Raw genomic sequence first — 56,335 nt, forward strand, 5'->3', positions numbered from 1 at the left:
CGCCGTCCCCTGGACGGCGACGATCCTGCGCAGCTGGCGCGGGCCGGCGCCCGCCATCCGGAGCAGCGCGAGGTCGCGGCGCTGCCGGGTGATCGACAGCGAGATTCCGCCGCCCACCACGAAACCGACGACCAGCAGGCTGATGCCGCCGATCGAACTCGGCAGCGCGATCAGCGTCGTCCGCGCGGCGGCGACGCCCGGCGACTCGGCGTCGCCGCGCGCCGAGCCGGTGCTGACCACGTACCGCTCGCCCAACCGGCGCTCGACGGCCGAGGCCAGTGCTGTCGCGTCCGTGCCCGGCGCGGCGCGCAGGGCGACCAGGTCGACGGTGCCCGCCCTCGGGCCACCGGTCCGCCCGGCCAGCTCGGCGGCGACGTGGTCGGCGAAGTACAGGCCCGGCGCCTCGACGACGGCGGTGACCGTGTAGCGGCCGCGCTTGCCCGCCGCGACCACCTGGATGGCCAGCCCGACCGGTACGGCGAACGCCGCCGAGAGCGCGACCTCGTCGCGGTCGCGCGGCGCCGTACCCGTCGCGGGCGGGCCCGACAGCGCGGCCGACGACCACCCGTGACCCGCGCCCTTCGCCGTGCCCCCTGAGACCGGCGCGGCCGGGAAGGACACGTCGCCCACGGCCTCGGCGACCCCGGGCAGCCCGGCCAGCTCGGTCACCAGCCGGGCGGGCACGACCGCCCGCTCCGGCAACGCCACCGGCATCCCGTCGGGGGAGGGGGCGCGCTGCGGCGCGGAGACGATCACCTGGGCGCCCGTGAGCCGTTGCTCGGTCAGCTCCGACCGCAGCCCCGACTCGATGATCACACCGGTGCCCGTGACCAGCGCCATCCCGCCGAACACCGCCACGAAGGCCACCACGAGCCCGCCGAGGCCGGACATCGCCAGCGCGGTCCTGATCACCGCACACCGCCCGAGGCGAGCTGGGTGAGCCGGGTCGCCAGCGCCTGCGCCGTCGGCGCCGGCATGACGTCCACGAGCTTGCCGTCGGCCATCACCAGGCAGTCGTGGGCCCGCGCGGCGGCCGCCGGGTCGTGGGTGACCATGACCACGGTCTGGCCGAGGTCGTCCACGAGCGAGCGCAGCAGGTCCAGGACCTGTGCGGCGCTGCGCAGGTCGAGCGCGCCGGTGGGCTCGTCGGCGAACACCACGTCGGGCCGCCCGGCCAGCGCCCGCACGATCGCCGCGCGCTGCTGCTGGCCGCCGGACAACTCGGCCGGGCGGTGCCGGAGCCGGTCCTTCAGGCCGACGCGCTCGACCAGCTCGGCGATCCACGCCCGGTCCGGCCGGCGCCCGGCCAGGCGCAGCGACAGGGTCAGGTTCTCCTCGACGGTGATCGCGGGCAGCAGGTTGTAGGACTGGAAGACGAAGCCGACGCGCGAGCGGCGCAGCTCGGTCCGCCTGGTCTCGTTCAGCGTGCTGACGTCCACTCCGCCGATCACCACCGAGCCCGAGGTGGGCAGGTCGAGCGCGGCGGCGCACTGGATGAGGGTGCTCTTGCCCGAGCCGGACGGTCCCATGACGGCGATGAAGCGGCCCTCCGGGAAGCCGAGCGAGACGTCGTCCAGCGCGACCAGGCCGCCGAACTTCTTGGTGACTCCGGACAGGGTGACGACGTGGCTCATGCCTTGCGGCCGCTGACGTGACGGACGATCAGGCCGACGATGCAGGCCACGGAGACCGCTCCGGCGCCCATCCCGAGAGCGGAGACGCCCTCGCCCATGTTGTTGCCGATGACGTTGACCACCGCGCTCACCACGAGCACGACCCAGAGGAACGCGGACAGGAGCGCTCCACCTCTCCGCCCGCGTTCGCGGGCGGGGGCCTGGGCGGGGGCGTCGGATGTGATGCGATAGGGGTCGTTCATGAACAGAACTCTAGAAATGCCGCTGACCTGGGAGAATCCTGCCCTCTGGCCTGTTCGGGGTAGGGCTGGCTGGAAGAGGTTATGTCCGGTTCGTACTAGGCTGTCCGCCGTGCTGCGGGGGACTCTCGAGAATCTGGAGCGCCTGGCAGGGGGACTGGTCACCGCGATCGCGGCACTGCTCGTGGCGATCTGCTGGATCGTCGTCGGCGCCGCCTGCCTGGTCGGGGTGGGATGGCTGCTCGTCCCGGCGATGGTCGCCACGACCAGGGCGACGGCGGAGTGGGAACGCAGACGGCTCAGCCGCACGGGCATCGAGCTCGTCAGCCCGTACACCGGTGGACGCGTGCCCGGAGGCCGGCGCACGCTGTCCTCCGACCCGGCCACCCTGCGCGACCTCTCCTGGCTGTTCGCCCACGCCACCTCGGGCCTGCTCTGCGGCCTCGTGGGGGTGTTCCTGCCCATGGCCGCGCTGCGGGAGATCTCCTATCCGCTGCACTGGACCCTGCTGCCGCCCGAGCACCATTACGTCAACTTCGGCATCCCGGTGACCACGTGGCCCGCCGCGTTCGCCGCCTGCGCGGCCGGGCTCGCGGCCATGGCGGGGCTGCTTCGGCTGGCGCCCCTGCTGGCGTACGCGCAGTCGTGGCCGGCCGTCCGGCTGCTGGCCCCCCACCCCTCGCTCGACCTGAGCGAGCGGGTCGCCCGGCTGACCGCCACCCGCGCGGGCGCGCTGCGCGCGCACGCCGCCGAACTGCGCAGGATCGAGCGGGCGCTGCACGACGGCACCCAGAACCGCATCATGGCCGTCGTCGTCACCGTCGCCGCCGCGCGGCGGGCGCTCGCCCGCGACCCCGGCCGGGCAGAGCACGCGCTCGAACGCGCCCAGACCGCCGCCGAGCAGGCGCTGGCCGAACTCCGGCAGGTCGTGCGGGGCATCTTGCCGCCGATCCTGACCGACCGGGGCCTCGCCGGCGCGCTCAGCGCGCTCGCGGCCGGCTGCTCGGTGCCGTGCGCGCTGCGGGTCGGGGAACTCGGGCAACTGCCCCTGTCGGCGGAGACCACGGCGTACTTCACCGTGGCCGAGGCCCTCACCAACGTCTGCAGGCACAGCCGGGCGAAGCAGGCGGAGATCGAGGTACGGCGTGCGGGCCCACGGCTGCTCGTCGTCGTCCGCGACGACGGCGTGGGCGGCGCCGACGGCGACGCGGGGACGGGCCTCACCGGCATCCGCCGCCGGGTCGAGGCACATGACGGGACGCTGACGGTGGTCAGCCCGGCGGGGGGACCGACGGTGATCGAGATGGAGCTGACGTGCGAGTAGTGATCGCCGAGGATGACGCGCTGCTGCGCGAAGGACTGGTGCTGCTGCTGGAGGGAGAGGGCTTCGACGTGGCCGCCGCCGTGGGGGAGCCGGAGGCGTTCCTGGACGCGGTCGAGGAGCACCGCCCCCAGGTGTCGGTCGTGGACGTGCGCATGCCCCCGACCCACACCGACGAGGGCATCCAGGCGGCTGTCCGGGCCAAGCGCCGCCACCCCGAGCTGGCCGTCCTGGTGCTGTCCGCGCACGTGGAGCAGGCGTTCGCGACCGAACTGCTGTCCGGTGGCACCAGCGGCATGGGCTACCTGCTGAAGGAGCGGATCGGCCGTGTCGAGGAGTTCCTGGACGCGGTCGCCAGGGTCGCGGGCGGCGGCACCGCCATCGACCCCGACGTGGTCGCCCAGTTGTTCGCCAGGCGGCGCGACCCGCTCGACGGGCTCACCGGCCGCGAGCGCGAAGTACTCGCCCTCATGGCCGAAGGGCTCGGCAACGGGGCCATCGCCGAGCGGCTGACGGTCACGGAGGGCGCCGTGCACAAGCACATCCGCAACATCTTCGCCAAGCTGAACCTGGCCCCCAGCGACCGCGTCGACCGCCGGGTCGCCGCCGTCCTGCGCTACCTGGGCGCCTGAGATCAGGCCCCGGCGGGGTCAGAACTCGTCGTGTCCCGCGACCTGCCCGATGGGGAAGACGTGCCGGTTCGCGGCGCAGACCGTCTCCAGCACGTGGACCGGCGGGTCCTCGGCCGAGTAGCTCGCCCGCAGCGGCCGCCCGGCGACCTCCTCCAGGCTCATGCCGGACTCGCGCGCCTCGGCGCTGGCCTGCCGCCGCATGACGCGAACCGGACCCCGTCACAGTGTCCCGGGGAAGCCGGGGAGGACGAGGTGGAGGGGACTCTGGGCGCGGTAGGTGGCGAGCTTTCTGGCGCTGCCGGTGTCGACGTTCACCGCGTGGACCGTGTAGGGGGCGTACGACGGCTGCCGGGTCATGGTGGCCGTACGGCCATCACGGCCATCGCCGCACGTGAGGGGGGTGGTGATGGCCGTGATCTCCCGAGGGCCGATCCAGCCGCGCAGGTAGACCCGGTGGTCCGCCACGGGCAGACCCCCGATGGGGACACGGCGGACGATCTCGCCGGTGCCGGTGTCCACGTACGCCAGCTCCCTCTGGACGGTCTTCCCGGTCCTCGGGTCCACGGGGACCACGTTGCCGCTCACCCCCCGGCACGTGCTGTCCGGCAGGTGACTCACCGCCAGTACGGTTCTCCCGTCAGGGCTGAGCGGCCCGGCCAGATGGTTCCCCGGGAGGTCCACGGCCTTCGCGTCGCTCGCCAAGGAGGAGCTCCACAGGCGGCCGACGGTCCGCAGCCGCGACTTGGGGGCGTACTCGGCCAGCGTGATCGTGTCGCCGTCAGGGGACAGGCCGATGGGGGTCGCGCCGTTGGGCAACGGCCGTACGAGCCGCTCCCGCAGGTCGAACACCATCGCCGGATCCTGCAGCGGCGGCCGCTTGGAGAAGGCCAGATAGCGGCCGTCGTCCGACAGCAGCAGGTGGGTGATGCTGCCGAGCCACCCCTTCGGCACCTTGGCGGGCGCCGTCTCAACCGCTCCGGAGGCGAGGTCGCGCACCACGAACGTCCCGGCCCCCGTCGCGTAATAGGCGATCTTGCGGCCGTCCCCGCTGATCGCCAGCGGGCTCCTGCGGATCCCGTAGCCGGTGTCGTTGCGCAGGGCCTGCGCCACCCGGTACGTCCGGCCGTTCCGGGTGACCACCTGCCACCCGCCCTCCACGCACCCGGCCGGAACCCGGCCGTCGTCGGGGCGGCAGTACGTCAGGTAGGCGTGGCTCACCGGCCCCACCCCTCGGGCAGGGAGGTCCGTCACCGCGCCCGGCCGCTCGGCGACCGGCTCCTGCGGCGCCAGTCGTACGACGGCCGTGGCCGTGAGCGTGACGACGGCCACAGCGACGGCCGCAGTGACCGTCACAGCGGCGGTCATCAGGGCCGGGGCGAGGAGGCGGCGCCGCTCGCGGCGGGCGATGATCCGCTCGGTCAGGTCCAGCCTCGGTGCGTCGTCGGCAATGTCGTGAAGTACGTTCCGCAGCCAGGTCACCGCCGCGCCCCTTCCACTGTCTTTCGTCCTTCGAGTTCTGAGAACCTCGGCGCCAGATCCGGCGCGAGCGCCCGCAACCGGGCCAGCGCGTGATGGGCGGTGCTCTTCACCGTGCCGACCGAGCAGTTCAGGACCTTCGCCGTCTCCTGCTCGGTGAGATCCTCGTAGTAGCGCAGCACGATCACCGCCCGCTGCTTCGGCGGCAACCGCGACAGCGCCCGCTGCACGGCGATCCGCACGATCGTCGGCTCCTCGCTCGAATACGAGCGCTCGGGCGGCTCCGCGCTCGGCAGCTCCGCCGTGCTGACCCGGCGGCGGCGCCAGGAGATGTACTGGTTGACCAGGGCCTTGCGCGCGTACGCCGGAGGGTTGGTCACCGGCCAGCGGCCGAGCACCTTGACCAGCACACTCTGCAGCAGGTCCTCGGCCAGGTGGCGGTCTCCCGTGAGCAGGTAGGCCGTGCGCGTCAGCGACTGCTGGTGGGCGGCCATGAACTCGCGGAAGCTGTCGTTGCGGTCCAAGACGAACTCCTCTCGCCCGTTACCGACGCGGTCGGCCGGGCGAAAGGTTGATTTTCTCATCGAGGCCGGCGTGGGCCGCCCCAAGACGGGACGGCTGGGTGCCGAGCCGGTCAGCGTCTGTCGATGCGGCCCGTCACGCTCCCGAAGTCCGGTCCGCCGGCCTTGTCCACGTACACGGTGATCCCCTCACTGTGCAGGTTGATCCAGCCGCCGCCCTGCTCCCACGGGACGTCCTTGGCGTACACGAACTCGGTGTACACGGCGCCGCCCCTGGCCGTGTCCGTCCCGCCCATCGAGACCTGCAGCCCGGTCTTCGGGAAGCTGATCCAGCCGTCGTCGGTGCTTCTGCCCTGGACCCACTCGGTGTTGACTCCGGTCAGGTCGGCCTTGGCGGCGTACAGGGTGCCGCGCCCGCCCGAACCGTCGGTGATCTCCGCGCCCGCGCCGGTGAAGGTGACGCGCCCGGTGCCCGCCGTCCCCTGGACCCAGGGCGCGCTGATGCCGGCGGGGACGGTGAGTCCGTCCAGGACGGGGTCGCTCACCTGGACGGTCGTGGTGAGGTAGTGCTCCTCCGGGGGCGTGGTCCGGGAGGTGGCGACCAGCGTGTAGGTCGTCGCCTGCCTCGGGGCGGTGGCGGGCGACCAGGCGCGCGCGCCCGTGGGGACGGTCTCCTGCCCGCCCGGGTAGCGGACCTGGTAGTCGAAGTCGCCGGACCCCTCCCACCGCAGCACGACCGTGCCTCCGGCGGAGACCACGGCGGTGTCCGGTCGCAGGTCGCGCGGCGCCGGGATCGCCTTCGCGGCGGTCTTCACCAGGGCCACCGCCGTGGCGGTGGAGCGGGCCTTTCCCGTCGCGGTCCTGCTCGCCGCCTCGGTGACCTTCAGCACGGCCACCCCGGCGGAGGCGGCGACGGTGACGTCTTCCAGCGTCAGCACCATGTAGTCGCCGGGGGCGAGAGTGCGGGTGCCGCTTCCGGAGGTGGCTCGTATGGTGGCTGGACCCTGAACCTGGACGGTCACCGGCTGGGCGCCGTCGCGCTCGCCCCTGGCCCTGACCTTGGTGAGGTCGGGGGTGAGGTGCCCGGCACCGTCGCCGACGGGCACCGCCACGTCGATCGTGGACCAGTACGCGGTGCTCTGCCCGGTGTTGGTGACGACCAGATACACCGTGCCCGTGGACGGCGTGCGCCCGGCCGCCGACGCCTCCAGGGGCGCCGGGTCGGTGACGAGGGTGTAGGTGAGCATGGTCATGTCGCGACTCCTTCTTCCCGGAGAGGGCCGGGCCGAGCGGGGAAGATCACCTCTTCGAGACAAGCGCCGGCACGAGAGCGTGACAAGAGCACCAAAGGCATCCATTTCACGGCGTTTCAGCAATATCCTTTGCGCCTTGACGGCGTCTCTCGCACGGGGACCGTCGGGCCGCGCGAGCGGCTGATTCGCCGGTCATGACGGCGTTGCGGCCGTGATAGTGTTCTTTCACGCGAGCGAGGCCGACCCCGACAGGGCGCGGCCGAGCGCAGCGGGATGTAGCGCAGCTTGGTAGCGCACCTGACTGGGGGTCAGGGGGTCGCAGGTTCAAATCCTGTCATCCCGACACGCCGAAAAGGCCCGATACTCGATCCGTCGAGCGTCGGGCCTTTTATCGTGCTCCGATGTGGAGGTGCGGATCTTGGGACGCAGACCGAGCATCGACCGGGCCGAGCTGGCCCGGCTGGTGGCGCAGGGGCGCAGTGTGCGCGAACTCGCCGAGCACTTCGGGGTGAGCGAGTCCGGGGTGCTGCAGGCCAAACGCTCGGCCGGTCTCGCCAAGGCGATGATGGACCACAGCGCCGCGCTGCCGTGGAAGGTGGCACGCGAGCACATGCAGTCGGGCCCGGCCACCAACCTGCGCAACCTGTCGGCCGCCGCCCAGGGGCGGGCTCCGGCCGCCGAGCGGCTCAACACCGCGCTGCGGTGGGCCCAGCGGCTCGTCGACAACGGCCTGGACGTCGGCTACGACCCGGCGGCCGGGTTCACGGAGATCCCGGCTCCGTCCGGAGGCTCGCACGTCGGCTCCGTGCTGGAGGCGGCGAGACGGGCGCTGGCGAGCTGAGCCGGGCACCGGTGGTCTTCGGAGCCGGTTACGGGCGGTCCTGAGGCCAGGAGCCGACAGGTCTTGAGGCCGGGCACAGACGCCGGGCACAGACAGCGGGCACAGACGCCGGGCGCCGGCGGTCTGGGCCGGGCCGTTCAGTGATCGGCCTGGTGGGGCGTGGACAGGTCCCGGGCGGCGGCCCTGGAGGCGTACTCGAACTCCTGCCGGGGCGAGGTGAGCGCGCCGAGCGCGACGATCTCGCGCGGGAAGAACAACGCGAGCGTCCAGTCCACGAGCACCCGCACCTTGCGGTTGACCGTCGGCACCCGCGACAGGTGGTAGGTCCGGTGGACGAACCAGGCGAGCGGCCCGCGCAGCTTGCAGCCGTAGATCTGGGCGACGCCCTTGTGCAGGCCGAGGCTGGCGACCGAGCCCGCGTACGCGTGCCGGTAGGCGACGGCCGGGCGCCCGCGCAGCCGGTTGACGATGTTCCCGGCCAGGACGGCGGCCTGCCGTACGGCGTGCTGCGCGTTGGGCGCGCAGTACTCGCCCGGCCGGGTCAGGTCGGGGACGGCGGCGCAGTCCCCGGCGGTGTAGACGTCGTGGTGTCCCTCGACGGTGAGGGTGGCGGTGGCCCGCACCCGGCCCTTGTCGTCGATCGGCAGGTCCCCGGCCCGTACGGCGGGATGCGGCATCACCCCGGCCGTCCACACGAGGGTGGAGGCGGCGAAGGAGGTGCCGTCGGACAGCCGGATCCGCCCGCCGGAGGCGGATTCCAGCCGCGTGCCTAGCCGTACGTCGATGTCGCGGGCGCGGAGCTGCTCCAGCGTCCAGCGCCCCATGTCCGCGCCGACCTCGGGCAGGATGCGCTCGGTGGCCTCGACGAGGTACCAGCGCATGTCCTCGCGGGTGATCGTGGGGTAGGAGCGGCAGGCGTCGCGGGCCATGTCCTCTAGTTCGGCCAGCGCCTCGACCCCGGCGAACCCGGCGCCCACGAAGACGAACGTGAGCGCCTGCTCGGCGACGCCCGGCTCGACGGTGGAGGCCGCCAGGTCGAGCTGGGCGAGGACGTGGTTGCGCAGGTGGATGGCCTCCTCGACGGTCTTGAAGCCGATTCCGGCCTCGGCCAGTCCCGGGATCGGCAGGGTGCGGGAGACGGATCCGGCGGCGACGACGAGGACGTCGTAGCCGATCTCGCGGGCGTCCCCCCGGTGGGGCTGGAAGACGACGGTTCTTGCGGCGGTGTCCATGGTGGTGACCCAGCCGTTGAGGATGGTGCAGCGCCGCAGGATCCGCCGCAGCGGTACGACGACGTGGCGCGGTTCGAGGTTGCCCGCGGCGGCTTCGGGCAGGAACGGCTGGTAGGTCATGTAGGAGTCGGCGTCGATGACCGTGATGTGGGCTTCGCCGGGTTTCAGGCGGCGTTGCAGCTGCAGGGCGGTGTACATGCCGACATATCCGCCTCCGACGATCACGATGCGTTTCATGCCGCCCCCGTCCTGGTGAACCGCAACGTCACGGTGCTGCCCTCGGCCCCGGTGTCGAACTCGACGGTGTCGGCGAGCAGCCGTGCCACCCACAGGCCCATCCCGCTGGTGGCCTCCGCGGGCGGGCGCTCGGCGCCGAAGACGGCCCCCGCCCACCGGCCTTCGTCGCGGATCTGGACGACCAGCCCGCCCCCGTCGGGCCAGGCGCGCAGCAGCGCGGCGTCGCTGCCGTGCAGCACCGCGTTGGTGGCGACCTCGTTGACGGCGATGACGAGGTTGGCGACGGCCTCGCCGCGCAGGCCCGCCCGCCGGGCCCGGTCGGCGGTGAGGTCCCTGAGTCCGGGCAGGTCGAGCAGGGTGAAGGTGACCTCGTCCACGCCCCCGGCGCTGGTCTGTTCCACCCCGTGACCCCCGTCAGCGGCTCAGTTCGGTGCGCAGCCGGTCGAGCACCCTGCGCAGGATTCTGGACACGTGCATCTGCGAGATCCCGAACTCCGCCGCGATCTCGGCCTGGGTGAGGTTGCCGAAGAAGCGCAGCAGCAGGATGTCGCGCTCCCGGCGCGGCAGCGCGTCGATCAGCGGTTTGACGGCGTGGCTGTCGACGAGCGTGTCGAGGCTGTCGTCGTCGTCCGCGATCAGGTCGCCGAGGGCGGCCGCCTCGGTGTCGGCGCCGACGGGCGCGTCGAGCGAGAGGGTGCTGTAGGCGGCGGAGGCGTCCAGGGTCAGCAGCACGTCCTCCTCGCCGATGCCCATGCGGGCGGCGAGTTCGGCCACGGTGGGGGCGCGGCCCAGGGTCTGGGTGAGGTCGGCGGTCAGCCGGTTCAGTTCGGCGCGGCGCTCCTGGTAGACGCGGGGGACCCGGACGGCCCAGGTGCGGTCGCGGAAGTGCCGTTTGACCTCGCCGATCATGGTGACGACGGCGTACCCCCTGAAGGCGTGCCCGAGGGAGGGGTCGAAGCCGTTGACCGCCTTCATCAGGCCGACGTAGGCGGCCTGGAGGAGGTCTTCGGCGGGTTCGCCCCGGTGGCGGTAGCGGCGGGCGATCTCCGCGGCCAGCGGGCGGTGCATCTCCACGATGCGCTCGCGCAGCCGCTCTCTCGCGGAATCGGGGGTGTCGGGCCTGGCCGTCTCGGCCAGGAGTTCTTCGGCGGTCATGTCCTCAAGGGCGAGTTCCCGCACTGCCATGGCGGCTCCTTGCTACGTACGCAGGGGGCGGCCTCTGACGGCGAAAGCCCAGGCAGAGGCACGCCTCGCAGGTTTCGAGACGGAAGCCCTCTGCTGGACTTCGCTCCCATTATGCCCCGCTTCGCGGGAGTGTATTCCTGTGTCCCCGATCGACAGTAAGGTTGCCTCGTGACCATGCCGGAAAGGGCGTTGACCCTGACCTCGTCGGTGGTCGGCGGCCTCACGGTGATCCGGGTCGAGGGGGTTCTCGACGCGACCACTCGCGAGCAGTTCGCCGACCGTCTCGCCGTCTCGCCCGGCGACCTGGCGCTCGACCTGTCGGGCGTGAGTTTCATGGACTCCCGGGCGCTCGGGCTGATCGTCCACCAGTGGCAGACGTGCACGGGGGCGGGCGACCGCTTCGCGCTCGTGGGCGTGCAGTACTCCACGTCCAAGGTGATGTGGATCACCGGCCTGGCCGACCGGCTCCCGTTGTACGACACGGTCGACGACGCGCTCGCCGCGTTCGGTTAACGGCGGCGGCCGTGCTCCTCGACCAGCAGCCGGGCCAGTTCGACCACCTTGACCTGGTGGTGCTGGGAGACCCTGCGCAGTTCCTCGAAGGCGGCCTCGGGCGAGCAGCCGCTGGTCTTCATGATGATGCCCTTGGCCTGGTCGATCAACGCGCGCCCGGCCATGGCCTCCTGCATCTGGGCGGCGTCGGTGCGGGCCTGCTCGAAGTCCCACAGGTTGGCCATGGCGACGCCGACGTGCTCGGCCAGCATGGAGCCGAGGGCGGCGGCCTGCTGGGGGGCGAAGGCGCCGGGCCGTACCGAGTAGAGGGTGATCACGAACAGCACGGGTTCGACCGGCACGGGCAGCACCAGCACCGAGCGCACCCCCCATCCGGCGGCCAGCGGCGTGTATCCGGGCCAGCGCGGTTCCTCCAGCAGGTCCGCGCTGACGACGTGGCGGCCGGTGCGCCGGGCTTCGGAGGAGGGGCCCTCGCCGAGTTCGCGTTCGCCCTCGACCAGGGTGATCAGTTCGCTGTGCGTGCCGGACACCAGGACCCGGTCGCCGCTCCACCACTCGGCCGACCCGCCGGAGCAGCCGGGCACCCCGGCGGCGAGCGCGGCGGTGAGACCGCGCAGCAGGCTCTCGGTGGAGGTGTCGTCACCGAGGCGGCCGAGCGCGGCCAGTTCGCGGGCCAGCGCGGGCGTCACCATCGTCATCGTGTCCATCATGGCGGGACCTTCCCCGTATGGCAGCTTTCATCCCACGTGGCGTAGCGTCATCGTATGACCACCTCCCTTGAGCAGGCGCTGGACTCGCTCGCCGAACGGGTCTCCTCGCTGCGCGAGGCGAGGTCGGCCTACCCCGATGATCTCGGGCAGACGCTCGACGCCTCCCTCGCCGAACTCGACACCGCGCTCGAACTCCTGAGCGAGGCCACCAGAGAACTCCGCTCGACGCCCGCCAGAGGCGGGAGGAACGGCACCCAGCGGGAGCTGAAACTGCTGCGCCAGGTGTTTCGCGCCTTCCCGGTGCCGGTGGCCCTCCTCGACGGCGGCGCGGTCGTGCGCCGCATCAACGGCGAGATCTCCCGCCTGCTCGGCAGCCCGGACGGTTACCTGGTCGGGCGGCCGTTCCCGCTGCTCGTGGACGTCTCCCTGCGCGCCGCCTTCCGCTCGCACCTGACGTCGGTGCTGCGGACCGGCCATCCGGCCACGTTCGAGACCCGCCTGGCCCACCAGGGGCGTACGCACACGGTCCAGCTCGCGGTGACCCGGCTGACGCTCGCGGGCGAGCCCCAGCAGATGGTGGCCGTGGTCGCGCTCCCCACGGACGTGCACCTGCCCGAGCCCGGCGCGCCCCTCGCCGAGCGGGTGGACGGCGCGCTGCTGCTGGCCTCGGCCCGCAGGCAGGAACTGCTCGCCGAGATGGCCCGGCTGCTGCTGGACGAGGCCGGCACCCGGGGGCCGGTCGCGCTGCCGAGGGCGTCCCGGCTGCTGGCCTCGGGCTGGGCGGACTGGGTGATCGCCGACGTCGTGCGCGACGGCCTGCCCCGCCGCGCGAGCGTCCTGGCGCCCAGGGACGAGCCGCTCGGCGAACTCACCCGCGTCGTCGAGGCGGCCGATCCGCTGGCCGGACCGCTGGTCGCGCAGGTGCTGGAGCAGGACTCCGGCGTCGTGCACGAGATGATCGAGGATGAGAGCCTGCTCGGCGTCGGCTCGGACGGCCCGCTGCTGACCCTGATGGGCGCGGGCTCGCTGCTGTGCGTGCCGATCGGGCCGGGCGAGGGCGCGCTCACGCTGGTCAGGTCCCATGAACGGCCCCCGTACACACTGGCCGACCTGGGGCTCATGGAGCAGATCGGGATGCAGCTCGGGCTGGCGCTGCGGGCGCAGCGCCGCCTGGAGAGCCGCGCCCAGGCCGCCGACGCGCTCACCGCCAGCGTCGTGCCGCGCGCCCTGCCCGACGTGCCCGGCTACGAGGCCGCGGCCATCTACCACCCGGGATCCTCCGTCGGCGCCGAGTTCTACGACGTCTTCCCCGTCTCCGGCGGCTGGGGCTTCGCCCTCGGCGGCGCGGCGGGCAGGGGCGAGGAGGCCGCCTCCGTCAGCGCCATGGTCAGGGGCGGGCTGCGGGTCCTCAGCGTCTGGGAGGACGACCCCGACCAGGTCGTACGGAAGGTCAACCAGGCCCTGGTCGCGCAGGGGACCGGCATGTTCGTGATGGCCGTCGCCGGATTCGCGCGCGGGCGGGAGGTCCGGCTGTCGTCCGCGGGCCACCACCCGGCCGCGCTGGTGGACGCCGACGGCACCGTGCGCTTCTGCGTCGGCGGCGGCGTGCCGCTCGGCATCGCGCCGCAGGCCGAGACCAAGACTCAGGAGCTGACCATGGCGCCGGGCCAGACGCTGGTGTTGTACTCCGAGGGCCTGGTCTCCTCGCCCGACGGGCAGGGCGTGGCCTATGGAGAGGAGCGTCTGGCCGACGTCCTCACCCGGACGGCGGGGCAGCCGCCCGCCGCCGTCGTCAAGGCCGTGGAGGACGACCGCGCCGCCTTCTCCGGCGGCCAGGTGTGGGACGAGATCGTCGTACTGGCGCTGCGTCCGGCCTGAGACCCGCCGGTTAGGATGAAGATCGTGACCGAGCTCGAACGTGTACCCCCCGGTGTCGATCCCACCGTCCCCAGCTCCGCCCGCGTCTACGACTACCTCCTGGGCGGGAAGGACAATCTGGCCATCGACCGGGCGGTGGCCGGCAAGCTCCTGACGGTGGCGCCGGACACCCGCCTGGTCGCGCGGGCCAACCGCCGCTTCCTCACCAGGGCCGTCAGGCACCTCGCCGAGCAGGGCGTGCGGCAGTTCCTCGACCTCGGCACCGGCATCCCCACCTCGCCGAGCGTGCACGAGGTGGTGCGCGAGGTGAGCCCGGCGTGCCGGGTCGTCTACGTCGACTACGACCCGGTCGTCCGGCTGCACGCCGAGGTGCTGCTGGCCAAGGCGCCCGGCGTCGCCGGGATCCACGGCGACCTGCGGCGGCCCGCCGACGTCTTCGCCGACCCGCACGTCAGCGGGCTGATCGACTTCGACCAGCCGGTGGCCGTGCTGATGGTCGCGGTCCTCCACTTCGTCATGGACGAGGAGGATCCCGCCGGGATCGTGGCGAGCTTCCGCAAGCGGATGGCGCCGGGCAGCCACCTGGTGCTGTCCCACACGATGGCCGACAGCGAGCCGGAGGCGATCAGGCAACTCGCCATGGCCACGGCCGACTCGCCGGCCCAGTCGGTCTTCCGCAAGCACGAGGAGGTGCTGGCGCTGTTCGACGGATTCGAGCTGATCGGGCCCGGACTGGTGCCGGTGCAGGACTGGCGGATCGGCGAGCCGGACGACGCGGCGATGCCGCTGCTGGACGGCGAGCCCCGGCTGCGGGTCGAGGGCGGGGTCGGGCGGCTCGCGGGCTGACGGCGTCCGCACCACGACCCGGGTCAATGTATGTTGACGGTATGGACGACGAGCGGACCACGACACGGGAACTCGCCGAGCGGGTGCGAACGCTGCTGGGGCCCCGGCACCCGGTCGCGGCGGCGGCGCTGATCTCCGCCTCCGGCGTGACCCTGGCGGCGATCGGCGCCGACCTGGACGCGGACTTCGAGATCGGGTCCATCTCCAAGGCGGTCACCGGGCTCCTGTACGCCGACGCGCTGGAACGCGGCGAGATCCGGCCGGACTCCACCCTGGGCGAACTACTGCCGCTCGGCGACGTCCCGGCGGCCCGGGTGAGGCTGGATTCGCTCGCCCGGCACCGCTCCGGGCTGCCGAGGCTGCCCGCGTCCGCGCAGCCCCTCCGGCGTACGCTCGCGCTCTGGCTGCGCGGCACCAATCCGTACGGCGAGGACCTCGGGCAGCTCCTCGACCAGGCCAGGGGCGCGCCCGTCGGCGAGCCGGAGGCGCTTTACTCCAACTTCGGGTTCGAACTGCTCGGCCACGCGCTCGCCGCGGCGGCCGGGACGACGTACGCGGACCTCGTCCAGGCCCGCCTGGCGGGGCCGCTGGGGCTGCGCGGGCTCTACCTGCCCGACACGGCCGACCGGCTCGGGCCGAAGGCGCTCATCGGCCGGACCCGGCGGGGGCGGCCGCGTGAGCCGTGGACGGGGGCGGCGATCGGGCCCGCAGGCGGCATCCGGGCCTCGATCCAGGACATGGGAGGCCTGATGGCGGCGCTGCTCGACGGCACCGCGCCCGGGATCGCCGCACTCGACCCGGTCGAGGCGTTCGGCAAGGGGGCGCGAATCGGCGCTGGGTGGATCACCGTCGAGGCCGGCGGGCGGGCGATCACCTGGCACAACGGCGGCACCGGCGGGTTCCGGACGTGGGCCGGGCTCGATCGCGCCGCGGGTACGGGCGCCGTCGTGCTGTCCGCCACGTCCGACTCGGTCGATCGCCACGGCTTCACGCTGCTGGCCGAGCACACCTCAGGCGGCTGAGCGCCCGATCCCGCCCGCGCGGCGTGGAGGCGTGCGGCGACGCGGTGCGGCGTTGAGCACCCTCGGGGGCGTGACAGGGCGCTGCCGGTTCGGCGCGGGCGGGCGTCGCCCGTGGTCAGGAGACGGTGGTCAGGAGACGGACGAGTGGCGGGAGCGGCGGCGTCGGCCGGAGGGCTCGGCATGGTCGGCGTGGTCGGCGTGACTGTCCTGGGTGCGGCGGGCGACCAGCGCGGCCAGGGCCGTCGTGATCGGCACGGCCGCGATCAGCCCCAGCGTGCCGACCACGCTTCTGACGATCTCCTGGGCGATCACCGGGTTGGTCAGCACCTGCCCTAGCGGCTCGCGGCCCACGCTGATCAGCAGCAGCAGCGGCAGGGACGCCCCCGCGTACGCCAGGATGATGGTGTTGATCACCGAGGCGATGTGCGCGCGGCCGACCCGCCCGCCCGCGCGGTACAGGCGGCGGAAGCCGTAGGACGGATTGGCGTGGGAGAGCTCGCCCACCGTGACCGACTGTGTCACCGTGACGTCGTCGAGGACGCCGAGCGAGCCGATGATGATGCTCGCCAGCAGCAGTCCCTGGGTGTCGATGGAGTAGCTCATCCCCAGGTTGAAGGCCGCCTCGTCGCTGACACCCGACAGGTGGGCGAGGTCGAGCGACAGGTAGGAGAGCGCCCCGGTGACCACCAGGCTCGCGAGGGTGCCGAGAACCGCCATCGAGGTCGCCAGGGAGAAACCGTGCGTCAGGAACAACACGGTCAGCATGATCGCCGACGCGCCGACGATGGCGACCAGCAGCGGCGGCTTGCCGTCCAGGATGCCGGGGAGCACGAACAGCAGCAGCACCGCGAACGTCACCCCGAGCCCGAACAGCGCCGTCAGCCCACGCCAGCGGCCGAACGCGACCACCGCCAGCGCGAACGCGATGCCGAACAACCACAGCGGCGCCGAGCGGTCGTGGTCGGACAGCCGGTACGGCGAGGCGTCCAGCGTGGGCTCCGGCGCGTAGATCACGATGGCGTCGTCGCCCGCGTGGAAGACCTGCGCGCCCGGCCCGCTCGGCAGCTGGATCTGCGCGCTCTGCCCGGCCTCCGGCCCGCTCGTGAACGTCACCCTGGCGTCGCCGCAGGTCGCGGGGTCGGGTGGTGGCAGCTGGCCGCCTTCGACGGGTGGTTCCTCGCCGCAGGGCGTGAGTGTGACGGTGTCGATCCGCGCGGTGTAGCGGGCGTGCCCGGTGTCGGCGGGCGCGGGCTTCGGCGGGGACGGCCACAGCGCGATCATCGCCACGACGGTGGCCAGCGCGAGCGGCACGAGCACGGCGAGCGTCGCGAGCACGGCCCGCCGGGACGCCGGAGCGGTGGGTCCATGCGCATGATTCGCGCCCATGGGCGAGCGATCTCCAGGGGGTGGTGATGGATGTCTCGTTGGAGAGTACAGGGCCGTCGGCGGCGCCGGGGCCAAGCTCGGGAGCGGGGTACGGTGTTCGTGCTACGACAAGAACTTCGTGGGAGAAATCATGGCAAACACCCCTTTTCTCCCATCCGCTCGACACGCCAAGCTGTAGAGCACCGCGACGCAGAGGAGTGTTTGGGTGTTCGACGACGACCGCGATCCGCTACGCCATTTCCGGGACGAGTTCGTCCTGCCGGACGACGGGGTCTACCTCGCGGGCAACTCTCTCGGCGCCCTGCCCAAGGCGGCCGTCGGCAGGGTCGGGCAGGCCGTCGAGCAGGAGTGGGGCCGCGAACTCGTCGGCGGCTGGAACAGCGCGGGATGGTACGAGCAGCCGCTGACCGTCGGCGACCGCATCGCCCCGCTCATCGGCGCGCCCCCCGGTTCGGTCGTCGCGGGCAACACCACCTCGATCGCGATCTACCAGGCGGTCTCGGCCGCGCTGCGGCTGCGACCCGGACGCCGCGTGATCGTGGTCGACCGGGCCAACTTCCCGACCGACAACTACATGGTCCAGGGCCTCGGCGAACTGCGCGACATCGGTGAAGGCCGCTTCGACGACGCGGCGGCCGTCCTGCTGTCGGAGGTCGACTACCGCACCGGCGAGCGCCGTGACGTGCGGGAGACGACCGCCCGCGCCCAGGAGGCGGGCGCGCTCATGGTCTGGGACGTCTGCCACAGCGTCGGCGCCTTGCGCGTGGACGTCTCGGCGGCCGACTTCGCCGTCGGCTGCACCTACAAGTACGTCAACGCCGGGCCGGGCGCCCCCGCCTTCCTCTACGTCAACCCGCGCCACCACGCCACGGCGGAGAACGTGCTGTCGGGCTGGCACGGCCACGCCGAGCCGTTCGCCTTCGAGCCCGGCTACCGCCCCGCGAACGGCATCAGGCGCTTCGCCGTCAGCACGCCGCACGTGCTGTCGTTCGCGGCGCTGGAGGCCGCGCTCGACATCTGGGAGCGGGTCGACCTCGACCAGGTGCGCGCCAAGAGCATGGCGCTCACCTCGCTGTTCGTCGACCTCGTCGGCGACCGCCTGGAGCTCGCCTCGCCCCGTGACCCGCAGCGGCGCGGCAGCCAGGTCAGCTTCCGCCACCCGCACGGCTACCCGGTCATGCGCGCGCTGATCGAGCGCGGGGTGCACGGCGACTTCCGGGCGCCCGACATCCTGCGGTTCGGGTTCGCGCCGCTCTACACCCGCTTCGCCGACGTGCGCGAGGCGGCCGGGCGCCTGGCCGACGTACTCGACCGGGAGCTGTGGCGCGACCCCCGCTACGCCGCGCGCCTGGCCGTCACCTGAGCGGGCGGGTGCGCGAGCGGGAAAGGTTTGCCACACTTCTCAGAATGCGCACCCGCTTGTACAGAAACGGGGTCGTCGTCAAACAGGGGTTCCCCATCGACGACGTCTCCGACTACGTGTGCGACGACGACTGCGTGGTCTGGTTCGACCTGTGCGCGCCCACCCCGGCCGAGCTCGGCGCGATCGGCGAGGAACTCGGCCTGCACGAGCTCGCCGTCGAGGACGTGCTCATGGACCACCAGCGCCCCAAGCTGGACGTCTACGACAGCCACCTGTTCATCACGGTGTACGGCGTGCGCGTGGACGAGGAGGGCACGCTGCAGCCCGTCGAGATCGACGTCTTCGCCACCGCGAACGCGCTGGTCACCGTACGGCAGAACGACGGCTTCGACATCGACGCGGTCGTCGCCCGCTGGGACGCCGGAGGCGGCCTGGCCAAGAACGGCGTCAGCTTCCTGCTGCACGGCCTGCTCGACTACGTCGTTGACGGCCACTTCGACCTGGTCCAGTCGCTCGACGGCCAGGTCGAGGAACTGGAGGACGCGCTGTTCGGCGACAGCGGCAACCACCGCGAACTGCAGCGGCGGACGTTCGCGCTGCGCAAGAACATGGTCCGCTTCCGCAAGATCGCGCTGCCGATGCGCGAGGTGGTCACCGCGCTGTACCGCCGCGACGTGCACGTGGTGACGGCCGAGATGGCGCCGTACTACCAGGACGTCCACGACCACGTGCTGCGCGTGGCCGACTGGGTGGACTCCCTGCGCGAACTCGTCAGCAACCTGCGCGAGACCCACCTCGCCCAGCAGGGCTTCCGGCTGAACGAGATCATGAAACGGCTCACCGGCTGGGCGGCGATCATCGCGGTGCCGACCGCGATCACCGGCTTCTACGGACAGAACGTGCCATATCCCGGCGAGGGCCAGCCGTGGGGCTTCTGGGTGTCGAGCCTGGTGGTGGCGGCGGCGTCGATCGCCCTGTACACGGTCTTCAAGAAGAAGGACTGGCTCTAGCGCCGGGACGCCGCCGGTTTCACGAGAGGCCGAAGGCGGCCAGGGTGCCCCAGGTGCTGGCCACGCCGGTGAGGCCGCCGACCGCCACCTGGGCGGGGGTGTGGTGCCGCAGCCGTACCCTCGCCCAGCACACCAGCGCCAGCACCGGCACCCCGGCCAGCGCCGTCGGCACCGGCGGCAGCACGTGCGAGAAGACCACCACCGTGCCCGCGCAGACGGCCGCGTGGAAGGAGATCTTCCAGCGCAGCGTCACCGGTACGGTCACCGCCAGCGCCACCAGCATGGCCGTCACCGTCGCCACCAGCAGCACCGGGGCGCCCAGCACCACCAGGAGCAGCAGCGCGACCAGTACTGCGCCGACGGCCGCGAGCAGGGGGCCGGTGCGCCTGGCCCGGTCGACGATGTGATGGGAGTCGAGCCGGCCCGCACGCACGCCCGCGTAGATCACCGCCGCGGGCACCCCGCCGCACAGCGCGGACGCCAGCAGGCCCCAGGCGGCGCCGGTCCAGCCCTGCGCGAGCAGGCCGACGAGGGGCGGCATGGCGATCACCAGAACCTGGGGAGCCAGGAGATCGGTCACCTTCCCGGCGAGGCGGTCGGAGGTCATAGATGTGATCATTCCATGTCCGATCAGTGCGAATGCTATAAAAGACCGGTGGCCGACATCTCGCTCTTACAGGCTTTCGCGGAGGTCGGCTACCAGGTCGCGGGCACCGGTGGCGCCCACGGGGCGATGGCCGCGCTGGGCAGGGTCGTGCCGGTCGACGGCTACGAGTTCGTCGCCTTCGACCCGGCCACCGGCCGTCACCGCAGCGTCGTGTCGGCCGGGCACGAGCGTATCGACGGCGACGCCGCCCAGGAGTACACGGGCCTCGACAGCTACCGCCGCGCGTTGTCGACCCGCGCCCCCGTCGCGATGCCGGAGCCGGGCACCCGGCGCTACTTCCGCCGCCACCTCGCGCCCTACGGCTGGCGGCACGGCCTCACCGCCCCGCTGTTCCTGCCGGAGGGCCGCTACACGGGCCTGATCCACCTGGCCTACCGCGACAGCCTGCCCGAGGCGGCCGGGCCGCTGCTCACGGCGGCGGCGCCGATGCTGGCCCACGTGACCGACCTGTCCCGCTGCCTGGTCAGCCCCACCGCGCTGCCGCCCGGCTACCGGGCGCTGGCCTTCGACCGGGCGGGCGTGCGCAGGGAGGTGCCCGGCGTGGAGCCGTCCGAGGCGCTGCGGGACGAGCCCGCCGTCGCCGCCTTCGCCCGCGACTTCATCGACTCGCGCGAACTGGGCAGGCACGGCCTGTGGAAGGACCGCCGAGGCCGCTGGCACGACGTGCGGGCGGTGCGCGCCGGGGTCGGCTACCAGAGCGGGCTGCAGGGCGCGGTGATCGCCGAGCGGCCGTGCGCGCTGCCGTACGAGCTGACCGGGCGCGAGGTGGACGTCCTCACCCGCGTGGCCGCGGGTGACTCCAACCCACAGATCGCGGCGGCCCTGGTGCTGAGCGTCCGCACGGTCACCACCCACCTGGAGCACATCTTCGCCAAGCTCGGCTGCGACAGCAGGACCCGCCTGACCACCAAGGCCCTCGCCGAGGGCCTGTGCCGCCTGGACCTGTAGACCGGCGGGTCCCCACCTGCCCGCGTCCGGACCCGTAGCCGGGTGCGAGCGGGCCTCACCTGCCCGACATCTCGAACCACACCGTGTTCGCGCCCCCGGCGCGCTCGAAGCCCCAGCGGTGGCTGAGCGCCTCCAGCAGCGGCAGCCCCCGGCCCCCGGTGGCGTACGTGCCTCTCTGGCACTGGCACGGCGGCTGCTCGGAGCCCGCGTCGGCGACCCGCACCCGCACCACCGGCCCGGAGGCGTCGACCGACACCGTGAACGACCCGCCGTCGCCCGAGCGCGTGTGCAGGATCGCGTTCGTGGCCAACTCGCTGGTGAGCAGGACGGCCTCGTCGTGATGCGGATGGTCGCGGCCGAGCGCGGCGGTCACGGCACCCCTGGCGCGGGCGATCTGAGCGGGCATTCCGGGCAGGCGCACGACCAGGTGGCGCGGTCCCGGCCCGGCTGGTTCCCCGGCGGTCAGTGACTCCGATGTCTGCATGACGACCTCCCCGATGTCGGCCCGATGGCGGCGGCGTTGTGAGACGCGCCGCACGGGTCCGGGAGATTACCGCGAAAAGGTAGGAATGCCCTTTCCTGAGGGGTGTCCCGAGGGGGCGGGGGGCCGCGCGGGTGCCGCGCCGGACCAAGTACGCTGCGATCGACGAGTACGCGGACGGAGGGGAGCACGGGTGAGCAGCCTCGAGGCCGTGTGGGTGCGCCCGCACGACCAGCCGGGAGCGGCCTACGTGACCGGGGTGTTCGACATCCTGCACGTCGGCCACGTCCGCTACCTCGGCGCCGTGGCCGAGCGCGGGCTGCCGCTGGTGGTGGGCGTCGAGGACGACCCGCGCGTGCGGGCCTGGAAGGGGCCGACCCGCCCGTTCAACCCGGCCGCCGAACGCGCCGAGGTGCTGGCCGCCCTCCGGTTCGTGAGCGGTGTGTTCATCGTCACCGGCCCGCCCGAGGCCCACGGCCCCGAGGACTACATCGACCTCATGGCGCCGATGCGGCCGGGCGCGCTCGCCCACACGGCGGGCGACCCGCACGCGGGCGGCCGCTGCGCCGCCGCCGCGCTGCTCGGCGCCGAGTGCTGGGAGCTGGCGGCGATCCCCGACCGCTCCACCACCCGCATCGTCAACGCCGCGGGCAAGGGCTGAGTCCGGTCTGACCGCCGCCGTGAGCCGATCGGCGGGGTGTGGCTCGTACGTGTGTCCGCACCCCCTGCAGGCCGAACAGGATGAGCAACTCGACCGCGCCGCCGTCGGCGCTGCCCAGCCAGTGCGGCAGGGACGTGCCGAACTCGGCCGCCTCGCCCGGCGGCAGCGTCAGGTCGCGCTCACCGAGCACCAGCCGCAGCCGGCCGCTCAGCACGTACACCCACTCGAAGCCCTCGTGCGTCTTCAGGGCCGGTGCCAGGGGTTCCCCGACGGCGGGGATGATCATCTTGAACGCGTGCACCCCGCCCGGCCGTCGCGACAGCGGCACGAAGGTCATCCCGAACCGGCTGATCGGCTTGAGATGGATCCTGGGGTCTCCGGTGCGCGGGGCGCCGACCAGGTCGTCCAGCGGCACGTCGTAGGTGCGCGCCAGCGGCAGCAACAACTCCAGGGTGGCCCGGCGCCGCCCGCTCTCCAGCCGGGACAGGGTGCTCTCCGACACGCCGGTCGTCGCCGCGAGGGCGGCGAGGGTGATACCGCGCTCACGACGCAGGGCCCGCAGCCGGGGCCCCACCGCGTCGAGTACGTCGTCCGTCTCCTTGTCCACCCGGCCATCTTGCCAGAACCGCAAGATCGCGTGCCGGATCCGGCGAGGTGTGGCGAGACTGGGCGCCTACCGACAGAAGGAGTCCCGATGAGCACCACCGATGCGGCCGCGTTCTGGGACGGCGTCCACGCGGCCCGGCCTGCCGCCGCCCCCCGGCCCAACGCCCGCCTCGCCGAGACGGTCACCGGCCTGCCGCCCGGCGACGCGCTGGACCTCGGATGCGGGATCGGCGGCGACGCCCTGTGGCTGGCCGACCAGGGCTGGCGCGTCACCGCCACGGACATCTCGGCCGTGGCCGTCGAGCGGCTCGCCGCCCTCGCCCTCGCGGGCGGCCTGGGGGACCGCGTCGCCGCCGTACGGCACGACCTGCACCGGTCGCTCCCGCCGGGCGGATTCGACCTGATCTGCGCCCACTACCTGCACACCCCCTTCGACCTGGACAGGGCGAGCGTGCTGCGCGCAGCCGCGCACGCGCTGCGACCCGGCGGGCGGCTGCTGGTCGTCGACGACGGCTCGACCGCGCCGTGGTCGTGGGATCAGGACCCCGGCGTCCGGTACCCCGGCCCGGAGGAGGTCGCCGGGGAACTCGGCCTGGACGCGGCGACCTGGACGGTCGAGCGGGCCGACAGCCCCACCCGGACCGCCACCGGGCCGGACGGGCGCACCGCCGAGGTCACCGACCACGTCCTGCTGATCCGCCGCGGCCGCCCGGCCGCCGCGCGCCGCCGCCGTGACACCCCGCCGCCGAGGACCGGGAGCGGCGAGGCCGAGGTCCTGCGCGGCTTCCTCGACTACCTCAGGACCTCGATCGCGGCGAAGGTCGAAGGCGCGGCCGAACCGCAGGCGCGGACCGCCCGGGTGCCCTCGGGCACGAACCTGCTCGGCCTGCTCAACCACCTGGTCTCCGTCGAACGCGCGCTGTTCCTCGGGGAGGACGTCACCGACTGGCAGGCGACCTTCCAGGCCGACCCGGCGGACGGCGTGGCCGACGTGGTGGCCCGCTACCGGGCGGCGGTCGAGCGCGCGAACGACGTGCTCGACGGGTGCGCCGACCTCGGCGCGCCGATCCCCGGAACGAGGCCGGGCCGCCCCGCTCCCAGCGTCCGCTGGGCACTGACCCACATGATCGAGGAGACCGGCCGCCACGCGGGCCACGTGGACATCCTCCGCGAACTGATCGACGGCACGACCGGCCGCTGACGGCGCCGGTGTTATGGTGATCGGTATGCAGCGCGCCAACGTCACGACGACGCCGGACCCCGTCCCGGCGCGCTGAACTCCGCACTCCGGGCGAACGCCCGGAGTGCACGCGATGACACCTCGGTCGTTCGCCCCTCGACCCGCGAGGTGAACACCGTGAACGACCACCGCAGACTCGGCCGCGAACTCGGCGTCTTCGACACCGACCCGCTGATCGGCTCCGGACTGCCGTACCTGCTGCCGGACGGCGCCGCGATCCGCAAGTCCGTCGAGGACTACGTCCACGAACTCGAACGCCGCCACGGCTACCGGCACGTCCACTCGCCCGTGCTCGGCAAACGCGAACTGTACGAGCGCTCCGGCCACTGGGCCCACTACCGCGACGACATGTTCCCGCCCATGCAGGTGGGCGGCGAGGAGTTCGTGCTGCGGCCCAGCCTGTGCCCCCACCACGTGCTCGTCTACCGCTCGCGCCCCCGTACCCGCAGGGAACTGCCGTTGCGCCTGGCCGAACTCGGCGGCCAGTACCGTTCCGAGCCGTCGGGGGCGCTCGGCGGCCTGCAGCGGGTGCGCTCGATCCAGCTCAACGACGGCCACGTGTTCTGCCCGCACGAGCAGGCTGTCGAGGAGGTGGGCCTGGCCCTCGACCTGGTCGAGCGGGCGCACACCCAGCTCGGCGTCCGCGCGGCCCGCTACCGGCTGTCGCTCGGCGGCCGCTCGGGCAAGTTCGTCGACGACCCGGAGCTGTGGGCGCGCTCGGAACGCGTCCTGCGCCAGGCGCTGCGGGAACGCGGCCAGGACGCGGAGGAGGCCGAGGGCGAGGGCGCCTTCTACGGACCCAAGATCGACATCCAGATCGCCGACCCGGCCGGACGGGAGTCGACCCTGTCCACCGTCCAGGTGGATCTGTACATGCCCGCCCGCTTCGGCCTGTCCTACGTGGGCGGCGACGGGCCGCCCGCGATGATCCACCGCAGCGTCGTGGGTGGTGTCGAGCGGCTGCTGGCGCACCTGGTCGAGGTCCACGGCGGCGCGCTGCCCGCGTGGCTGGCGCCCGTGCAGGCGGTGGTCCTGCCGCTGTCGGAGGCCGAGCTGCGCCCGGCCGAGTCCCTGGTACGGCACTGCGTCGCGGCCGGGTTGCGCGCCGAGCTCGCCGCCCCGGACCGAGGCAGCCTCGGCGCCCGCGTCCGGGCCCGCCGGCGGGTGCCGTACCAGCTCGTGCTCGGCCCGCGCGAGGCGGCGGGCGGCGAGGTGGCGGTGCGCTCGCGCGCCGAGGGCGGTCGCGGTCGCGTGCGGCCGGTCGCGGAGGCCGTCGCGGATTTGGCCGCCGCGTGCCGCCCGCGTTTCTGACAGTGCTCATTTCGGGCGGAACTGATTTTCCGGCCATGCTGATTCCGTGCCGTACCGGATTCTGACCACGCTGGTTTCGGGCAGTGCGGACACTGCTCGCGCCGATTCCGACTGCGGCGGTTTCCGGCCATGGCGGTTTCCGGTCGCGATGCAGAAAGCACCGCGAATCAATGAGATAACAGCCCCTTCCCAGCGCAGCGGAACAACTCGTAAAGTCCCCTCCAGTGCATGACGGGGAGGTTGAGTTGACCGAAGTCAGCGACCGGAACGCGGAAATCGCGGCCGCTCATGAACAAGAACGTCCTGCCAGGCAACTGGTCGGGCCGCTGCGCGTCGGCGTGTGGGTTCTCGGCGCGCTGCTGTCGGTCTACTCCATCGCCGTGGTGTTCAAGCCGGTCGAGGCCGTCGAGCACCGGATGACCTTCCTGGCGGTGGCGCTGCCGCTGGTGTTCGTCTGCTACCGCTCCGGACTCGCGGGCCGGTTCGCGAAGCTGGCGCGGCGCGAGCGCGACGGCGACCTGCCCACCGTCGCGGACTGGGCGCTCGCCGCGCTCTCGATCGCGGTGCTGGTCTATCCGCTGCTGGACATCGAGGCGTTCCGCAACAGGGGGTCGGGGGCCGAGCTGAGCACGCTGGACGTGGTGGCCGGCCTCGGGCTCACGGTGCTGCTCCTTGAGGCGGTACGGCGCACCGTCGGCGGCATTCTGTCCGTTATTTGCGTACTTTTCCTTGTCTACGCGTTCTTTGGAAACTATCTGCCGATCGGCTGGTCCATCAGCCACCGGGGCTTCGACCTCGACCAGATCGTCTCGCAGCTCTACACCGGCACAGAGGGCTTCTTCGGTGTGCCGCTCCAGGTTGCGGCCACCTACATCATCCTGTTCACCATCTACGGCGCCGTCCTCGACTACTCCGGTGCCAGCAAGTTCTTCATCGACCTGAGCTTCGCCGCCTTCCGCCGCTCGCGCGCCGCCCCCGGCCGTACGGTCACCACCGCGGGCTTCCTGCTCGGCACCGTCTCCGGCTCCGGCACCGCCACCACCGTCAGCCTCGGCAGCGTCGCCTGGCCGGTGCTCAAGCGCGCCGGATACCCGAGGGAACCGGCGGGCGGCATCCTGGCGGCCGCGGGCATCGGCGCCATCCTGTCGCCGCCCACCCTCGGCGCCGCCGCCTTCATCATCGCCGAGCAGCTCCGCACCAGCTACCTTCAGGTGCTGCTCTACGCGACGATCCCCACGATCCTGTACTACCTGGGCATCTTCCTGGCCATCGAGATCGACTCGCGTCGCTTCGGCACCCAGGCCGTGGCCGTGGACGTGCCCAAGGCGGGCAGGCTGCTGCTGCGCTTCGGCTACCACTTCAGCTCGCTGCTGCTCATCGTCGTGCTGATGGCGCTCGACTTCTCGGCCTTCATGTCGGTGGTCATCGCGACCGGCGTCGCGTTCCTGCTGTCCTTCCTCGACCCCGAGCACCGCATGGGCCCGAAGCGCATCGGCGAGGCCCTGGCCAAGGGCACGCTAGGCGCGCTGCCCGTGACGGCCGTGTGCGCGGCGGCCGGCATCATCGTCGGCGTCATCACCCAGACCGGGCTCGGGCTCAACCTCAGCACGATCATCGTGGACCTCGCGGTCGGCAACCTGGTGCTCACGACCCTGCTCGCGGCCCTCGCCGTCATGCTGCTCGGCCTCGCGGTGCCGGTGACGGCCAGCTACATCATCGCCGCCGTCATCATCGCGCCCGCGCTCATGAACCTCGGGGTCGAGCGGGCCGAGGCGTACATGTTCATCTTCTACTACGCCGTGCTGTCGGAGGTGAGCCCGCCGACGGCGCTGTCGGCGGTCGCGGCCTCGGCGATCACGGGCGGCAACAGCTACCGGACCATGATGATGACCTGGCGGTACACACTGCCGGCGTTCCTGGTGCCGTTCGCGTTCGTGCTGACGCCCAACGGGCAGGCACTGCTCGCGCAAGGGCCCATCGGCGCCGTGCTGGTGTTCACCGCGGTCTCCGCCGTCGCCGTGGCCTCGCTGGCCGTGGTGACCGGAGGGATCTCGACCTGGCCGGTGCGCGCCCTGTGCGGCGTCGCGGCGGTGCTGCTGCTGTTCCTCGACACCATCCCCATCGTCGCGGGCCTGGTCGTTCTGGCCGTCGCGGCAGCCGTACACCTCATCACCCGAAGGAGAAATCCAGCGTGAAGCGCATCATCGCCACTGTGGCTGTCGCGGCGTTGGCGGCGGCCGGATGTGGTGGGTCGGGCAACCGGCTGTCCATCGCCACCGGCGGCACCACCGGCGTCTACTACGTCTACGGCGGCGGCCTGGCCAAGCAACTCGGGGCGGGCATCGAGAACACGCAGGCGACCGCATCGGTCACCTCGGCCTCGGTGGAGAACATCAAGCTGGTGTCGGGCGGAAAGGCGGACATCGGGTTCTCGCAGACCGACACGGCGGCCGACGCGGTCAACGGCGTCGGCACGTTCAACGAGAAGCAGCCGATCAAGGCCATCGCCCGCATCTACGACAACTACGCACAGGTCGTGGCCGGGCCCGGCGTCGAGGCCACCAAGGTCGCCGACCTGAAGGGCAAGCGGGTCTCGCTCGGCCCGCCCAACTCGGGCACCCAGGTCATGGCCAGGCGCATGATGGAGGCCGCCGGGCTCAACCCCGACAGCGACATCACCAAGTCGCAGCTGTCGATCAACGAGTCCGTCGAGGCCGTCAAGAACGGCACCATCGACGCCTTCTTCTGGGTCGGCGGCGTGCCGACGGCCGGCATCGTGGACCTCGCCACGAGCAAGCCGGAGATGAAGATGCTCGACACGAGCGACCTGCTGACCGGCATGCAGACCAAGTACGGCAAGCAGTACGTCACACTCGACATCGACCTCGCCGCCAGCTACAAGCTCACCGGCACGGTCAAGACGATGGCCGTCGGCAACGTGCTGCTGGTGCCGGACAAGATGGACGAGCAACTGGCCTACGACATCACCAAGACGCTGTTCGCGAAGAAGGCCGAGCTGGTCAAGGTGCACAGCGAGGCGCAGAAGCTCGACCCCAAGCTCGGCCAGCAGGTCGAGCCCGTGCAGCTGCACCCGGGCGCCGCCCGCTACTACAAGGAGTCGCAGGGCTGATCAGGCTCGTTCTCGCACTGCTCGGGGCGCTCCCGCTGGTGGCGGGCGGCGCCTGCGGGAGTCCTGCCGTGGGCGGCCTGCCGGTGCCGGGCGGCACGTTCGCGCTGGCCTACGTCCACTCGATGTACGGCGCCGCCTCCGCCGAGCTGTTCACGGTGGAGGGGCGCCGCTTCACCATGCGGGCGGTGGTGTCCACGAGCGGCGGCGTCATCGACTACTACCAGCTCGACGGCCGCCGCTCGCGCACCCCGGACGGACTGTGGACGCTGCGGCTGGCCACCCCGGTCGGCTACGACGCCCTCGACCTGATCGCCTCGCCGGTCGGCCGCCGCACACTCATGGCGGGTGGCCGCTGCCTGGCGCTGTACCCTCCGTCCGGCTCGCGCGAGCTGCGACTGACCGTCGGCACGGCACCGCCCGGCACCCCGCCGGCCGTCCCCTGCCCGCAGGGCTACCGCGATCTCACCCGGTCAGCAGCCGGGTGAGCACCCGGGTGCCGAACTCCAGGCCCTCCACGGGCACCCGCTCGTCCTTGCCGTGGAACATGCCGAAGTAGTCGAGGTCGGGACGCAGCATCAGCGGCGCGAACCCGTAGCCCTCGATCCCGATCCTGGCGAAGGACTTGGCGTCGGTGCCGCCGCTCATCACGTACGGCACCGGCCGGGCCGAGGGGTCCTCGGCGACCAGCACGGAGGCCAGTTCGTCGAAGAACGCCGACGGGTACGGCGCGGCGGGCGCGTCCTCCAGGTTGACGAACTCGCGGGTGATCTTGGGTCCGAGCAGGGCGTCGATCGTCTCCAGGAACTCCTCCTGGAAGCCGGGCAGATAGCGGCCGTCCACGTGGGCCTCGGCCGTCGAGGGCACCACGTTGACCTTGTATCCGGCCGACAGCATCGTCGGGTTGGCCGAGTTGTGGATCTGCCCCTCGAACAGGCCGCCGAGGGCGCCGAGCCGGGCGGCCTCGGCATCGAGGCGGTCCAGGTCGATCGGGCTGCCGGTGATCTCGGCCAGGGACTCGATGAGCGCGGCGACGGGCGGCGTCAGCCGTACCGGCCAGCTGTGGGCGGCCACCCGCGCCAGCGCGGCCGCCAGCGTCGCGACCGGGTTGTCGATCGCCGGGCGGGAGCCGTGGCCCGCCACCCCGTGCGCGGTGACCTTCATCCAGGCGGTGCCGCGCTCGCCGACCGCCACCGGGTAGACGCGCACGTCGCCGTGCTGGACGCTGAAGCCGCCCGACTCGCTGATCGCCTCGGTGACGCCGTCGAACAGCTCCCGCCGCTCGGTGACCGCGTAGCGGGAGCCGTAGTCGCCGGTGGCCTCCTCGTCGGCCAGGAACGCCAGCACCAGGTCGCGCCGGGGGCGCTCGCCGCGCGCCGCCATGCCGAGCACGGTCGCGAGCGTCATCGCGCACGAGCCCTTCATGTCGACGGCGCCGCGACCGTACACGCAGCCGTCGGCGATCTCGCCGGAGAACGGGTGCATCCGCCACTCGGCCGGGTCGGCGGGCACGACGTCGAGATGGCCGTGGATGAGCAGCGCGTCCTTGGCCGCGCCCTCGACGCGGGCGACGACGGTCGTGCGGCCGGGCGCGGACTCGAAGACCTCCGGCTCGATGCCCGCGTCGGCCAGGAGCGTGGCCACGTACTCGGCGGCCGGGCGCTCCCGCGAACCCGGATTGGTGGTGTCGAACCTGATCAGATCCGAACAGATCTCGGCAACGCTCTTCACTTGCCCTCCAAACGTGCTGTAGTGCCAGTCTTCCCGGCAGCGGTCCCCGCCGCCCGCGCGGGTGGCGAGTGCTGTCCACTGTTTGCCATTTACCAGTTGCCCTCAGAAGGAGGCAGCGGGTGGCCCGGGGGGTGCAGGACGTACACGATGCCGCCGGTGCCCGCCCCGGGCTGGCTGCGCAGCCAGACGTTCTCGAAGGCGGCCCTCGGGTACACGCGCCGCACCTCCAGCGCGGCCGGATCGTTGACGATCACGTCGCCGCCCGAGGTGAAGCCGACGACGACCATGATGTGCCCGCTGGTCGAGTAGCCGGAGCCCGGCAGCTCGTGCTCCTTGAACGACTGCGAGGTGATCACCGGGATCCCGGCCCTGACCAGCCGCTCCAGCTCGACGGCCGAGCGCAGCCTGGTCACCAGGCCGGTGAGGCCGTACCTGCCCGCGTAGGCGACGCCGAACGGCCAGTTGCCGGTGCCCTGGTAGCTGTGGTCGTACATGCCGCGCGCGGCGTGGTCGACGGCGGGGCACGGGTCGGCGGCGCCCACCCAGGCCAGCTCGCGCGGATCGGGGCCGAGGCCCCAGTAGCCGAGGACCATGGTGACGGAGGTGGGGGCGCACCAGTTGGCGCCGCCGCCGTCCCACTGGGGGTGGTGGCCGTCGTGGACCTTCTGCGAGTACGGCGGGACGGCCAGCTCGACCGGCTCGGCGGAGGCGGGGGAGCTGACGGGGACCGACGGGCGCCGGGGGACGGCGGAGGCGAGCACACCGAGCGAGGTGAGGCGCGCGCCGTCGCCGTGGACGACGGCGCGCAGCCGGAAGGCGGTGACGGGCCGGCGCGCGACGAAGGTGTCGACGGCGACGTCGCCGTCGTCGTCGCCCTGGCCGGGGACGGAGGTGCGGGCGGGCTCGTCGTGGGCGGTCCAGCGGCCCATGGCGTACCACTTGGTGAGGGCGCCGGTGGTGGTCCTGGCCTGGAGGGACAGCTCGACCCAGGTGCCTTCGGGGGTGGCGGCGGTCCAGGAGGGGACGAGCTCGGTAGCGGCGAAACCGATCTCGGTGAGGTGGTCGAGCGGTCGCGCGGGAGTGCTACGCACAAACGAGATCAGCATTGCACCGATTGTGCTTTCTCACCGTAGGCGTTCGCATCGTAGGAATTACGTAGACGGGTCTCTCTCACAGCTCAGTGCGAGCGATCTCTGTCACGGCCCGGCCCGCCCACCCCACCCGCCGCACCGGGCCGGCGGCCTCCAGGGTGACGCTCCTGGCCGCTCCGCCCCCCGCCGCGACGCCGCACACTCAGGCCCGTCCCGCGCATCCAGGCTGACCCGCGCGTCCGGGCCCGACCCGGGTGGCCCACGATGCGGCGTTGCGGTGGGGAGTGGTGGGACGGGTGGCGCCTTGGAGGCCGGGAGCGGCGGCGGCGGGAGGCGTGGGGGCGGCCGGGCCGTGACGGATCTCCGGCCTTTACAGACACCCGAATACGGCCTTTACAGGTACAGGCCGGGCTCCGACGCGGGCGGGGCGATGACCTGGCCCGTGCGCTGGGCGTACAGCTCGGCCAGTGTGGCTCCGTCCGGGCCGACACCCGCCGGCGTGCCCAGCCAGTTCGCGGCCTCCTGCTTGCTCAGCGGGCCGACCTCGATCTGGGACAGGCACCGTCCCGGCCGCACCACGGCGGGGTGCAGCCGTGCCAGGTCCTCGTTCGTCGTGATCGCCACGAGCACGTCCCGCCCCTGACCGAGGAGCCCGTCGGTCAGGTTGAGCAGCCGCGACAGTCCCTGCCCTGTCACGTCCTTGGCGCCGGCGTGGATCAGTTCGTCGCAGTCCTCCAGCACCAGCAGCCGCCAGCGCGAGCCGCCCTCGTCGTCCTCCTGGTCGTAGCCGACCGCCACCTCCATCAGGTAGCCGGGCTCGGCGAACAGGTGCTCGGGGTCGAGCACGCAGTCGACCTGGCACCACTCGCGCCACTGCCCCGCCAGCGTGCGCAGCAGTGTGGTCTTGCCGGTGCCGGGCGGGCCGTGCAGCAGGATCAGGCGGCCGCTGATGTCCTCCGGCGTGGTGGCCATGAGCCTGGCGATCGGGTCGCGGGCGCGGCCGGAGTAGTTCTTCGAGACCTCCTCCCACGGCTGCGTGGTGATCGGCTTCTCCGAGCGGTGGCCGCCGTGCGCGCCGCGCCACCAGAAGCCCATGCGGGTGTGGTCGGTGGCGGGCTCCGGCTCCTCCGCGCCGTCCGTGCACTCGCGCAGCACCTTGCGGGCGAGGTCCTCGCTGACGGCGGTGACCGACACGGTGGCCGTGCGGTTGCGGTGGCGCACCACGCGCAGGGTCCAGCCGTCGCCGGTCAGCAGGCGCGACTCGGTGCCGTCCTCGACCTTCGCGGTCCTGATGATCTGCCCGTCCATGGGATGGAGAGCGGCGTCGGGGCGCACCCTCTCCAGGTCGGCCTGCCGGGACCACGGTTGCTGGCCCGTGGCGAACGGAGACAGGGCAAGGGCGTCGATGACGTCGATCGCGGAGTCGGCGTCGTCGAGCCAGAGATTCATCGGGAGCCCGGTAGACATGGCGTCAATGATCCTGCTGTGCGCGGTCCCATGTCGAAGTGTTTTGCCAGATTTAGCGGTATACCATTAATCTCGTGGGTATGAGCGACCTGCTGCTGCGCGACGCCCTGATCCCGGGCGCCGACTCACCCGCCGACCTCCTCGTCCGCGACGGCGTCGTCGCCGCCACCGGCCGGGGAGCGGCCGCCGACGGCGTACCCGCCGAGGACCTGGGCGGCAAGCTGCTCCTGCCCGGGTTCGTCGACGCGCACGCGCACGTCGACAAGACCCTCTGGGGCGGCCCCTGGGTCCCGCACACCGCCGCGCCCGGCCTGGCCGCCAAGATCCGCAACGGGGTCGAGCGCCGCGCCGAACTCGGCCTGCCCAGCGCCGACCACATCACCGCGCTGCTCGGTCAGATGATCGTCTCCGGCACCACCCACGTCCGCACCCACGTGGACGTCGACACCGTCATGGGGCTGGCCGCCGTCGAGGCCGTCCGCGAGGCCCTCGCCCGGCTCGACGGCCGCATCACCGCCGAACTCGTGGCCTTCCCGCAGGCGGGCCTGCTCACCCGGCCGGGCACCGCCGAACTGATGGGCCGCGCGCTGGCCGCGGGCGTCGAACTCGTCGGCGGCATCGACCCGGCAGGGCTTGAGAACGACCCCGTCGAACACCTCGACGTCGTCTTCGGCCTGGCCGAGGAGCACGGCAGCGGCGTCGACATCCACCTGCACGACGGCGGCGCGCTCGGCGCCTGGCAGTTCGAGCTCATCATCGACCGTGCCCTCGCCGCCTCGGCCCGGGTGAACATCTCCCACGGCTTCGCGCTAGGCGAGGCCCCGCAGCCCGTCCAGGACCGGCTCGTCGCAAGGCTCGCCGAAGCCGGGGTCACCCTCACCACCGTCGCCCCCTCCTCCGCCCCGTCCCTGCCCCTCGCCGCCCTGCGCGAGGCGGGCGTCGCCGTCGGCGCGGGCAACGACGGCGTGCGCGACCTGTGGAGCCCGTACGGCACCGGCGACATGCTCGAACGCGCGCTGTTCCTGGCGCAGCGGGCCCGCTTCGTCCGCGACGAGGAGATCGGGATCGCGCTGGAGGCGGCCACGACCGGCGGCGCCCGCGTCACGGGACGGCGGGCGGGCTACGCGCCCGGCGACCCCGGCGACTTCGTGGTCGTGGCGGCCAGGACCCCGGCGGAGGCCGTCTGCGTGCGGCCGGTGCGCTCACTCGTGGTCAAGGCGGGCCGCGTCGTCGCCCGCGACGGGCACCTCGTCTGACCACGGTCGTCCCGCAATGGTGCGCGCGGCGCGGGTTCCGCGTCCGGTACGAGCACCGTCGTCGCCGGCCACGCGAACACCTCGGACGGGGCGGCGGCCGGTGCGCCGCCGATCCGCCCGGTCAGGCGGTGGCCGCCGAGTTCGGGCGGATCGTCCGGAATGAGGGCGCCAACATGGCCGATACGTTACCTGTTGTCATGCGAGCTGAAAGTTCCCCCGCTACCTTAAATAGTTGGTCATTTCACCATCTATACGGAGGTATTGGGTGTCCAGGGCGACATTCCGAGAGCGTGCTCGGTACTGGTTCGACAACACCATGTCGAAGGGCACCGCCTCGTTGATTGGGTTGCTCGCCCTCGTGTCGGTCGGGCTCATACTCGCGACCACCGTGCTGACCCTGTGGCTGGCCCCCGAGGAACCGGACGGCGCCAGCACCCCGGGCGAGGTGCTGTGGTCGTCGCTCATGCACGCGCTCACCCCCGGCAAGCTCGCCAGCGACAAGGGTTCCATCGCCTACATGACGGTGATGTTCGTCGGCTCGCTCGGCGGTCTGTTCATCGTCAGCATGCTGGTGGGCCTGCTGTCCAACGGGCTGAAGCTCCAGGTGGACCGGCTGCGGCGGGGCCGCTCCCGGGTCGTCGAACGCGGCCACACCGTCGTCCTCGGCTGGTCGGACCAGGTCTTCACAATCGTCGGCGAACTCGTCAAGGCGCACGCCAGCCAGCGCGGCTCGGTCATCGCCGTACTGGCCGAGCACGACAAGCTGGAGATGGAGGAGCAGATCCGCGAACGCGTCGGCGACCTCGGCAGGACCCGCCTGGTCTGCCGCACCGGCCGCACCACCGAGCCGCGCGACCTGGAGATGATGAACCTCACCCAGGCCCGCTCGATCGTGGTGCTCTCACCCGAGGGCGAGGACCCCGACGCGCACGTCATCAAGATACTGCTGGCCCTCAACAAGCGCTCCGGCGTGCGCCCGCCCGTGGTCGCCGCCCTGACCTCCGGCCGCAACCTCGCCGCCGCCCGGCTGGCCGGTGGCCCCGACGTGCACCTGGTCGACTCCGACGACACCGCCTCCCGGCTCATCGTCCAGTCCTCCCGCCAGTCGGGCATGTCCGTCGTGTGCATGGACCTGCTGAACTTCGACGGCGGCGAGATCTACCTGCGGGCGCCGGAGGCCGCCGAAGGCCGCACGTACGGCGAGGCGCTGCACGCTTACCAGACCGCCTCCGTCATCGGCCTGCGGCGCCCCTCCGGCGTGGTGCTGAACCCGCCCATGGACACCGTCGTCGCCGGGGACGACCAGCTCATCGTCATCGCCACCGACGACTCGACCATCCTGCCCGCCACCGGCGAGCCGAAGATCGAGGAGTCGGCCGTCGCGGTCGCCGAGCGTCCCGCGACCAGCCCGGAACGCACGCTGCTGCTCAACTGGAACGCGAGGGCCGAGCAGATCGTCCGCTACCTCGACGGGTACGTCGCCCCCGGCTCGGTGCTGGAGATCGCCGCCGACCATCCGAAGGCGGGCACCGGCCTGGAGGGGCTCGGCAACCTCACCGTGCACATCAAGGAGTGCGACACGACCGACAGGTTCGCGCTGGAGGCTCTCGGGCTGGGGCTGTTCCAGCACGTGATCGTGCTGTCCGACGACCGGTACGAGCCGCACCACGCCGACACCCGCACCCTGATGACGCTGCTGCAACTGCGCGACATGCAGGCCACGCTGGGCGAGCACTACTCGATCGTCAGCGAGATGCACGACGAGAACAACCGCTCGCTCGCCGAGGTGACCGAGGCCGACGACATCGTCATCAGCGACACGGTCATCGGGCTCCTGCTGGCGCAACTTGCGGAGAACCAGCACCTGGCGGAGGTGTTCGGGTACCTGTTCGACTCGCGGGGGTCGGAGATCTACCCGCGCCCCGCGTCGGCGTACGTGGAGACGGGCGTGGAGATCGGCTTCTCGACGGTGGTCGAGTCGGCGCGGCGGCGCGGCGAGACCGCGATCGGCTACCGCACCGAGTACGCCCGCAACCTGGCGCCGCACTTCGGCGTGGTCCTGAACCCGGACAAGAACCGCACCTTCACCCTCGGCCCCCATGACTCGGTGATCGTGCTCGCCGAGAAGTGACCCGAAAGGCCCCGCCCACGACGAATCCGGCCGCGAGGGGCGCTGCTCGCCGACGCGGCCGGGCGGTGGAGTCGTCGCGGCGAGGTGCGTGGCCGGGGGAGGAGCGTGCCCCTGGAGGCCGCGAGCGCGGGACGGCGGGTGGCGGTGGGGCGGGCGGGCCGTACGGGATGGACGGCACTGAAGGGAGAGATCCGGCGGGATGGGCGGCCCTGAAAGGAGAGATCCGGAAAAGAGAGGAGACGGGCCAACCCTCCGGGCGGTGGGCGGCGTTCTGGTGGGGGAGGAGGACAATTGGATCACACCGGATTCCGCGACTTCGTGCTCGCCAGGCAGCAGGCACTCATGCGGACCGCCTATCTGCTGACCGGAGACCCTCACCTGGCGGAGGACCTGCTCCAGACCGTGCTGGTCAAGGTCGCGGGCAAGTGGGGCAGGCTCGCCAAGGACGGCAACCCCGAGGCGTACACGCGCAGGGCGCTGGTCAACCAGTACATCTCGTGGCGCCGCCGCCACCGGCCCGAGGTGCCCAGCGCCCGGCCCCCCGACCACGTCCCCGACCGCGCCGCATACCACGACGACACCGCTCTGGACCGCATCGTGCTCGGCCAGGCCCTGGCCAAGCTCGCGCCGAGGCAGCGCGCCGTGATCGTCCTGCGCTTCTGGGAGGACCTCACCGAGGCGCAGACCGCCGACCTGCTCCGCTGCTCCGTCGGCACCGTCAAGAGCCAGACCCACCACGCGCTGGCCCGCCTGCGCGTCGTCGCGCCCGAACTGGCGCATCTGCTGAACGAGCCCGTACTCCAGGAGGCCGCCCGATGACCGGACTGCGTGAGGCGCTGCGCGACCTCGCCGACCAGGCCCCGACCGCCGACCTCGCCGACCTCGCCGAGGTCGCGGTCACGGGACACCGGCGCAGGCGCCTCGGCGTGACCGTCCTCGGAGCGGCGCTCGCCGTCACGACGCTGGCCGCCGTCGCCGTCCTCCAGGGCGTGCGGGGCGCGGAGGGCGCCGAGACGGCCGAGAGCGCCGATCGGCGCCAGCGCACGCCGGAACCCGACCCCCTGCCGGAGCGCGGTGCCGGTCCGGTCAGCTTCGCCTACCTACGGGAGTGCGACTTCGACGGTGAGACCCGAGAGCGCGACTGCTCCAAGACCGGCTGGCGGGTGGTCACCGCCGCCGGGCGGGTCTACAGCGTGCCGGGTGCGATGGCTCGTACCGCCGATCACGGCTCCGTCCCCCTGGCGATCAGCCGCGACGGGCGCAAGATCGCCTACTACAGTCGGGAAGCGGGCGCCCACGTCGTGCGCGACCTCGGCAGCGGCGCCGTGACGACCTCTCCGGTGCGCATCCCCGAGAAGCGGATCGGTCGTCCAGGTGGAACCCTCACCCTCTCCGACGACGGCCGCCACCTGGCCTTCGACCCTAGGGAGGGCAGCAAGGAACCCGGCCTGCTCATCGACGTCACCAACGGCAAGACCGTCCAGTTGCACCGGAAGTATGAGCCGGTCGCCATCAAGGACGGCATCGTCTCCCTCGTGCGCTACGTCAAGACGGATCTCTGGCTGATGCCGGTGACCGGAGGGGGCAAGCCGGTCCGCTTCCCGGGCGCGTACATCGGGTTCAGCGAGCTCGCCCCCGACGGGCGCACGGTCGCCGCCGTACTCCACAAGGACTATCTGCGCGCGGGCCCGCGTCTGCTCACCCTCCTCGACACCAAGACGGGGAAGGTCGTGCGCAAGGTCGCCCTGCGCGCGTCCGGGTGGGCGCGCGGGGCCTTCGTCCAGGTCGTCCGGTGGCAGTCGGCGACCGAGGTCGTGATCGACGTCGGCAAGGGGCCTGAGCTCTACTCCGCCGACCTGAGGACGGGGCGGACCAAGAAGATCGTCACCCGGGGTCCGACGAGTCAGATGGCGACCCTGCCCGGACAGCCCAGCAGCGGGTAGCGTGCGCCATGTGAGAACCATTGACTGGGTGGACGGCGCGATCGAGATGATCGACCAGACCCGTCTGCCCGACGAGCTCGTCACTCTCCGCATCACCACCGTCGACGAGTTGATCGCGGCCATCCGGCGCCTGGCCGTCCGGGGCGCCCCCGCCCTCGGGGTGGCCGGCGCCCTCGGCGTGGTGCTGGCCCGGGGCGACCAGGAGGCCATCGCCCGGCTGCGCGCCGCCCGGCCCACCGCCGTCAACCTGGCCTGGGCGGTCGACCGTGTCGCCGGGCTCCCCCCGGCCAAGGCGCTGCGCGCCGCCCTGCGCATCCGCGACGACGACATCGCCGCCTGCGTCGCCATGGGCGAGCGCGGCGCCGACCTGCTCGAAGGCGACCGCCTGCGCATCATGACCGTCTGCAACACCGGCGGCCTGGCCTGCGTCGAGCGCGGCACCGCGCTCGGCGTCGTCCAGACCCTGCACGAGCGCGGACGGCTCGCCGAGGTGCTCGCCCTGGAGACCCGGCCGCTGCTTCAGGGGGCCAGGCTCACCACCTGGGAACTCGCCAGGATGGGCGCCCCGCACCGGCTCGTCGTCGACTCCGCCGGGCCCTATCTCCTGGCCCGGGGAGGGGTGGACGCGGTCCTCATCGGGGCCGACCGCATCGCGGCAAACGGAGATGTGGCCAACAAGGTAGGGTCCTACGCGCTGGCGCTCGGGGCCGAGCGCGCGGGGGTCCCCTTCATCGTGGTCGCGCCCGAGTCCACCGTCGACGCCGGAACCCCGACCGGCGAGCACATCGAGATCGAGGACAGGGGCGCGGAGGAGGTCGTCTCCGTCAGGGGAGTGGCGACCGCGCCGGAGGGCACCCGGGCCGCCAACCCGGCCTTCGACGTCACCCCGCACGACCTCGTGACCGCGATCGTCACCGAGAGCCGGGTGATCAGGCCCTAGCTCGATAACGGCAATCTCGGGACCTGTCCGCACATCCCGCGTTACGCTCGGTGTTCAGCAGTCTGTTATCCCCCAGGAGCAGAACGTGGCCATCGACCTCATTCTCCGGCGCGCCTGGAATGCCCGGCCCCCTACCGGGGCCTACACGGTTCTCGACTCGACCAAGGGCGTCAAGGTCCACTACACCGGCGGGCGGGTGGAGCCCGGCATCGTCGACAATCACGATGGATGCACCGAACTCGTCCGTTCCATTCAGAACCATCACATCGACGGCAACGGCTGGATCGACATCGGCTACTGCGCCGACGAGGAGACCGAGATCCTCACCCGGCGGGGCTGGCGCACCCATCGGGAGGTGCGCGAAGGCGACCTCGTCCTCACCCTCGACCCCGTGCTCGGCCTCTCCCGCTGGCAGCACGTCCTGGAGGTCTGCGTCTTCCCCGCCAAGCGGCGCGACCTCGTCCGCATGGAGTTCCCCGGCCACTCCTCGCTCACCACCGTCAACCACCGCTGGCCCGTTCGGCGTGCCGACGGCTCGCGGGCGTGGGCCACCACCGGCGCCCTCACGCCCGGCGACCGCATCCAGGTCGCCGCCCCCTGCGCCGACCTGCCGTCCGAGCCGAAGTGGACCGACGCCCTCGTCGAACTCGCCGCCTGGTTCTGGGACGGGTCCGCCGTGCGGCGGCCCGCGCACGCCGCCCGGATCCGCGCCGCCCTGCTCGCCGCCTCCGGCGAGGCCGGCTGGGAGGAAGGCGACGGGGAGATCCGGCTGCCGGCCATCGCCCGCCACTCCTTGCGCGGGGCGCTGGAGGGCGACTTCGTCCTCTCGCTCACCCGGGCGCAGCTCGGGCTGTTCACCGAGGTCGCCGAGTTGTCCGGACGGCCGCCCGGCGACGCGCGGCTGCTCGCCGCCGTGCTGTCCGGCCGCTCGCCCACCGGCCAGGCCGCCGTCGCCCCAGCGGCCAGCGCGGTCCTGGAGGCGTACGAGGGCGAGATCTGGTGCCCGCGCACCCCCGACCAGACCTGGTTCGCCCGGCGGCGCGGCACCGTCTACTTCACCGGCAACACCTACGTCGCCTGCCCCCACCGCAAGGTCTTCGAGGGCCGGGGGGCGCACCACCTGCCCGCCGCCAACGGGGCCGGGCTCAACTCCGGCCACTACGCGGTGCTCGGTCTCGTCGGCAACGCCGGGCTGGTCGAGCCGCCCGATGCGATGCTCGACGGCATCCTGGACGCCATCGAGTACCTCCGCCAGCGCGGCGGCGCCGGGTCCGAGATCAAGGGCCATCGCGACGGCTACAGCACCGACTGCCCCGGCGACCCCCTGTACTCGTGGGTCAGACGCGGCGCCCCCCGTCCCGGCACGACCACCCCGACCCCGAGGCCCACCGCTCCCGCCTTCCCCGGCCGCCTGCTGTCCTACCCGCCCGTCGTCCGGGGCGACGACGTCCGCACCTGGCAGCAGCAGATGAGCACCCGGGGCTGGAACATCGACGTCGACGGCGCCTACGGCGCGGGCTCGCGCGAGGTCTGCCGCCGCTTCCAGCGCAACCAGGGCATCCCGGACGACGGCGTCGTCGGCCCGGTCACCTGGCGCCTGGCCTGGGAGGCGCCGCTGCCGTGACCCCCCGGAGGACCGTTTGCGATGAGTTCGGCTTACTATCCGAGACATGGATCTGGCAGCGGACTACCCCCGCGTCACCCGTGATGACTGGCGGGCCATGGCACTCGCCGTGCTGGCCAAGTCCGGGCAGGACCTCTCGGCCCTCACGACCGCCACCTACGACGGGCCGCCCCTCCAGCCGCTCTACGACCGCGCCGACCTACCGGACACTCTCCGGCCGCTGCGGTCGGCGCAGGGGTGGGACGTCCGCCAGCGCCACGCCGTCCCCGACCCCGAGGCGGTGCTCGCCGACCTTGAGAACGGGGTGACCTCGCTGTGGCTGGAGGTCGGGCCGCACGCCATCGGAGTGGACCGGCTGGCCCGGGTGCTCGACGGCGTCCACCTCGACCTCGCGCCGGTCGTCCTCGACGCGGGCCCGGCCGCGGCCTCGGCCGCCGAGGCGTTCCTCACGGCCGCGCGGGGGACGTCCGGGCTGTCGGGGAACCTCGGCGCCTCCCTGGCCGCCGTGCAGCCGGACGTCGTGGTCGCGCTCGCACGGCGGTGCCTCGACGGGCATCCCGGCATGCGGGCGGTGGTCGTGGACGCCACGCCGTACCACGACGCCGGAGGCTCCGACGCGCAGGAGCTCGGGTGCTCGCTCGCGCTCGGCGTCGCCCACCTGCGGGTGCTGACCGGCGGCGGGCTCGGGGTCGCGCAGGCGCTGGGGCAACTGGAGTTCAGGTACGCGGCCACCGCCGACCAGTTCGCGACCGTCGCCAAACTCCGGGCCGCGCGGCGGCTGTGGGCGCGGGTGGCCGAGGTGTGCGGCGGGCCCGGAGACCAGCTCCAGCACGCGGTGACCGGGTCGGCCATGATGACCGCGCGCGACCCCTGGGTGAACATGCTGCGCACCACCCTCGCCTGTTTCGGCGCCGGGGTGGGCGGTGCCGACGCGGTGACCGTACTGCCGTTCGACGCCTGCGCCGGGCTGCCGGACGCGTTCGCGCGCCGGATCGCCCGCAACACGCAGTCGCTGTTGCTGGAGGAGTGCGGGGTGGGGCGGGTGATCGACCCCGCCGGAGGCTCCTTCTACGTCGAACGCCGTACGGCCGAGCTGGCGGAGGCGGCCTGGGCCTGGTTCCAGGAGATCGAGGCGGCTGGGGGCGCGCCGGCCGCCGGGGAGCTGATCGCCGGCCGGATCGCCGCCACCCGGGCCCGCCGCGCCGACGACCTGGCCCACCGCCGCCTGCCGGTCACCGGGGTCAGCGAGTTCCCCGACCTCACCGAGACCCTCCCCGTCAGGAAAGGCGGCCCCGAAGCCGGGCTGCCCGGCTACCCGGCCGCCCACCCAGCCGAACCCGAGCCGAGCGCCGGCACGGACGGTGCCGGTTCGGGCGGGGCGGACGGGTTGCCGCGCATCAGGTACGCGGCGGCGTTCGAGCAACTGCGGGATCTCGCCGACGCGCGGCCGGAGCGGCCGAAGGTGTTCCTCGCCACGATCGGGCCGATCGCCGTGCACACCGCGCGGGCGGCGTTCGCGGCGAACCTGTTCCAGGCGGGCGGGCTGGCCACCGAGACCGCCGGACCTGCCGTGGACGCCGACCAGATCGCCACCGCCTTCGCCGTCAGCGGATCGCGGGTGGCCTGCCTGTGCTCCAGCGACAGAATGTACGCCGAGCACGCCGAAGCCGTCGCCGCCGCCCTCAAACGGGCCGGGGCCAAGCGCGTGTGGCTGGCGGGCAAGGGCGACTTCGCGCACGTGGACGGCCGCGTCTTCGCCGGGTGCGACGCGCTCACGGTGCTCCGCACGACGTTCGAGGACCTGGAGGTGACCCGGTGATCCCCGACTTCACCGACATCCCGCTCACGTCCGAGCGGACGCCCCCGGACGGGCCGGCCGACCGGCCGGTGGAGGAACAGCTGAAGGGGCCGGTGAAGGGGCCGGTGAAGGGGCAGGCGTGGGAGACTCCGGAGGGCATCGGGGTCAAGCCGCTCTACACCTCCGCCGACCTGGACGGACTCGACTTCCTCGACACCTATCCGGGCGCGGCCCCCTACCTGCGCGGGCCGTACCCGACGATGTACGTCAACCAGCCGTGGACGATCCGCCAGTACGCCGGGTTCTCCACCGCCGAGGACTCCAACGCCTTCTACCGGCGCAACCTCGCGGCCGGGCAGAAGGGCCTGTCGGTGGCCTTCGACCTGGCGACGCACCGGGGCTACGACTCCGACCATCCGCGTGTGGCGGGCGACGTCGGCATGGCGGGCGTCGCGATCGACTCGATCTACGACATGCGGCAGCTCTTCGACGGCATCCCGCTGGATCGGATGTCGGTGTCGATGACGATGAACGGCGCGGTGCTGCCGGTGCTCGCGCTCTACATCGTGGCGGCGGAGGAGCAGGGGGTGGCGCCGGAGCAGCTCGCGGGGACCATCCAGAACGACATCCTCAAGGAGTTCATGGTCCGCAACACCTACATCTACCCGCCCGCCCCATCGATGCGCATAATTTCGGATATTTTCGCTTACGCGAGCGAGAAGATGCCGAAGTTCAACTCCATCAGCATCTCCGGCTACCACATCCAGGAGGCCGGGGCCACCTGCGACCTCGAACTCGCCTACACCCTCGCCGACGGCGTCGAGTACCTGCGCGCGGGCGTGGACGCCGGGCTCGACATCGACGTCTTCGCCCCCCGGTTGTCGTTCTTCTGGTGCATCGGCATGAACTTCTTCATGGAGGTCGCCAAACTGCGGGCCGCCCGGCTGCTCTGGTCGCGCCTGGTGTCCGGATTCGCGGCGAAGAACCCGAAGTCCCTGTCGCTGCGGACCCACTCGCAGACCTCCGGCTGGTCCCTCACCGCGCAGGACGTCTACAACAACGTGGTCCGCACCTGCGTCGAGGCCATGGCCGCCACCCAGGGCCACACGCAGTCGCTGCACACCAACGCCCTCGACGAGGCCCTGGCCCTGCCCACCGACTTCTCCGCCCGCATCGCCCGCAACACCCAGTTGCTCCTGCAGCAGGAGTCGGGCACCACCCGGGTGATCGACCCGTGGGGCGGCTCCTACTACGTCGAGCGTCTCACCCACGACCTCGCCGTACAGGCGTGGGGGCACCTGCGGGAGGTCGAGGCGGCGGGCGGCATGGCCAAGGCCATCGACGCCGGGCTGCCCAAGCTCCGCATCGAGGAGGCCGCCGCGCGCACCCAGGCGCGCATCGACTCGGGCAGGCAGCCGGTGATCGGCGTCAACCTCTTCCGTCCCGCCGCGGACGAGCCGATCGAGGTGCTCAAGGTGGACAACAGCGCGGTCCGCGCCCAGCAGCTCGACAAGCTGCGGCGGCTGCGGGCCGAGCGCGACGACCAGGCCGTACAGCAGGCTCTGGAGGCCCTCACGAAGGCCGCGGACGCCGCCCGGAACGGCACCCGCGCCCCCGGCCTCGGTGAGAACCTGCTCAAGCTCGCCGTCGACGCCGCCCGCGCCAAGGCCACCGTGGGCGAGATCTCCGACGCGCTGGAAAGGGTGTACGGGCGCCACGCCGGGCAGGTGCGTACGATCTCCGGCGTGTACCGAGACGAAGCGGGGCCCGTGGCGGCGATCGAGCGTGTACGCGAGGCGTGCGCGGCCTTCCACAAGGCAGAGGGGCGCCGCCCGCGCATCCTGGTGGCCAAGATCGGCCAGGACGGCCACGACCGGGGCCAGAAGGTGATCGCCACGGCCTTCGCCGATCTGGGCTTCGACGTGGACGTCGGCCCGCTGTTCCAGACGCCGGAGGAGGTGGCCAGGCAGGCGGTCGAGGCGGACGTGCACATCGTGGGCGTCTCCTCCCTCGCGGCCGGGCACCTGACCCTGGTCCCGGCGCTGCGGCGGGCACTGGAGGAACTGGACGCGCCGGAGATCATGATCGTGGTCGGCGGGGTGATCCCGCCGGGCGACTTCGCGGCCCTGCGCGAGGCGGGCGCCTCGGCCATCTTCCCGCCGGGCACGGTGATCGCCGACGCCGCCCTCGGCCTGCTCGCGGAACTCGAACACCGCCTGGGCCACTGAAGTCCGCCGGTGACGGACTACTGGGTGCCGAGGGGGCAGATCTCCACCACCGCCGACTTGCGGGCGACGGCGGGTGAGTCGACCCGCAGCGTCACCGTGTGCCGTCCAGGAGTGGTCAGCGCGGGCGGGGCCGGCAGCCTGCGGGTGAGCGACTGGCCCAGATAGGCCGTCCGCCGGGCGACGACCTGGCCGTCGACGATCCACGAGTAGCTGAGCCGCATCGGCCGCCTGGTGCCCTCCACCATGCCGCTGACCAGCGTGTCGCCCACCTGGCAGTCACGGCTGACGGCCGTCCGGGTGCCCCGCGCCCTGACATACAGGATCTTGACCCCGTCGGGGCGAGGGCTCCGCGTCGCGGACGGGCGGCCGGAGGGCGCCGGGGTCGCCGGCGCGGTGGCGAGCGCCCGGTTGGGCTCGGCCTCCGAGGGCGTCAGCCACACGATCAGCCCGGCCAGCGACAGTACGGCCACGCCGGACACCCCCGCCACCAGCGCCGTGCGCAGCCCGCGGCGCCCCCGCCGCGCCCGGTCGCGCTGCGGGAGGGCCGGCTGCTCGCCGCCCAGCAGGTGCAGCATCACCTGCCGCATCGCCGGCCGGTGGCCGGGCTCCTTGGCCAGGCAGCTCTGCACGATCGCGCGCAGCGGCTGGGGCATGTCGCCGAGCTGCGGCTCCTCGTGCATGATCCGGTGGATGACCGTGGGCAGCGAGCCGTCGCCGAACGGCGGCGCGCCCGTCGTGGCGAACACGATCACGCCCGCCCAGGCGAACACGTCCGCCGCCGCCCCGGCCTCCTGGCCGGCGAGCTGTTCCGGCGCCATGTACGCGGGCGTGCCGTGGAAGCCGCCCGCCGCCGTGACCGCCTGCTGGGCGCCCACGAGCCCGAAGTCCACCACACGCGGCCCGCCGGGGCCGAGCAGCACGTTCGCGGGTTTGAGGTCGCGGTGCACGACCCCGGCCTGGTGGATGGCGGCCAGCGCCGTCGCGGTCGCCGTCGCCAGGCGCTGCAGCTCGGCGCCGCCCTGTCTGCCGACGCGCTGCAACGCGGGCCCGTCGACGTACTCGCTCACCACGTACGGTCTCCCGCCGAACGAGGCGTCGAGCACCTGGGCGACACCGAGCGGTTCGACGCGGCGGGCGGCGGTGAGCTCCCGGACCAGGCGGTCGTCCCCCGACAGCTCCTCGCGGAGCACCTTGACCACGACCGGCACGCCGTTGCGCGCCTGGGCGAGGTAGACCGGCCCTTGGCTGCCCGCGCCGAGGCGCCCGACCAGTCGGTAGGGTCCGACCGCCGCCGGGTCGCCCTCGCGCAGCGGATCGACGTGCGGCATGAGGGGAGTGACTCCTGTGACGGCTGGGACGGATCTCCAAGACCATAGCGGCAAAGAGTGACGTTTGTCGGATCTTCTGCTGACCTGCCGTAAAGGCCCACGTCGCCCGCTTTTGCTTTCAGCAAACGTTCAACACACAACCACGCGTGGACAGCCATACTTGCAACAGGAATCGGGCACACGAGGGGCAGGCGGATCACCTATGCCGGGGGGCAGGCTCACCCAGGAGGAACGCCACGAGATCGCCGGCGGGCTGGCCGGGGGTCTCACCTACACCGAGATCGCCGTCCGCCTCGGGCGTCCGGTCTCGACGGTCACCCGCGAGGTGAGCCGCAACGGCGGGCCACGCGACTACCAGGCGGAACGCGCCCACGAGGCCACCGGGGCGCGCGCCAGGCGGAGCAAGGGCGCCGCCCGCCCGTCGCCGCCCTCGGCCGCCGAGGGCCGCGACCGGGAGGCGCTGCGCGCGCTGGAGGAGCGGCTCACCGAGACGCTGGTCGAGACCGGCCTGCCGCGCACGACCGCGCGCGTCCTGGTCGCCCTGCACCTCGCCGACAGCGGCAGCGCGACCGCCGCCGAACTCGCCCGCAGCCTGCGCCTGAGCCCCGCCTCCATCTCCAAGGCCGTCGGCCAGCTCGAAAGCCAGGCGCTGATCCGCCGCGAGCGCGACAGCAGGCGCCGCGACCGCTACGTCATCGACGGCGACATCTGGTACCAGTCGTGGCTGGCCAGCGTGCGCAGGAACATCATGATCGCCGACATCGCCGACGGCGGGGTCGAGGTCCTCGGCCCGGAGACGCCCGCCGGCGCCCGGATGCGCGAGATGGGGCTGCTGCTGCGGCAGGTCAGCGACGACATGATCCAGGCGGCCGAGCGCTGGCGCCGCTGACCGGCGAGCCCAGGGCGGCGGCTCGGGGCGGCCGGTGGTGACCTTCGAATGACGGCCCTGGGTGGTGGGTGGGGCGGCCGGGCGGCGGCCTGTGAACGACGGGTCGGGCGGCCGAAGCGGTGATCGTCGAACGCCGGGCCCGGGCGGTGGGGCCGGTCGAGGGCGGGGACCGTACGATCGGGGGCATGCGGTCGGTGGAGGAGTACGTCGCGGGGGTGCGGGCCGGGTCGCGCGCCTGGATCGCGCGGGCGATCACCCTGGTCGAGTCCACCAGGCCCGACCACGCCGAACTGGCCCAGCGGCTGCTCGTCGAACTCGCGCCCCTCGCCGGCGACACCTGGCGGGTGGGCGTCTCGGGCGTCCCCGGAGTGGGCAAGTCCACGTTCATCGACGCGTTCGGCACCATGCTCACCGGGCGCGGTCACCGGGTGGCGGTCCTGGCCGTCGACCCGTCCTCCACGCGGACCGGCGGGAGCATCCTCGGCGACAAGACCCGGATGGCGCGACTGTCGGCGGACGAGCGCGCCTTCATCCGCCCCTCGCCGACCTCGGGCACGCTGGGCGGCGTCGCGGAGGCCACCCGCGAGGCGATCGTGGTCGTCGAGGCGGCGGGCTACGACGTCGTGCTCGTCGAGACCGTCGGCGTCGGCCAGTCCGAGACCGCCGTGGCCGACATGGTGGACACCTTCCTGCTGCTCAGCCTGGCCCGCACCGGCGACCAACTGCAGGGCATCAAGAAGGGCGTGCTGGAGCTGGCCGACCTCATCGCGGTCAACAAGGCCGACGGCGAGGACGAGCCGCAGGCCCGCAAGGCCGCCCGCGAACTGGCCGGCGCGTTGCGCATGCTCCGCTCGGAGGGCCCGCCGCCGCCCGTGCTCACCTGCAGCGGCCTGACCGGCGCCGGGCTGGAGGAGCTGTGGGTGCGCGTCGGCGCCCACCGCGCGGGCACCGACGTGCCCGCGCGCCGGCGCGAGCAACAGGTCCGCTGGACCTGGACCCTGGTACGCACCAGGCTCCTGGCCGAGTTGCGCGCCGACCCCGGTGTCGCGGCGGTCGCGGCGCGGGCCGAGCGCGAGGTGCTGGCGGGCACGCTCACCCCCGCCGCGGCGGCCGCCCGGATGCTGGCCGCCTTCCAGCGTTAGAACGGTGATCTCTGCGGAGGGGGAAGTTTCCACCGCAGGGTGAAATATCGCCACACCGCCGTTGTTGTGGGCCGGGTCGCCCCTGCTGGCATATGTCACGATGGCCCGCACATCGACGAGCGGGAGAGGCGTATGTGTGACGACTCGATGCTGCCCGAGGCGGTCGCGAAGGCGCTGCGCGAGTACGGCGGGCTGCTCGGTGAACACGGCATCACCTGGGGTGAGCCGGAGCTCGCGTACGTGAAGCTGTTCGCCCCCCGCAGGGTGCTGCCGCCCGACCGGCTGCCCGCGTTCTGGGCGGCGGCCTTCACCCATCTGCTCAAACGCCACCCGGGCGAGCCGGTCGAGCGCGTCGCCACCCGGATCGCCGAACTCGACTTCGACGAACTGCTGCGCGACGCCCTCGATGGCCACGTGCCCGCCCACGCCGCCGCCCTGCGACTCACCGAGACCGGCCACCGGCTGGAGGGCCTGCCCCGCGTCCTGCTCGATCGCCCGGGGGAGCCGATCCCGCTGTTGATCGACTCGCGGCGGGAACGTTCCTGCGTCGTCGAGGTGGCCGGACGGCGGCGCGAACTCGCGCCGCGCGGCGCCTGGCTGGTGGACGTCGAACCCGGCGCACCCGGCGCACCCGGCACCCCGAGTGACCTGAGCGACACAGTGCTGCTCGACGGTGTGCCGGTCAGCTTGGCGCCGCTGGTCAGGCGGATGCCGTCGGCCCGGCTGCGGGTGCGGGCGCCGTTCCCGTGCCGCTGGTCGATCACCGGTGCGGGCGGGCAGGGCTGGTTCCCCGAAGGGGCGCCGAGGCGGCACGACTACCACGGCCGCCCCTACTTCCACGGCGCCGACCTCGTCCTCGACGTACCGGCCGGGCCGCTGACGGTGACGGCCACCAGGGGCATGGAGTACCACGAGGAGCGCGTCGAGCTGACCCTCGCCCCCGGCACCGAGCACGTGGCGGAGCTGAGCCCGCGCCGCCTCTACGACGCCGCCGCGAACGGCTGGTACGGCGGCGACCTGCACACCCACCTCAACTGGGCGGGAGACCTGGTGGCCAGGCCCGCCGACGCCGCGGCCGCCCAGCACGGCGAGGACCTGCACGTGCTCAACCTGCTGGCGGGCAACGTGACGGGCGAGCGCGTCTACGACAGGGAGGCGCTCGTCCACTGGGTCGGCCGCGACCTGCCCTGGTCCGACGCCACCCACGTGGCCCGCATGGGCGCCGAGTACCGCAACGACCTGCTCGGCCACTCCTACGCCTTCGGACTGACCCAGGTGCCGGAGGTCCTGCACACCGGCTTCGTGACCGACTACGACTGGCCGCCCAACGCCGAGGGCCTGCGGCGCCTGCGGGAGTACGACGCGCTCGTCGGCTACAGCCATCCCTTCTCCCGGCCGGTGCGCGACGACGACCCGGCCTCGGCCGTGATCGGCCCGGTGCCGAGGAACTGCGCCGCCCGCGAACTGGTCGCCGACGCCGCCCTCGGCCTCGTCGACAGCCTCGACGTGCTCACGCACGCCTCCATCCCGGCCACCGCCGCCGTCTACCGCAGGCTGCTCGGCGCGGGCAACCGGCTGGCGGCGACCGCCGGCACCGACACGATGATCTCCTTCACCCGGTCGGACAACCAGTCCAACCCGCCCGGCTGGGCACGCGTCTACGCCCAGGTCGAGGGGCGGCTGAGCGCGGGTTCGTTCGCGGCCGCCGTACGCGCCGGGCGCACGTTCGCCACCACCGGGCCGTGGCTGGAGCTGTCCGTCGAGGGGCACGGACCGGGCGCCGTCCTGGACGCCAGGCAGGGCGGGCGGCTGACGGTCACCGCGACCGCGATCGGCCCGGAGGTGTCGGCGGTGCGCGTGCGCACCCACGACGGGGTGCGCGCGGGCGCCGAACGGCTCGGCGGCGGCGACGAGCGGCTGACGGTCACGGCCGAGCTCGACGTGAGCGGTCCCGGCTACGTGCTGGCCGAGGTCCTGTGCGAGCCGGGCCACCCCCGCACCCTCACCGGGTACGGCTACGCGCTCACCAGCCCGATCTACATCGAGGTCGGCGGGCGGGGCGTGGCCCGCCAGGAGGACGTGCTGTGGTGCCTCGACTGGCTCGAACTCCTGGAGGACCTGATCGAGCGGCACGCCCGGCTGCGCACCTCCGAGCAGCTCGACGCCCATCTCGGCCTGCTGGAGGAGGCTAGAGAGGTGTATCGCGCCCGGTTAGTCTGATCGTCGATGGACATCAAGCACGTTCTGCGCGAACACCCTGAATGGCTGGACCACCTCGAATCCGTCGGCCCCGTCGACGTCCGCTTTCCCCACGACCTGCTCGGCGAGCTGCTGCGGCTGGCCGTACCGCATGAGGACATCGGCGGCGTCCTCGCCGGCCTGCCCGCGCCGGGCGACCCCCACTGGTGGCTACTGGAGCGCTGCGTGGGCTCCCTGGTCGCCTCCATGGGAGACACGGAGGCGCCGCCGAGGTTCCCCGAGCTGCCCGAGCTCGGTCCCTACTTCTACGTCCACGTCTACCTGGCCGCGCTGCCGTACACGCGGGCCTACCACCGCGAGCACGGCATCCCCGAGCACGTCGCCCAGGCGACCCTGGCCGACCTGGGCCGCAACATGGCGGTCCACCGTAAACGATTCCGCGCCCCAGGGCTGCACGCGCCGTTCTGGTTCATGCTCCACGCCAGGGGCATGATCTACCAGCTGGGCAGGCTGCAGTTCGAGCGGTCCCTGATGCGCGAGGGGACCGCGTCAGGGGTCAGGGCGGCCGGGATGGACCCCGGTGACGGGAATCCGGCGCTCGACGTGCACATCCCCGACTTCTGCGGCCCGATGGACCCCGCCTCGTGCGACCGGTCCTTCGCACGGGCGGCCGAGTTCTTCCCCCGGCACTTCCCGAAGGAGAAGTACCTCGTCGCCACCTGCCACTCGTGGCTGCTCGACGAGCAACTCGCCCGTTATCTCCCGGAGGGCTCGAACATCATCGCCTTCCAGCGCCGTTTCCACCTCCTGCACCGTTTCGAGACCGGGGTGCTGGGCTTCGTGTTCGGCGCCGACGCCGAGGCCGACCCGCTGCCGCGCCGCTCCAGCCTGGAGCGCGCGATCGCCGACCACCTCGCGGAGGGCGGCAGCTGGTACGGCCGGGCGGGGTGGCTGCGCCTGTCATGACCTGCGGCGTCTCTCAGCTTTCTGGCCGCATGTGCTAAATTTCGGCCATGCGGTCAGAAAACAAGCCGAGCGGCCAGCGATCGTTCATCGAAGAGGCCAGGCGGGCGCAGATCGCCGCCTCGGCGGTGGAGGTGCTGGCGGAGGTGGGCTTCGCCAAGGCGTCGCTCGCGGCGATCGCCAAGCACGCGGGCATCAGCAAGGGCGTCATCTCCTATCACTTCGCCGGCAAGGACGAACTGATGGAGGAGGTCGTCACGCGCGTCTACACGGAGATAACCGAGTACGTCATCACCCGGATGGAGGGACTCACCACCGCGGGCGAGCAGTTGCGCGTCCAGATCCTGTCGGTCGCCGAGCACATGCACGGCCACCGCAACCGGCTGCTGGCGGTCTGGGAGATCTTCAACAACCTGCGCGACGCCGACGGCAGGCCCCGCTACGGCGCCCACACCAGCGAGGACCTCTACCTGCTGCTGGAGTCCATCTACGACCTCGGCCAGCGCACCGGCGAGTTCCGCGCCTTCGACAAGCGGGTCATGGCGGTCACCCACACGGCCGCCGTCGACGCCATGTGCGGCTACTGGGCCGCCACCCCCGGCTACGACATCGACGCGCACGCCCGCGAACTGGCCGACCTGATGGACCGGGCGGTACGGTGACCGCCCGGTGAGCGGGCCTACGCGTCGTAGAAGGAGTCGAGCACCTTGCCGTGGCGCTCCTCCACGACCTTGCGCCGGATCTTGAGGCTGGCCGTCAGCTCACCCGACTCCACCGAGAAGTCGTCGGCCAGGATCTCGAACTTCTTGACGGTCTCGTAGCTGGCCAGCTCCGCGTTGACCCGGCCGATCGCCTGCTCCACCTCGGCGCGCATCCTCGGGTGCGCGCGCAGCGCCTCCGCGTCGGCGGGCAGCCCGGCCGAGGCCGCCCACGGCGTGACGACGTCCATGTCGAGCGTCACCAGCGCCGTGCAGTAGTTGCGCCGGTCGCCGTGCACGAACACGTGCGACAGGTACGGGCAGGCCGCCTTGATCCGCCCCTCCAGGTAGGTCGGCGCGACGTACTTGCCGCCCGAGGTCTTGATCAGTTCCTTCTTGCGGTCGGTGATCCGCAGCCGCCCGGCGGCGTCGACCTCGCCGATGTCGCCGGTGCGCATCCAGCCGTCCTCCAGGACGGCCGCCGTGTCCTCCGGCAGGTTGTGGTAGCCGCGCATCACGCAGGGGCCGCCGACGAGGACCTCGCCGTCCTCGGCGATGCGGACCTCGACGCCGGGCAGCGGCGGGCCCACCGTGCCGAAGGCCACCGACTCCGGCCGGTTGAGGAAGCTGCCCGCCGACGTCTCGGTCAGGCCGTACCCCTCCAGGATCGTCAGCCCCGCCGCGTCGAAGAACTCCGCCATCTCCATCGACAGCGGGGCCGCGCCGGAGATGAAGAAGCGGATGCGACCGCCGAAGCGCTCGCGCAACTTGGCGAACACCAGCCGGTCGGCCACCGCGTACTCGACGCGGGTGGTCAGCGGGACCGCCGCGCCGCGCTGCCTGGCCCGCACCACCCGGTTGCCGGTCGACTTGGCCCACTCGAAGATGCGCAGCTTCAGGCCGCCCTCGCGCCGCACGGTCGCCGACACCGTGTTGTGGATCTTCTCGAAGATGCGGGGCGCCGCCGCCATGAACGTGGGCTTGAGGACGCCCAGGTTCTCCGCGATCCGGTCGAGGCGGCCGTCGATCGCGGTGGGCACCCCGGCATCGACCATGACGACCTGCAGCAGCTTGCCGAAGCTGTGCGACAGCGGCAGCCACAGGAAGTGCAGGTCGGCCGGGCCGATAATGTCGAGCTTGCGGACCGCGCGCGCGATGAACAGCCAGTTGTCGTGGGTCAGCTCCACGCCCTTCGGGCGGCCGGTCGTGCCCGAGGTGTAGATGAGGGTGGCGAGATCCTCGGCGCCGATGGCGTCGATCATCGCGTCGTAGGCGCCGTCGGCCGCGCCGGGGTCGGAGACGGCCTCCCAGGGCACCACCCAGCCGTCGTCGCCGTCCTCCTCGGCGGGGCCGTCGATGACGATCACGTGTTTGACGTCGGGCAGCTCGGCACGGACCGAGCGCAGCTTGGCGACCTGCTCGGCGTTCTCGGCGACGACCAGGGTGCTGCCCGAGTCGTTGATCACGAACGCGGACTCGGCGGCCGTGTTGGCCGGGTAGATCGTGGTGGTGGCCGCCCCGGTGGCCAGCACGGCGAAGTCGGCGAGGATCCATTCGAGCCGCGTGGAGCACAGGATCGCGACCCGGGTGTCCGGCGCGGCCCCGAGCCTGGCCAGGCCGAGAGCCAGTTCGCGCACCCGCTCGCCGGTTTGTCGCCAGGTGAGAGAGGTCCAGCCGGTCTCGGACGGCACACGGTACGCCTCCGAGTCCGGGGTCTGCTCGACCCGATCGCGCAGCAGGGCGGGGATGCTGGTCATGCCTGGCCTCCTGAGGGGTTTTGGTGCTGACAATAGGGCGAAGTCCGGCCGTCAGTCGATGGCGGCGTCGAGGTCGTCCCCGGTGCGGATCTCCCAAGCACCGCACGAACATCGGACATAGGACACCATTCCCTCGGAAGTGGCATGAGCGGAGACGGTGACGGTCTCATGAAGATCGGGCATGTCCCCAACCTGATGTAATGGTCTTGTGCACTTCAACACTTACGGAGGCAACGGGGCCGCGCTCTCGGCCGACCTGGTCAACACCGGCGACTTCGGGCCCGCCGCGCTGTCGCCGATGCTCGAACGACACGGCATGCTCAGGACCGCGCTGACCCCCGCACAGGCGGCGGAGGTCGAACGGTGGGCGGACCGGCTCGCACCGGTCTTCGGCGAACGCGACCAGGACACCCAGCTCGCGCTGGTCAACGCGCTACTGGAGATCACCGCGACCCGGCCCTACCTCAGCGCCCACGACGGACGGCGGCCGCATCTGCACTTCTTCGACCTCGACGCCGACATCGTGGCCAGGACGAAGGACACCACGGCGGGCGGGCTGGCCATGGCGATCGCCTTCTCCGACGGGCGACGGCTGGGCCGCTGCGACCGCCCCGGCTGTCCGGCCGTCTACGTGGACACCTCGCGCAACGGCCGCCGCCGCTTCTGCTCGATCGCCTGCGCGAACCGCGTCAACGTGGCCGCCCACCGGGCCCGCGGCGGATGAGAAAGGCTTCCCGCAAGGGCGGCCGTGCTCCACGGTGCCGACGATCGCGATTGACGAAGCGGATCAACCGGGCGATAGTGTGGCAGGTGGCTGTCCCCCGGATGATGACGTGTGCCCTCGCGCTCGTGACGCTGACCGCCTGCACGTCCGGGCCGACCGGTGGGGAACCGGTGGCCAGGGGCGTGATCGGGGCCGACGGCGCCACCCCGCCCCCCGCCAGCCAGAGCCCGGCGGCGTTGACGCCCGCGGCGTACAAGGACGCGCTGGCCTCCCGGCAGAAGACCATGTCCGGCGCGCTCAAGAGCATGCTCGGCGCCCGTACGGTCACCGCTCTCGACACGCGCCTGGAACGCGCCGGAGAGTCCCTGCGCGGCGCCGCCGACGCGCTGGCGGAGCTGTCCCCGCCCCCGGAGGTCAAGTCCGAGCACGACACCTACGTGGTGAGCCTGCGCGAACTGGCCAACTCGATGGGCTCGACCTCGGGCAAGGTCGGCAGCCGCGCCGTCTGCACGCCCGGCGCCGTGCTCACCGACCTCGGCGCGGTCCTCAAGCGGGCCGACCAGGCGGGCCAGGCCCTGGAGTCCGCGGGCGGCTACCCGGCCGACTTCATCGACGCCGGCGCCGCGTCGAAGAAGTCGCGGCGCCTGAGCAACGGGCACTTCCTCCGCAAGGAGAGCCTGACCGGGCGCAGTTACCTCCAGGTCGACAACGGCTCGCCCCGCGACGCCGTGATCACCGTCGTCAGGGGCGGCAAGAAGGCGGTCACGGTCTACGTGCGGAAGAAGACCAAGTTCAAGATCCGCGGCGTCCGCGACGGCTCCTACAAGATCTTCTTCACGCACGGCGTGGACTGGGACGGCAAGCGGCGCGCCTTCTCCCGCGATTGCAGCTTCGAGCGTTTCGAGAAGAGCGTCCGCTTCCGGACCGTCTACACGGCGACGCAGATCCGCTGGCACGACTGGAAGATCACCCTGCACGCCATCTCCGGCGGCAACGCCCCCACCAAGCGGGTCGATCCGGACAGCTTCCCCAGCTGACCGGCCCTCAGCGCGCCAGCCTGGGCAGCAGGCAGGAGGCGGCGGTGATCCCGGCCGCCGCCGCGCCGAGCAGTACGACGAGGTCGAGCGCCAGGTACGACGGCATGCCGAGCAGCAGCCCGCGCAGCGCGTCCACCTGGTAGCTCAGCGGGTTGACCGCGCTGATCGCCTGCACCCACCCCGGCATCGCCGAGATCGGGTACAGCGCGTTGGAGGCGAAGAACAGCGGCATCGTGATCGCCTGCCCGATGCCCATCAGCCGGTCACGGGTCAGCACGATCCCGGCGATCGTGACCGACAGGCAGGAGAAGAACGCCGAGCCGAGCACCACGACCAGGACCACCCCGGCCAGGCGCAGCGGATCCCAGGTCAGGCTCACCCCGAGCAGCGCCGCGATGACGATCACCACCACCGCCTGGATCATCGCCTTCACCCCCGCGGCGAACGCCTTCCCGGTGACCAGCGCCGCCCGGGGCGTCGGCGTGACCAGCAGCTTGGTGAGCACGCCGGAGTCGCGTTCCCAGATGATCTGGATGCCGTAGAAGATCGCGATGAACATCGTGGACTGGGCGATGATGCCGGGCGCGAGGTAGTCGAGGTAGGGGATGCCGCCCGTCGGGATCACCCGCAGGCGCGAGAACGTCTCCCCGAAGATCAGCAGCCACAGGGCGGGCTGGATCGCCCGGGTGCAGAGCTCGGTGCGGTCGTGGCGCAACTTCTGCAACTCGACCACGCACATCGCGACGACAGTTCCCCGGGCGTGCCGAGCGCCCTGACGCGGCCCCGGTGCACGAGCGCGACCCGCTCGCAGTACCGGTCGGCCTCGTCCATGTGGTGGGTGGTGACCAGGACGGTCATCCCGGTGGCGGCGCGCACACGCAGGATGTGCTCCCAGACGTCGGTGCGCGCGATGGGGTCCAGACCGATGGTGGGCTCGTCGAGGATGAGCAGCCTGGGGGCGCTCACCAGCGCCTGGGCGAGTTCGAGACGGCGGATCATGCCGCCGGAGTACGTGGCGGCCATCCGGTCGCCCACGCCGTCCAGGCCGA

Annotated in this window: 53 protein-coding genes and 1 tRNA gene (1 of these 54 cut by a window edge); 32 read left to right on the top strand and 22 right to left on the bottom strand. The window is 72.5% G+C overall.

The features are described from left to right. From ABD120_RS26280 to ABD120_RS26290, 3 genes are all read right to left on the bottom strand, one after another. Positions 1-912: ABC transporter permease family protein (locus ABD120_RS26280; protein ID WP_486348451.1), on the bottom strand; the 912-nt coding region annotated here is incomplete at its 3' end. After that, a complete protein-coding gene (locus ABD120_RS26285; protein WP_343952746.1) occupies positions 909-1,634 on the bottom strand; it encodes an ABC transporter ATP-binding protein in 726 nt (241 codons plus the stop codon). The genes ABD120_RS26285 and ABD120_RS26280, both read right to left, overlap by 4 nt. Next, positions 1,631-1,876 (bottom strand): hypothetical protein, encoded by a 246-nt coding sequence (locus ABD120_RS26290; RefSeq protein ID WP_343952747.1) that lies wholly within the window; start codon positions 1,874-1,876, stop codon positions 1,631-1,633. Before ABD120_RS26290 ends, ABD120_RS26285 begins: the two co-directional genes overlap by 4 nt. Before the next feature lie 109 nt (positions 1,877-1,985). On the opposite strand from ABD120_RS26290, the gene ABD120_RS26295 reads away from it, so the two are divergent. Then, a complete protein-coding gene (locus ABD120_RS26295) occupies positions 1,986-3,197 on the top strand; it encodes a sensor histidine kinase (protein ID WP_343952748.1) in 1,212 nt (403 codons plus the stop codon). Continuing rightward, positions 3,188-3,826, top strand: coding sequence for a response regulator (locus ABD120_RS26300; RefSeq protein ID WP_343952749.1), 639 nt, complete (start codon positions 3,188-3,190; stop codon positions 3,824-3,826). Before ABD120_RS26295 ends, ABD120_RS26300 begins: the two co-directional genes overlap by 10 nt. Positions 3,827-3,844: 18 nt before the next feature. Here the strand turns inward: ABD120_RS26300 and ABD120_RS26305 are convergent, their stop codons facing one another. From ABD120_RS26305 to ABD120_RS26320, 4 genes are all read right to left on the bottom strand, one after another. After that, positions 3,845-4,027, bottom strand: coding sequence for a hypothetical protein (locus ABD120_RS26305; RefSeq protein WP_343952750.1), 183 nt, complete (start codon positions 4,025-4,027; stop codon positions 3,845-3,847). An 18-nt stretch (positions 4,028-4,045) separates the two neighbouring features. Then, entirely contained in the window at positions 4,046-5,305 is a 1,260-nt protein-coding gene (locus ABD120_RS26310) for a TolB-like translocation protein (RefSeq protein ID WP_343952751.1), read from the bottom strand. Then, a complete protein-coding gene (locus ABD120_RS26315) occupies positions 5,302-5,826 on the bottom strand; it encodes a SigE family RNA polymerase sigma factor (RefSeq protein ID WP_343952752.1) in 525 nt (174 codons plus the stop codon). The genes ABD120_RS26310 and ABD120_RS26315 overlap by 4 nt, the downstream gene beginning before the upstream one ends. Before the next feature lie 110 nt (positions 5,827-5,936). Then, positions 5,937-7,076, bottom strand: a complete 1,140-nt coding sequence (locus ABD120_RS26320; RefSeq protein WP_343952753.1) for a hypothetical protein — start codon at positions 7,074-7,076, stop codon at positions 5,937-5,939. Between the two features lie 269 nt (positions 7,077-7,345). Between ABD120_RS26320 and ABD120_RS26325 the strand changes: the two genes are divergently transcribed. Both ABD120_RS26325 and ABD120_RS26330 read left to right on the top strand, forming a co-directional pair. After that, positions 7,346-7,419, top strand: a tRNA-Pro gene (locus ABD120_RS26325). A gap of 75 nt (positions 7,420-7,494) precedes the next feature. Continuing rightward, positions 7,495-7,917 (top strand): hypothetical protein, encoded by a 423-nt coding sequence (locus ABD120_RS26330; protein WP_343952755.1) that lies wholly within the window; start codon positions 7,495-7,497, stop codon positions 7,915-7,917. A 137-nt stretch (positions 7,918-8,054) separates the two neighbouring features. On the opposite strand, the gene ABD120_RS26335 is transcribed toward ABD120_RS26330, so the two are convergent. The 3 genes from ABD120_RS26335 to ABD120_RS26345 are packed head-to-tail and all read right to left on the bottom strand — an operon-like array spanning position 8,055 to position 10,571. Beyond that, positions 8,055-9,386 carry an NAD(P)/FAD-dependent oxidoreductase gene (locus ABD120_RS26335; protein WP_343952756.1) on the bottom strand — a complete coding sequence of 444 codons (1,332 nt, stop codon included), beginning with the start codon at positions 9,384-9,386 and terminating at the stop codon, positions 8,055-8,057. After that, entirely contained in the window at positions 9,383-9,787 is a 405-nt protein-coding gene (locus ABD120_RS26340) for an ATP-binding protein (RefSeq protein WP_343952757.1), read from the bottom strand. The genes ABD120_RS26335 and ABD120_RS26340 overlap by 4 nt, the downstream gene beginning before the upstream one ends. A 13-nt stretch (positions 9,788-9,800) precedes the next feature. After that, the gene (locus tag ABD120_RS26345) at positions 9,801-10,571 is read right to left on the bottom strand and encodes a SigB/SigF/SigG family RNA polymerase sigma factor (RefSeq protein ID WP_343952758.1); all 771 of its coding nucleotides are present in this window, start codon (positions 10,569-10,571) and stop codon (positions 9,801-9,803) included. A 174-nt stretch (positions 10,572-10,745) separates the two neighbouring features. On the opposite strand from ABD120_RS26345, the gene ABD120_RS26350 reads away from it, so the two are divergent. Next, entirely contained in the window at positions 10,746-11,084 is a 339-nt protein-coding gene (locus ABD120_RS26350) for an anti-sigma factor antagonist (protein WP_343952889.1), read from the top strand. Here ABD120_RS26350 and ABD120_RS26355 read toward each other — a convergent pair. Further along, positions 11,081-11,794, bottom strand: a complete 714-nt coding sequence (locus ABD120_RS26355; RefSeq protein WP_343952759.1) for a GAF and ANTAR domain-containing protein — start codon at positions 11,792-11,794, stop codon at positions 11,081-11,083. The two genes, ABD120_RS26350 and ABD120_RS26355, sit on opposite strands and share 4 nt — an antisense overlap. Before the next feature lie 54 nt (positions 11,795-11,848). On the opposite strand from ABD120_RS26355, the gene ABD120_RS26360 reads away from it, so the two are divergent. From ABD120_RS26360 to ABD120_RS26370, 3 genes are read left to right on the top strand one after another with little or no spacing between them, the layout of a single operon-like run. Next, positions 11,849-13,672 (top strand): SpoIIE family protein phosphatase, encoded by a 1,824-nt coding sequence (locus tag ABD120_RS26360; RefSeq protein WP_343952760.1) that lies wholly within the window; start codon positions 11,849-11,851, stop codon positions 13,670-13,672. 15 nt (positions 13,673-13,687) lie between these two features. Then, a complete protein-coding gene (locus ABD120_RS26365) occupies positions 13,688-14,518 on the top strand; it encodes an SAM-dependent methyltransferase (RefSeq protein ID WP_425564035.1) in 831 nt (276 codons plus the stop codon). Between the two features lie 41 nt (positions 14,519-14,559). After that, positions 14,560-15,540: a serine hydrolase domain-containing protein gene (locus tag ABD120_RS26370; RefSeq protein WP_343952762.1), complete on the top strand. Its 981-nt coding sequence runs from the start codon at positions 14,560-14,562 to the stop codon at positions 15,538-15,540. Positions 15,541-15,669: 129 nt separating this feature from the next. Here ABD120_RS26370 and ABD120_RS26375 read toward each other — a convergent pair whose 3' ends face one another. Then, positions 15,670-16,926, bottom strand: a complete 1,257-nt coding sequence (locus ABD120_RS26375) for a YibE/F family protein (protein WP_343952763.1) — start codon at positions 16,924-16,926, stop codon at positions 15,670-15,672. Positions 16,927-17,131: 205 nt separating this feature from the next. On the opposite strand from ABD120_RS26375, the gene kynU reads away from it, so the two are divergent. Then, positions 17,132-18,289 (top strand): kynureninase, encoded by a 1,158-nt coding sequence (gene kynU / locus ABD120_RS26380; RefSeq protein WP_343952764.1) that lies wholly within the window; start codon positions 17,132-17,134, stop codon positions 18,287-18,289. Positions 18,290-18,333: 44 nt separating this feature from the next. Further along, entirely contained in the window at positions 18,334-19,299 is a 966-nt protein-coding gene (locus ABD120_RS26385; protein ID WP_343952765.1) for a magnesium transporter CorA family protein, read from the top strand. A gap of 19 nt (positions 19,300-19,318) precedes the next feature. On the opposite strand, the gene ABD120_RS26390 is transcribed toward ABD120_RS26385, so the two are convergent. Continuing rightward, positions 19,319-19,906, bottom strand: a complete 588-nt coding sequence (locus tag ABD120_RS26390) for a hypothetical protein (protein ID WP_343952766.1) — start codon at positions 19,904-19,906, stop codon at positions 19,319-19,321. 48 nt (positions 19,907-19,954) lie between these two features. On the opposite strand from ABD120_RS26390, the gene ABD120_RS26395 reads away from it, so the two are divergent. After that, positions 19,955-20,914 (top strand): helix-turn-helix transcriptional regulator, encoded by a 960-nt coding sequence (locus ABD120_RS26395; RefSeq protein WP_343952767.1) that lies wholly within the window; start codon positions 19,955-19,957, stop codon positions 20,912-20,914. A gap of 55 nt (positions 20,915-20,969) precedes the next feature. On the opposite strand, the gene ABD120_RS26400 is transcribed toward ABD120_RS26395, so the two are convergent. Then, complete coding sequence (locus tag ABD120_RS26400; protein WP_343952769.1) at positions 20,970-21,398, bottom strand: ATP-binding protein; 429 nt, start codon at positions 21,396-21,398, stop codon at positions 20,970-20,972. 190 nt (positions 21,399-21,588) lie between these two features. Here ABD120_RS26400 and ABD120_RS26405 point away from each other — a divergent pair, with 190 nt between their 5' ends. Continuing rightward, a complete protein-coding gene (locus ABD120_RS26405; RefSeq protein ID WP_343952770.1) occupies positions 21,589-22,056 on the top strand; it encodes an adenylyltransferase/cytidyltransferase family protein in 468 nt (155 codons plus the stop codon). Here ABD120_RS26405 and ABD120_RS26410 read toward each other — a convergent pair. After that, positions 22,034-22,663 (bottom strand): helix-turn-helix domain-containing protein, encoded by a 630-nt coding sequence (locus ABD120_RS26410; RefSeq protein ID WP_343952771.1) that lies wholly within the window; start codon positions 22,661-22,663, stop codon positions 22,034-22,036. The two genes, ABD120_RS26405 and ABD120_RS26410, sit on opposite strands and share 23 nt — an antisense overlap. A gap of 87 nt (positions 22,664-22,750) precedes the next feature. Between ABD120_RS26410 and ABD120_RS39895 the strand changes: the two genes are divergently transcribed. The 5 genes from ABD120_RS39895 to ABD120_RS26440 all read left to right on the top strand — a co-directional run bounded on the left by ABD120_RS39895 (position 22,751) and on the right by ABD120_RS26440 (position 28,828). After that, positions 22,751-23,863 (top strand): mycothiol transferase, encoded by a 1,113-nt coding sequence (locus ABD120_RS39895; protein ID WP_425564036.1) that lies wholly within the window; start codon positions 22,751-22,753, stop codon positions 23,861-23,863. Positions 23,864-24,019: 156 nt separating this feature from the next. Next, on the top strand, positions 24,020-25,213 hold the full coding sequence (gene thrS / locus ABD120_RS26425) for a threonine--tRNA ligase (RefSeq protein WP_343952772.1): 1,194 nt from the start codon (positions 24,020-24,022) through the stop codon (positions 25,211-25,213). Between the two features lie 245 nt (positions 25,214-25,458). Further along, positions 25,459-27,408 (top strand): TRAP transporter permease, encoded by a 1,950-nt coding sequence (locus ABD120_RS26430; RefSeq protein WP_343952773.1) that lies wholly within the window; start codon positions 25,459-25,461, stop codon positions 27,406-27,408. Next, entirely contained in the window at positions 27,405-28,343 is a 939-nt protein-coding gene (locus ABD120_RS26435; RefSeq protein WP_343952774.1) for a TAXI family TRAP transporter solute-binding subunit, read from the top strand. The genes ABD120_RS26430 and ABD120_RS26435 overlap by 4 nt, the downstream gene beginning before the upstream one ends. Positions 28,344-28,411: 68 nt before the next feature. After that, positions 28,412-28,828: a hypothetical protein gene (locus ABD120_RS26440; RefSeq protein ID WP_343952775.1), complete on the top strand. Its 417-nt coding sequence runs from the start codon at positions 28,412-28,414 to the stop codon at positions 28,826-28,828. Here the strand turns inward: ABD120_RS26440 and ABD120_RS26445 are convergent. The 3 genes from ABD120_RS26445 to ABD120_RS26455 all read right to left on the bottom strand — a co-directional run bounded on the left by ABD120_RS26445 (position 28,806) and on the right by ABD120_RS26455 (position 32,629). Continuing rightward, complete coding sequence (locus ABD120_RS26445; protein ID WP_343952776.1) at positions 28,806-30,071, bottom strand: M20/M25/M40 family metallo-hydrolase; 1,266 nt, start codon at positions 30,069-30,071, stop codon at positions 28,806-28,808. The genes ABD120_RS26440 and ABD120_RS26445 overlap by 23 nt on opposite strands. Positions 30,072-30,160: 89 nt before the next feature. Further along, entirely contained in the window at positions 30,161-31,177 is a 1,017-nt protein-coding gene (locus tag ABD120_RS26450) for a C39 family peptidase (RefSeq protein WP_343952777.1), read from the bottom strand. Positions 31,178-31,555: 378 nt separating this feature from the next. Then, a complete protein-coding gene (locus ABD120_RS26455) occupies positions 31,556-32,629 on the bottom strand; it encodes a DUF5925 domain-containing protein (RefSeq protein WP_343952778.1) in 1,074 nt (357 codons plus the stop codon). A gap of 80 nt (positions 32,630-32,709) precedes the next feature. Between ABD120_RS26455 and ABD120_RS26460 the strand changes: the two genes are divergently transcribed. The 8 genes from ABD120_RS26460 (at position 32,710) to scpA (ending at position 44,549) form a co-directional block, all read left to right on the top strand. Next, positions 32,710-33,885, top strand: a complete 1,176-nt coding sequence (locus ABD120_RS26460; protein ID WP_343952779.1) for an amidohydrolase — start codon at positions 32,710-32,712, stop codon at positions 33,883-33,885. Between the two features lie 265 nt (positions 33,886-34,150). Continuing rightward, positions 34,151-36,016 carry a CASTOR/POLLUX-related putative ion channel gene (locus ABD120_RS26465; RefSeq protein WP_343952780.1) on the top strand — a complete coding sequence of 622 codons (1,866 nt, stop codon included), beginning with the start codon at positions 34,151-34,153 and terminating at the stop codon, positions 36,014-36,016. A gap of 291 nt (positions 36,017-36,307) precedes the next feature. Next, entirely contained in the window at positions 36,308-36,835 is a 528-nt protein-coding gene (locus ABD120_RS26470) for a SigE family RNA polymerase sigma factor (RefSeq protein WP_343952781.1), read from the top strand. Beyond that, positions 36,832-37,959, top strand: coding sequence for a hypothetical protein (locus ABD120_RS26475; protein WP_343952782.1), 1,128 nt, complete (start codon positions 36,832-36,834; stop codon positions 37,957-37,959). The genes ABD120_RS26470 and ABD120_RS26475 overlap by 4 nt, the downstream gene beginning before the upstream one ends. Positions 37,960-37,969: 10 nt before the next feature. After that, positions 37,970-38,899 carry an S-methyl-5-thioribose-1-phosphate isomerase gene (gene mtnA, locus ABD120_RS26480; RefSeq protein ID WP_343952784.1) on the top strand — a complete coding sequence of 310 codons (930 nt, stop codon included), beginning with the start codon at positions 37,970-37,972 and terminating at the stop codon, positions 38,897-38,899. A gap of 85 nt (positions 38,900-38,984) precedes the next feature. Next, complete coding sequence (locus ABD120_RS26485; protein ID WP_343952785.1) at positions 38,985-40,523, top strand: peptidoglycan-binding protein; 1,539 nt, start codon at positions 38,985-38,987, stop codon at positions 40,521-40,523. 46 nt (positions 40,524-40,569) lie between these two features. Next, the gene (locus ABD120_RS26490) at positions 40,570-42,342 is read left to right on the top strand and encodes a methylmalonyl-CoA mutase family protein (protein WP_343952786.1); all 1,773 of its coding nucleotides are present in this window, start codon (positions 40,570-40,572) and stop codon (positions 42,340-42,342) included. Next, positions 42,339-44,549, top strand: coding sequence for a methylmalonyl-CoA mutase (gene scpA / locus ABD120_RS26495; RefSeq protein WP_425564037.1), 2,211 nt, complete (start codon positions 42,339-42,341; stop codon positions 44,547-44,549). The genes ABD120_RS26490 and scpA overlap by 4 nt, the downstream gene beginning before the upstream one ends. A gap of 17 nt (positions 44,550-44,566) precedes the next feature. Here the strand turns inward: scpA and ABD120_RS26500 are convergent, their stop codons facing one another. After that, the gene (locus tag ABD120_RS26500) at positions 44,567-45,877 is read right to left on the bottom strand and encodes a serine/threonine-protein kinase (RefSeq protein WP_343952787.1); all 1,311 of its coding nucleotides are present in this window, start codon (positions 45,875-45,877) and stop codon (positions 44,567-44,569) included. A gap of 202 nt (positions 45,878-46,079) precedes the next feature. Between ABD120_RS26500 and ABD120_RS26505 the strand changes: the two genes are divergently transcribed. From ABD120_RS26505 to ABD120_RS26525, 5 genes are all read left to right on the top strand, one after another. Continuing rightward, positions 46,080-46,766, top strand: coding sequence for a MarR family transcriptional regulator (locus ABD120_RS26505; RefSeq protein ID WP_343952788.1), 687 nt, complete (start codon positions 46,080-46,082; stop codon positions 46,764-46,766). 185 nt (positions 46,767-46,951) lie between these two features. Beyond that, the gene (gene meaB, locus ABD120_RS26510; protein ID WP_343952789.1) at positions 46,952-47,908 is read left to right on the top strand and encodes a methylmalonyl Co-A mutase-associated GTPase MeaB; all 957 of its coding nucleotides are present in this window, start codon (positions 46,952-46,954) and stop codon (positions 47,906-47,908) included. A gap of 132 nt (positions 47,909-48,040) precedes the next feature. Further along, complete coding sequence (locus tag ABD120_RS26515; RefSeq protein WP_343952790.1) at positions 48,041-50,128, top strand: CehA/McbA family metallohydrolase; 2,088 nt, start codon at positions 48,041-48,043, stop codon at positions 50,126-50,128. 6 nt (positions 50,129-50,134) lie between these two features. Continuing rightward, on the top strand, positions 50,135-51,073 hold the full coding sequence (locus ABD120_RS26520) for an acyltransferase domain-containing protein (protein ID WP_343952791.1): 939 nt from the start codon (positions 50,135-50,137) through the stop codon (positions 51,071-51,073). Positions 51,074-51,120: 47 nt separating this feature from the next. Continuing rightward, complete coding sequence (locus tag ABD120_RS26525) at positions 51,121-51,732, top strand: TetR/AcrR family transcriptional regulator (RefSeq protein WP_343952792.1); 612 nt, start codon at positions 51,121-51,123, stop codon at positions 51,730-51,732. 17 nt (positions 51,733-51,749) lie between these two features. Here ABD120_RS26525 and ABD120_RS26530 read toward each other — a convergent pair whose 3' ends face one another. Next, positions 51,750-53,525 (bottom strand): AMP-dependent synthetase/ligase, encoded by a 1,776-nt coding sequence (locus ABD120_RS26530; RefSeq protein ID WP_343952793.1) that lies wholly within the window; start codon positions 53,523-53,525, stop codon positions 51,750-51,752. Between the two features lie 208 nt (positions 53,526-53,733). On the opposite strand from ABD120_RS26530, the gene ABD120_RS26535 reads away from it, so the two are divergent. Both ABD120_RS26535 and ABD120_RS26540 read left to right on the top strand, forming a co-directional pair. After that, complete coding sequence (locus ABD120_RS26535; RefSeq protein ID WP_343952794.1) at positions 53,734-54,249, top strand: CGNR zinc finger domain-containing protein; 516 nt, start codon at positions 53,734-53,736, stop codon at positions 54,247-54,249. An 86-nt stretch (positions 54,250-54,335) separates the two neighbouring features. Further along, a complete protein-coding gene (locus ABD120_RS26540) occupies positions 54,336-55,286 on the top strand; it encodes a hypothetical protein (protein ID WP_343952795.1) in 951 nt (316 codons plus the stop codon). 7 nt (positions 55,287-55,293) lie between these two features. Here the strand turns inward: ABD120_RS26540 and ABD120_RS26545 are convergent, their stop codons facing one another. Both ABD120_RS26545 and ABD120_RS26550 read right to left on the bottom strand, forming a co-directional pair. Then, positions 55,294-56,019, bottom strand: coding sequence for an ABC transporter permease (locus tag ABD120_RS26545; protein ID WP_343952797.1), 726 nt, complete (start codon positions 56,017-56,019; stop codon positions 55,294-55,296). Continuing rightward, positions 55,941-56,335, bottom strand: partial view of an ABC transporter ATP-binding protein gene (locus ABD120_RS26550; RefSeq protein WP_343952798.1) — the 3' portion only. It continues 370 nt past the right edge of the window; only the last 395 of its 765 coding nucleotides appear in the window; the start codon falls outside the window, past its right edge; its stop codon occupies positions 55,941-55,943. The genes ABD120_RS26545 and ABD120_RS26550 overlap by 79 nt, the downstream gene beginning before the upstream one ends.

Source organism: Nonomuraea longicatena (assembly GCF_039525605.1).
GTDB lineage: Bacteria > Actinomycetota > Actinomycetes > Streptosporangiales > Streptosporangiaceae > Nonomuraea > Nonomuraea longicatena.

Bases quoted from the DNA above. Each gene is read 5' to 3' on its own strand.
- ABD120_RS26285 (WP_343952746.1), bottom strand. From the start codon at position 1,634: ATGAGCCACGTCGTCACCCTGTCCGGAGTCACCAAGAAGTTCGGCGGC.
- ABD120_RS26290 (WP_343952747.1), bottom strand. From the start codon at position 1,876: ATGAACGACCCCTATCGCATCACATCCGACGCCCCCGCCCAGGCCCCC.
- ABD120_RS26305 (WP_343952750.1), bottom strand. From the start codon at position 4,027: ATGCGGCGGCAGGCCAGCGCCGAGGCGCGCGAGTCCGGCATGAGCCTG.
- ABD120_RS26320 (WP_343952753.1), bottom strand. From the start codon at position 7,076: ATGACCATGCTCACCTACACCCTCGTCACCGACCCGGCGCCCCTGGAG.
- ABD120_RS26335 (WP_343952756.1), bottom strand. From the start codon at position 9,386: ATGAAACGCATCGTGATCGTCGGAGGCGGATATGTCGGCATGTACACC.
- ABD120_RS26345 (WP_343952758.1), bottom strand. From the start codon at position 10,571: ATGGCAGTGCGGGAACTCGCCCTTGAGGACATGACCGCCGAAGAACTC.
- ABD120_RS26350 (WP_343952889.1), top strand. From the start codon at position 10,746: ATGCCGGAAAGGGCGTTGACCCTGACCTCGTCGGTGGTCGGCGGCCTC.
- ABD120_RS26355 (WP_343952759.1), bottom strand. From the start codon at position 11,794: ATGATGGACACGATGACGATGGTGACGCCCGCGCTGGCCCGCGAACTG.
- ABD120_RS26360 (WP_343952760.1), top strand. From the start codon at position 11,849: ATGACCACCTCCCTTGAGCAGGCGCTGGACTCGCTCGCCGAACGGGTC.
- ABD120_RS26365 (WP_425564035.1), top strand. From the start codon at position 13,688: ATGAAGATCGTGACCGAGCTCGAACGTGTACCCCCCGGTGTCGATCCC.
- ABD120_RS26370 (WP_343952762.1), top strand. From the start codon at position 14,560: ATGGACGACGAGCGGACCACGACACGGGAACTCGCCGAGCGGGTGCGA.
- ABD120_RS26375 (WP_343952763.1), bottom strand. From the start codon at position 16,926: ATGGGCGCGAATCATGCGCATGGACCCACCGCTCCGGCGTCCCGGCGG.
- ABD120_RS26385 (WP_343952765.1), top strand. From the start codon at position 18,334: ATGCGCACCCGCTTGTACAGAAACGGGGTCGTCGTCAAACAGGGGTTC.
- ABD120_RS26390 (WP_343952766.1), bottom strand. From the start codon at position 19,906: ATGACCTCCGACCGCCTCGCCGGGAAGGTGACCGATCTCCTGGCTCCC.
- ABD120_RS26400 (WP_343952769.1), bottom strand. From the start codon at position 21,398: ATGCAGACATCGGAGTCACTGACCGCCGGGGAACCAGCCGGGCCGGGA.
- ABD120_RS39895 (WP_425564036.1), top strand. From the start codon at position 22,751: ATGAGCACCACCGATGCGGCCGCGTTCTGGGACGGCGTCCACGCGGCC.
- ABD120_RS26450 (WP_343952777.1), bottom strand. From the start codon at position 31,177: ATGCTGATCTCGTTTGTGCGTAGCACTCCCGCGCGACCGCTCGACCAC.
- ABD120_RS26455 (WP_343952778.1), bottom strand. From the start codon at position 32,629: ATGTCTACCGGGCTCCCGATGAATCTCTGGCTCGACGACGCCGACTCC.
- ABD120_RS26460 (WP_343952779.1), top strand. From the start codon at position 32,710: ATGAGCGACCTGCTGCTGCGCGACGCCCTGATCCCGGGCGCCGACTCA.
- ABD120_RS26475 (WP_343952782.1), top strand. From the start codon at position 36,832: ATGACCGGACTGCGTGAGGCGCTGCGCGACCTCGCCGACCAGGCCCCG.
- ABD120_RS26490 (WP_343952786.1), top strand. From the start codon at position 40,570: ATGGATCTGGCAGCGGACTACCCCCGCGTCACCCGTGATGACTGGCGG.
- ABD120_RS26500 (WP_343952787.1), bottom strand. From the start codon at position 45,877: ATGCCGCACGTCGATCCGCTGCGCGAGGGCGACCCGGCGGCGGTCGGA.
- ABD120_RS26505 (WP_343952788.1), top strand. From the start codon at position 46,080: ATGCCGGGGGGCAGGCTCACCCAGGAGGAACGCCACGAGATCGCCGGC.
- meaB (WP_343952789.1), top strand. From the start codon at position 46,952: ATGCGGTCGGTGGAGGAGTACGTCGCGGGGGTGCGGGCCGGGTCGCGC.
- ABD120_RS26515 (WP_343952790.1), top strand. From the start codon at position 48,041: ATGTGTGACGACTCGATGCTGCCCGAGGCGGTCGCGAAGGCGCTGCGC.
- ABD120_RS26520 (WP_343952791.1), top strand. From the start codon at position 50,135: ATGGACATCAAGCACGTTCTGCGCGAACACCCTGAATGGCTGGACCAC.
- ABD120_RS26525 (WP_343952792.1), top strand. From the start codon at position 51,121: ATGCGGTCAGAAAACAAGCCGAGCGGCCAGCGATCGTTCATCGAAGAG.
- ABD120_RS26530 (WP_343952793.1), bottom strand. From the start codon at position 53,525: ATGACCAGCATCCCCGCCCTGCTGCGCGATCGGGTCGAGCAGACCCCG.